The 57,671-nt window shown below is 47.6% G+C and carries 53 protein-coding genes (2 of these 53 running past the window's edge); 24 read left to right on the top strand and 29 right to left on the bottom strand.

The annotated features are described in order from the left end of the window. Nucleotides 1–120: the final stretch of a hypothetical protein gene (locus AELLOGFF_RS01120; protein ID WP_159266933.1), read on the top strand. The gene continues 618 nt to the left of window position 1, outside the view; 120 of the gene's 738 nt are visible here — the last part of the coding sequence; its start codon lies off the left edge, out of view; its stop codon occupies nt 118–120. Between the two features lie 38 nt (nt 121–158). Here the strand turns inward: AELLOGFF_RS01120 and AELLOGFF_RS01115 are convergent, their stop codons facing one another. Both AELLOGFF_RS01115 and AELLOGFF_RS01110 read right to left on the bottom strand, forming a co-directional pair. Continuing rightward, the gene (locus AELLOGFF_RS01115) at nt 159–1,541 is read right to left on the bottom strand and encodes a cytochrome P450 (protein ID WP_159269234.1); all 1,383 of its coding nucleotides are present in this window, start codon (nt 1,539–1,541) and stop codon (nt 159–161) included. Between the two features lie 86 nt (nt 1,542–1,627). Then, complete coding sequence (locus AELLOGFF_RS01110; RefSeq protein ID WP_159266932.1) at nt 1,628–1,948, bottom strand: 2Fe-2S iron-sulfur cluster-binding protein; 321 nt, start codon at nt 1,946–1,948, stop codon at nt 1,628–1,630. A 198-nt stretch (nt 1,949–2,146) separates the two neighbouring features. Between AELLOGFF_RS01110 and AELLOGFF_RS01105 the strand changes: the two genes are divergently transcribed. The 5 genes from AELLOGFF_RS01105 (at nt 2,147) to AELLOGFF_RS01085 (ending at nt 9,745) form a co-directional block, all read left to right on the top strand. Beyond that, a complete protein-coding gene (locus tag AELLOGFF_RS01105; RefSeq protein WP_159266931.1) occupies nt 2,147–2,743 on the top strand; it encodes a TetR/AcrR family transcriptional regulator in 597 nt (198 codons plus the stop codon). 160 nt (nt 2,744–2,903) lie between these two features. Then, nucleotides 2,904–5,012, top strand: coding sequence for a TonB-dependent receptor (locus AELLOGFF_RS01100; RefSeq protein WP_159266930.1), 2,109 nt, complete (start codon nt 2,904–2,906; stop codon nt 5,010–5,012). 656 nt (nt 5,013–5,668) lie between these two features. Continuing rightward, nucleotides 5,669–6,958 (top strand): hypothetical protein, encoded by a 1,290-nt coding sequence (locus AELLOGFF_RS01095; protein WP_159266929.1) that lies wholly within the window; start codon nt 5,669–5,671, stop codon nt 6,956–6,958. A 167-nt stretch (nt 6,959–7,125) separates the two neighbouring features. After that, nucleotides 7,126–8,148 carry a hypothetical protein gene (locus AELLOGFF_RS01090; protein ID WP_159266928.1) on the top strand — a complete coding sequence of 341 codons (1,023 nt, stop codon included), beginning with the start codon at nt 7,126–7,128 and terminating at the stop codon, nt 8,146–8,148. Beyond that, nucleotides 8,138–9,745, top strand: a complete 1,608-nt coding sequence (locus tag AELLOGFF_RS01085) for a hypothetical protein (RefSeq protein ID WP_159266927.1) — start codon at nt 8,138–8,140, stop codon at nt 9,743–9,745. Before AELLOGFF_RS01090 ends, AELLOGFF_RS01085 begins: the two co-directional genes overlap by 11 nt. 296 nt (nt 9,746–10,041) lie before the next feature. Here the strand turns inward: AELLOGFF_RS01085 and AELLOGFF_RS01080 are convergent, their stop codons facing one another. Beyond that, a complete protein-coding gene (locus AELLOGFF_RS01080) occupies nt 10,042–11,073 on the bottom strand; it encodes an NADP(H)-dependent aldo-keto reductase (RefSeq protein ID WP_159266926.1) in 1,032 nt (343 codons plus the stop codon). Nucleotides 11,074–11,273: 200 nt separating this feature from the next. Between AELLOGFF_RS01080 and AELLOGFF_RS01075 the strand changes: the two genes are divergently transcribed. From AELLOGFF_RS01075 to AELLOGFF_RS01045, 7 genes are all read left to right on the top strand, one after another. Continuing rightward, nucleotides 11,274–11,609 carry a metalloregulator ArsR/SmtB family transcription factor gene (locus AELLOGFF_RS01075; RefSeq protein WP_159266925.1) on the top strand — a complete coding sequence of 112 codons (336 nt, stop codon included), beginning with the start codon at nt 11,274–11,276 and terminating at the stop codon, nt 11,607–11,609. 16 nt (nt 11,610–11,625) lie between these two features. Beyond that, entirely contained in the window at nt 11,626–12,108 is a 483-nt protein-coding gene (locus AELLOGFF_RS01070) for an arsenate reductase ArsC (protein ID WP_159266924.1), read from the top strand. Further along, nucleotides 12,108–13,127 (top strand): ACR3 family arsenite efflux transporter, encoded by a 1,020-nt coding sequence (arsB, locus tag AELLOGFF_RS01065; RefSeq protein WP_159266923.1) that lies wholly within the window; start codon nt 12,108–12,110, stop codon nt 13,125–13,127. The genes AELLOGFF_RS01070 and arsB overlap by 1 nt, the downstream gene beginning before the upstream one ends. Before the next feature lie 25 nt (nt 13,128–13,152). Further along, nucleotides 13,153–13,827 (top strand): arsenical resistance protein ArsH, encoded by a 675-nt coding sequence (arsH, locus tag AELLOGFF_RS01060; protein ID WP_268818542.1) that lies wholly within the window; start codon nt 13,153–13,155, stop codon nt 13,825–13,827. 256 nt (nt 13,828–14,083) lie between these two features. Then, nucleotides 14,084–15,319: a cytochrome C gene (locus AELLOGFF_RS01055; RefSeq protein ID WP_200842578.1), complete on the top strand. Its 1,236-nt coding sequence runs from the start codon at nt 14,084–14,086 to the stop codon at nt 15,317–15,319. Between the two features lie 204 nt (nt 15,320–15,523). Further along, on the top strand, nt 15,524–15,979 hold the full coding sequence (locus tag AELLOGFF_RS01050; RefSeq protein WP_159266922.1) for a MarR family winged helix-turn-helix transcriptional regulator: 456 nt from the start codon (nt 15,524–15,526) through the stop codon (nt 15,977–15,979). Next, the gene (locus tag AELLOGFF_RS01045; RefSeq protein ID WP_159266921.1) at nt 15,976–16,719 is read left to right on the top strand and encodes a siderophore-interacting protein; all 744 of its coding nucleotides are present in this window, start codon (nt 15,976–15,978) and stop codon (nt 16,717–16,719) included. The genes AELLOGFF_RS01050 and AELLOGFF_RS01045 overlap by 4 nt, the downstream gene beginning before the upstream one ends. Before the next feature lie 241 nt (nt 16,720–16,960). Here the strand turns inward: AELLOGFF_RS01045 and AELLOGFF_RS01040 are convergent, their stop codons facing one another. The 4 genes from AELLOGFF_RS01040 to arsS all read right to left on the bottom strand — a co-directional run bounded on the left by AELLOGFF_RS01040 (nt 16,961) and on the right by arsS (nt 19,910). Continuing rightward, the gene (locus AELLOGFF_RS01040) at nt 16,961–17,248 is read right to left on the bottom strand and encodes a DMT family transporter (RefSeq protein ID WP_235035590.1); all 288 of its coding nucleotides are present in this window, start codon (nt 17,246–17,248) and stop codon (nt 16,961–16,963) included. A gap of 107 nt (nt 17,249–17,355) precedes the next feature. Beyond that, nucleotides 17,356–18,396, bottom strand: a complete 1,041-nt coding sequence (locus AELLOGFF_RS01035) for a methyltransferase domain-containing protein (protein ID WP_159266920.1) — start codon at nt 18,394–18,396, stop codon at nt 17,356–17,358. A gap of 46 nt (nt 18,397–18,442) precedes the next feature. Continuing rightward, on the bottom strand, nt 18,443–18,883 hold the full coding sequence (locus AELLOGFF_RS01030) for a DUF2834 domain-containing protein (protein ID WP_159266919.1): 441 nt from the start codon (nt 18,881–18,883) through the stop codon (nt 18,443–18,445). A 73-nt stretch (nt 18,884–18,956) separates the two neighbouring features. Then, a complete protein-coding gene (gene arsS / locus AELLOGFF_RS01025; protein WP_159266918.1) occupies nt 18,957–19,910 on the bottom strand; it encodes an arsenosugar biosynthesis radical SAM (seleno)protein ArsS in 954 nt (317 codons plus the stop codon). Between the two features lie 333 nt (nt 19,911–20,243). On the opposite strand from arsS, the gene purE reads away from it, so the two are divergent. Beyond that, complete coding sequence (purE, locus tag AELLOGFF_RS01020; protein WP_159266917.1) at nt 20,244–20,735, top strand: 5-(carboxyamino)imidazole ribonucleotide mutase; 492 nt, start codon at nt 20,244–20,246, stop codon at nt 20,733–20,735. Then, nucleotides 20,735–21,808, top strand: a complete 1,074-nt coding sequence (gene purK / locus AELLOGFF_RS01015; protein WP_159266916.1) for a 5-(carboxyamino)imidazole ribonucleotide synthase — start codon at nt 20,735–20,737, stop codon at nt 21,806–21,808. Before purE ends, purK begins: the two co-directional genes overlap by 1 nt. A gap of 19 nt (nt 21,809–21,827) precedes the next feature. Here purK and AELLOGFF_RS01010 read toward each other — a convergent pair whose 3' ends face one another. The 4 genes from AELLOGFF_RS01010 to AELLOGFF_RS00995 all read right to left on the bottom strand — a co-directional run bounded on the left by AELLOGFF_RS01010 (nt 21,828) and on the right by AELLOGFF_RS00995 (nt 25,656). Continuing rightward, the gene (locus AELLOGFF_RS01010; RefSeq protein WP_159266915.1) at nt 21,828–22,778 is read right to left on the bottom strand and encodes an AEC family transporter; all 951 of its coding nucleotides are present in this window, start codon (nt 22,776–22,778) and stop codon (nt 21,828–21,830) included. Nucleotides 22,779–22,958: 180 nt separating this feature from the next. Then, entirely contained in the window at nt 22,959–23,348 is a 390-nt protein-coding gene (locus tag AELLOGFF_RS01005; RefSeq protein WP_159266914.1) for an FmdB family zinc ribbon protein, read from the bottom strand. A gap of 152 nt (nt 23,349–23,500) precedes the next feature. Then, nucleotides 23,501–24,733, bottom strand: a complete 1,233-nt coding sequence (gene fmdA, locus AELLOGFF_RS01000) for a formamidase (protein WP_159266913.1) — start codon at nt 24,731–24,733, stop codon at nt 23,501–23,503. Between the two features lie 278 nt (nt 24,734–25,011). Continuing rightward, on the bottom strand, nt 25,012–25,656 hold the full coding sequence (locus AELLOGFF_RS00995; RefSeq protein WP_159266912.1) for a TetR/AcrR family transcriptional regulator: 645 nt from the start codon (nt 25,654–25,656) through the stop codon (nt 25,012–25,014). 172 nt (nt 25,657–25,828) lie between these two features. Between AELLOGFF_RS00995 and AELLOGFF_RS00990 the strand changes: the two genes are divergently transcribed. Genes AELLOGFF_RS00990 through AELLOGFF_RS00980 form a run of 3 tightly spaced genes read left to right on the top strand, consistent with a single transcriptional unit; the run spans nt 25,829 to nt 30,364 of the window. After that, nucleotides 25,829–28,270, top strand: coding sequence for a PEP/pyruvate-binding domain-containing protein (locus tag AELLOGFF_RS00990; protein WP_159266911.1), 2,442 nt, complete (start codon nt 25,829–25,831; stop codon nt 28,268–28,270). 33 nt (nt 28,271–28,303) lie between these two features. Beyond that, a complete protein-coding gene (locus AELLOGFF_RS00985; RefSeq protein ID WP_159266910.1) occupies nt 28,304–29,302 on the top strand; it encodes a hypothetical protein in 999 nt (332 codons plus the stop codon). Nucleotides 29,303–29,353: 51 nt separating this feature from the next. Next, nucleotides 29,354–30,364 (top strand): TIGR03617 family F420-dependent LLM class oxidoreductase, encoded by a 1,011-nt coding sequence (locus AELLOGFF_RS00980; protein ID WP_159266909.1) that lies wholly within the window; start codon nt 29,354–29,356, stop codon nt 30,362–30,364. A 41-nt stretch (nt 30,365–30,405) separates the two neighbouring features. On the opposite strand, the gene AELLOGFF_RS00975 is transcribed toward AELLOGFF_RS00980, so the two are convergent. The 7 genes from AELLOGFF_RS00975 to urtA all read right to left on the bottom strand — a co-directional run bounded on the left by AELLOGFF_RS00975 (nt 30,406) and on the right by urtA (nt 37,684). Continuing rightward, on the bottom strand, nt 30,406–31,491 hold the full coding sequence (locus tag AELLOGFF_RS00975) for an AAA family ATPase (RefSeq protein WP_159266908.1): 1,086 nt from the start codon (nt 31,489–31,491) through the stop codon (nt 30,406–30,408). 68 nt (nt 31,492–31,559) lie between these two features. Further along, nucleotides 31,560–32,606: an aliphatic amidase gene (locus tag AELLOGFF_RS00970; RefSeq protein ID WP_159266907.1), complete on the bottom strand. Its 1,047-nt coding sequence runs from the start codon at nt 32,604–32,606 to the stop codon at nt 31,560–31,562. A gap of 43 nt (nt 32,607–32,649) precedes the next feature. Continuing rightward, nucleotides 32,650–33,339, bottom strand: coding sequence for an urea ABC transporter ATP-binding subunit UrtE (urtE, locus tag AELLOGFF_RS00965; protein WP_159266906.1), 690 nt, complete (start codon nt 33,337–33,339; stop codon nt 32,650–32,652). Nucleotides 33,340–33,416: 77 nt separating this feature from the next. After that, entirely contained in the window at nt 33,417–34,163 is a 747-nt protein-coding gene (urtD, locus tag AELLOGFF_RS00960; protein ID WP_159269231.1) for an urea ABC transporter ATP-binding protein UrtD, read from the bottom strand. Nucleotides 34,164–34,165: 2 nt separating this feature from the next. Beyond that, the gene (gene urtC / locus AELLOGFF_RS00955; RefSeq protein WP_159266905.1) at nt 34,166–35,335 is read right to left on the bottom strand and encodes an urea ABC transporter permease subunit UrtC; all 1,170 of its coding nucleotides are present in this window, start codon (nt 35,333–35,335) and stop codon (nt 34,166–34,168) included. 54 nt (nt 35,336–35,389) lie between these two features. Beyond that, a complete protein-coding gene (gene urtB / locus AELLOGFF_RS00950; RefSeq protein WP_200842577.1) occupies nt 35,390–36,316 on the bottom strand; it encodes an urea ABC transporter permease subunit UrtB in 927 nt (308 codons plus the stop codon). Between the two features lie 120 nt (nt 36,317–36,436). After that, on the bottom strand, nt 36,437–37,684 hold the full coding sequence (gene urtA, locus AELLOGFF_RS00945) for an urea ABC transporter substrate-binding protein (RefSeq protein ID WP_159266904.1): 1,248 nt from the start codon (nt 37,682–37,684) through the stop codon (nt 36,437–36,439). A gap of 417 nt (nt 37,685–38,101) precedes the next feature. Here urtA and AELLOGFF_RS00940 point away from each other — a divergent pair, with 417 nt between their 5' ends. After that, entirely contained in the window at nt 38,102–41,470 is a 3,369-nt protein-coding gene (locus tag AELLOGFF_RS00940) for an ATP-binding protein (protein WP_159266903.1), read from the top strand. Then, nucleotides 41,467–42,375 carry a response regulator transcription factor gene (locus AELLOGFF_RS00935; protein WP_159266902.1) on the top strand — a complete coding sequence of 303 codons (909 nt, stop codon included), beginning with the start codon at nt 41,467–41,469 and terminating at the stop codon, nt 42,373–42,375. The genes AELLOGFF_RS00940 and AELLOGFF_RS00935 overlap by 4 nt, the downstream gene beginning before the upstream one ends. A 96-nt stretch (nt 42,376–42,471) precedes the next feature. On the opposite strand, the gene AELLOGFF_RS00930 is transcribed toward AELLOGFF_RS00935, so the two are convergent. Continuing rightward, a complete protein-coding gene (locus tag AELLOGFF_RS00930; protein WP_159266901.1) occupies nt 42,472–43,317 on the bottom strand; it encodes a LysR family transcriptional regulator in 846 nt (281 codons plus the stop codon). A gap of 174 nt (nt 43,318–43,491) precedes the next feature. Here AELLOGFF_RS00930 and AELLOGFF_RS00925 point away from each other — a divergent pair, with 174 nt between their 5' ends. Further along, complete coding sequence (locus AELLOGFF_RS00925; protein WP_159266900.1) at nt 43,492–44,463, top strand: HPP family protein; 972 nt, start codon at nt 43,492–43,494, stop codon at nt 44,461–44,463. A 50-nt stretch (nt 44,464–44,513) separates the two neighbouring features. Here AELLOGFF_RS00925 and trmB read toward each other — a convergent pair whose 3' ends face one another. The 6 genes from trmB to ftsY all read right to left on the bottom strand — a co-directional run bounded on the left by trmB (nt 44,514) and on the right by ftsY (nt 49,455). Further along, nucleotides 44,514–45,209: a tRNA (guanosine(46)-N7)-methyltransferase TrmB gene (gene trmB / locus AELLOGFF_RS00920; protein ID WP_159266899.1), complete on the bottom strand. Its 696-nt coding sequence runs from the start codon at nt 45,207–45,209 to the stop codon at nt 44,514–44,516. Then, nucleotides 45,209–45,583 (bottom strand): DUF423 domain-containing protein, encoded by a 375-nt coding sequence (locus AELLOGFF_RS00915; protein ID WP_159266898.1) that lies wholly within the window; start codon nt 45,581–45,583, stop codon nt 45,209–45,211. The genes trmB and AELLOGFF_RS00915 overlap by 1 nt, the downstream gene beginning before the upstream one ends. 153 nt (nt 45,584–45,736) lie before the next feature. Next, entirely contained in the window at nt 45,737–46,585 is an 849-nt protein-coding gene (gene rpoH / locus AELLOGFF_RS00910) for an RNA polymerase sigma factor RpoH (protein ID WP_159266897.1), read from the bottom strand. Nucleotides 46,586–46,698: 113 nt separating this feature from the next. Next, nucleotides 46,699–47,706 carry a permease-like cell division protein FtsX gene (ftsX, locus tag AELLOGFF_RS00905; RefSeq protein WP_235035550.1) on the bottom strand — a complete coding sequence of 336 codons (1,008 nt, stop codon included), beginning with the start codon at nt 47,704–47,706 and terminating at the stop codon, nt 46,699–46,701. 10 nt (nt 47,707–47,716) lie between these two features. Next, complete coding sequence (gene ftsE / locus AELLOGFF_RS00900; protein WP_159269229.1) at nt 47,717–48,397, bottom strand: cell division ATP-binding protein FtsE; 681 nt, start codon at nt 48,395–48,397, stop codon at nt 47,717–47,719. After that, the gene (ftsY, locus tag AELLOGFF_RS00895) at nt 48,394–49,455 is read right to left on the bottom strand and encodes a signal recognition particle-docking protein FtsY (RefSeq protein ID WP_200842675.1); all 1,062 of its coding nucleotides are present in this window, start codon (nt 49,453–49,455) and stop codon (nt 48,394–48,396) included. The genes ftsE and ftsY overlap by 4 nt, the downstream gene beginning before the upstream one ends. A 142-nt stretch (nt 49,456–49,597) precedes the next feature. Here ftsY and rsmD point away from each other — a divergent pair, with 142 nt between their 5' ends. The 3 genes from rsmD (at nt 49,598) to AELLOGFF_RS00880 (ending at nt 52,114) form a co-directional block, all read left to right on the top strand. Continuing rightward, nucleotides 49,598–50,188, top strand: a complete 591-nt coding sequence (rsmD, locus tag AELLOGFF_RS00890) for a 16S rRNA (guanine(966)-N(2))-methyltransferase RsmD (protein WP_159266894.1) — start codon at nt 49,598–49,600, stop codon at nt 50,186–50,188. 57 nt (nt 50,189–50,245) lie between these two features. Next, a complete protein-coding gene (locus AELLOGFF_RS00885; RefSeq protein WP_159266893.1) occupies nt 50,246–50,749 on the top strand; it encodes a DUF411 domain-containing protein in 504 nt (167 codons plus the stop codon). Nucleotides 50,750–50,923: 174 nt separating this feature from the next. After that, nucleotides 50,924–52,114, top strand: a complete 1,191-nt coding sequence (locus tag AELLOGFF_RS00880) for an NADH:flavin oxidoreductase (RefSeq protein ID WP_159266892.1) — start codon at nt 50,924–50,926, stop codon at nt 52,112–52,114. 4 nt (nt 52,115–52,118) lie between these two features. Here the strand turns inward: AELLOGFF_RS00880 and AELLOGFF_RS00875 are convergent, their stop codons facing one another. The 4 genes from AELLOGFF_RS00875 to AELLOGFF_RS00860 form a co-directional block, all read right to left on the bottom strand. Next, a complete protein-coding gene (locus AELLOGFF_RS00875) occupies nt 52,119–52,565 on the bottom strand; it encodes a hypothetical protein (RefSeq protein ID WP_159266891.1) in 447 nt (148 codons plus the stop codon). A 32-nt stretch (nt 52,566–52,597) separates the two neighbouring features. Then, nucleotides 52,598–53,092 carry a nitroreductase family deazaflavin-dependent oxidoreductase gene (locus tag AELLOGFF_RS00870; protein WP_159266890.1) on the bottom strand — a complete coding sequence of 165 codons (495 nt, stop codon included), beginning with the start codon at nt 53,090–53,092 and terminating at the stop codon, nt 52,598–52,600. Nucleotides 53,093–53,226: 134 nt separating this feature from the next. After that, entirely contained in the window at nt 53,227–56,589 is a 3,363-nt protein-coding gene (locus AELLOGFF_RS00865) for a DUF2126 domain-containing protein (protein ID WP_159266889.1), read from the bottom strand. A 287-nt stretch (nt 56,590–56,876) separates the two neighbouring features. Beyond that, a protein-coding gene (locus AELLOGFF_RS00860) for a hypothetical protein (protein ID WP_159266888.1) crosses the window boundary here: on the bottom strand, nt 56,877–57,671 show its 3' portion. It continues 189 nt past the right edge of the window; the window shows 795 of its 984 coding nt (coding positions 190–984); its start codon lies beyond the right edge, outside the window — the gene reads right to left on this strand; the stop codon is at nt 56,877–56,879.

The following is a 57,671-nucleotide window of genomic DNA, read 5'->3' as shown; positions in this document are numbered from 1 at the left end:
GCTACCTACGGTTTTTTTAAAGTTACCGGCACCGACTGGAATAAGTTAATGCCAGTACTGCTCACCATTATTGCCACCAAATCGCGTTATGAAATTTTGGCGCATCATCAGCCGCAATAGCCGTTACACCATTGCGCTCATCTCCCCGCCTAATAACATTAGGCCTTAGCGGTGAGCTTCACCATCATTTTGGTATAGCCCTTCACAAAGTTTGATTGCACATATTCTGGCTCTGCAAGTACATCAATGGCATCAAAACGCTTTAACAACTCTTCCCACAAAATGCGCAGCTGCATTTCTGCCAAACGGTTACCCATACAGCGGTGTACACCAAAGCCAAAGGAGAGATGGTTGCGAGCATTTTTTCGATCAATCAAAAATTCATCGGGGTTCTCTATAACCCGCTCATCACGGTTACCAGACACATACCACATGACGACTTTATCGCCCTTTTTAATGACCTGACCATTGAGCTCTACATCTTCCTTAGCAACCCTCCGCATATAGGCCAGTGGAGTTTGCCAGCGGATGATTTCTGACACCATATTGGGTATCAATTCTGGATTATTTTTAAGCTTAATAAATTCATCGGGAAACTGGCTCAATGCAAACACACCGCCGGTCATTGAATTTCTCGTGGTGTCATTGCCACCCACAATGAGCAAGGCAAGATTGCCTAAAAATTCCATGGGGCGATTAATCATGTCTTTGGTGTCATCATTGGCCAGCAGCATACTGATCAAGTCAAAGCCCATTTTTTCGCCTGCTAATTTCTTGGCTTTTTTCTCTCGCCAGAGGGCAGAAAATGCCCTTGCCACTTCAGCAGCCGCTAAAAACCCCTGCTCTGTTGTGGGCTCGCCACCGGTTAATTCCACACTACCGCCAATAACATCTGACCAGTCAGCTAAATCACGGCGTTGCTCATAGGGGAAATCAAATAAGGTAGCCAACATTCTCGCTGTTAATTCAATAGATACCCGCTCTACCCAGTCAAAGGGTTCATCAATGGGCAGGTTATCTAAAACTTCTGCAGCGCGGCTGCGAATAAGCCCTTCCATTTCCTTTAAGTTTTGCGGTGCCACCACACCCTGCACCGCCTTGCGCTGAACATCGTGTTTAGGCGGGTCCATGGCAATAAAGGTATCTGCCTGAAGACCGGCGGGACGATCTCCCAACATGATAATGGGTTCAGCAGAAAATAAGTCATGGCGCTTGTCTACAAACATAATGTCTTGGAAGCGGGTAATCGACCAAAATGCGCCAAATGGACTTTGCTTTTGGTAGTGCACCGGACTCTCATCGCGCAGGCGTTTAAAATACGACTGCCACTTTTTTTGCTTGAATAGAAACGGGTCACTAACATCGATAGCATCCAGCGCCAAGCTGTCAACGTCGGGAATTTCAGATTCTATAAACGGAGGAAAATCTTTAATATTAAATATTTTTTTCCTCGCTTTTTGAAATAAATGAATGCCCTTCACCTGCATAGGAAGAGGAATAAACACCGCCCCTTTTTCTAACACAGACATACCCGAATCCATTACTGCCGACTTAATACTCATAAGATGCTCAACTTAATCTAAGTTTTAATTATTTTATTAACGCGTAACTTTTAACTTTCACAGCCTTACATTTGAAACTCAGGCAAGCTAACCACCATGCCATCCATTCCCTCAGTTGCGGTTACTTGGCAAGATAAGCGCGAGCTATCCACTTTTTCTGGCGTCATATCTAGCATCAAAATTTCATCGCTACTGGCACTTCCAGCCACGCTCAGCCATTCAGGGGCAACAATAATATGACAGGTGCCACAGGCACAGGAGCCACCACAATCTGCATCAATGCCCGGCACCGAATTGTCCATGGCTAACTGCATAAGGGTTTTACCCTCTTCGATGCCAACCACATGCGACGTGCCGTCGTGCTCCACAAAAGTAATACTCGCCATGATCCCCTCACTGATACCAGCCAAGCGTCAGTCGCTATGCTTTAGGTCACTAGGCCGATAGTTAATTAGTTATTTTCAATTAATCTACTATCGAGTAGATTAATTGTCAACAGACAAAACGCCAGCAGTGATATAGGCTTGCACTACGCTGATGAGCAACATCAGCAATCCAAACCAATCGACTTCTCAGAGAGCAGTATGGCGCGCCCCAAACGAAAGAATGACTCACCAGAAACCCGCCAAAGAATTATTCAAGCGGCTCGATTAGAGTTTGCCGAGCAAGGTATCATCGCCCCTCTAGAGGCCATTGCGGCAAGATGTGGCATCAAGCGCCCATCATTACTTCATCATTTCCCGTCCAAACAAGCGCTCATTGCCGCCGTCACTGACGACATATTGCGCATGGCTAGAGAGCGTCTAATCAGCACGATCTCTGACCAGACAGGTGACTACGCAGCCACCATGCAAAATATTTTTGGCGTGCTGCGTCAGCTAGAGTTAGAAGAGAAAGGTGTGGGTGGTGTGCTAGTTCACGCCATGCTGGCCGAGGAAGACGGTGGGCCAGTCACAACAAAAATGGGCGAATTTATCGATATTATCTACGCCTCGTCAGTCATGGCCGGCAAAAATAAAACCCACAACCCAGAGGAATTCAGAGCGGCAATTGCCCACCTCGTTATCGGCGAAGCAACTCGGGTAGCACTGGGAAATCGTGCAGAGACACTTTGGGGTAAAGGCGATGCTCTCACGCCTTTATTCACAAACTACTTCTTAGATCCTGACGATAAAAAATAAACTATCTCCTGTAATCTCATCAGCTAATCATTACCTGCAGGCTCAGTAAAATTCGAGTTCTCAGGGAAAACCTCAATCAAATAATAACGCTTATCATTTGCGCCACCACTACTATTCCCTTAAAATCCTCCCACACCCTATTTATACCGGACTCCAAACCATGTCTGCCTCTCGCTTCTCCCTGACCGTTGCCACCTTGCTTATGCCGCTCGCGGCAGTGTCTGCCGAGACCAGCTCGCCACAAAAGCTTGAAGAAATTTTAGTTACCGGCGACCCCATGAGCCGCAGCAGCTTGGATACCGTATCCAGTATTAGCATTATTCCAGAGGAACAACTTCAAGCGCTCAATATCCGCGACTTATACGACTTGTTATTACGCAGCCCTAACTTAAATGCTGCCAGAGAAGATAAATTTTCAGTGCGCGGCATCTCCAACGAAGGCATTGGCCCCGGCGGCGCAGGCCGACCCACAGTAAGCATCTTCATTGATGGCGCCCGCCAACCGGGACGCGGCGTTGCCAATAGCTGGGACGTGCAGCAAATGGAGTTTTATCGCGGCCCACAATCTACTGCGTTTGGCCCCGGCTCATTGGCTGGTGCGGTGGTTGTTCAAACCCGCGATCCATCCACTGAAGAATACAGCGGCGAAGTGAAACTTGGCGCGGCAAATTACAATGGCCGTGAAGCCGGTATCGCCATTGGTGGACCTTTAGTGGGCGGCTTTGCCTTTCGCTATGCAGCAGAAACCAACCAAACCGACGGCGAAGTCACCAACACCACCCGTGATGACGATGAATGGCAGGCGCGCAAACGCTATATGCAACGCTTGAAACTAAGCTGGGATGGCGGCGGCTGGTACTCCGCTATACTCACCCTCCAAGACAGTAAATTACGTGAGGGCAATGAATATCTGCCACCAGAAACTGCCGAAGATGGCGAGTCCACTGACGATGTTGACGGCTTTTACGACGACAACAGCCAGCTTTGGGTACTGAGCCAACACGCCGACCTTAGCGATGCTGTGCGCTTAAGTTTTATTGCCAGCCATGCCGAAAACTACAATCAACGCAAAGGTGATTACGATATTTCTGATGAGAACAACGGTTACTTCATTAATACCGTCGACACCGAAAATGACAGCCTAGAATTGCGCCTTCACTACCAGTCTAACTTCATCAAAGCGGTGGCCGGTTTGTATCACAGCAATGACGAGCTCATCGGCTCCTCTAGCTCCATAGACCTGCCTTACTCTATTAGCGGCATGCAATTACGCGCCGACGCAGACTTAGAAGCTGACCGCGACGCAACAACCAACGCCATTTACAGTGAAGCAGACATTAACTTAAGTGAACGCTGGACACTCACACTGGGTGCCCGATACGAAGAAAACGAAGCCGACAACCGCAGCGCGTTTATCGTTACCGGCGCAGAGTTAATTGACCCCATTACCGGCACCACCATCCCCGGTGACGTAAGCCCTCTGCTAAAACCCATATTAGACAGTGATACCACCGCCGCCAGTGGCGACGATGTATTTCTGCCAAAGATCGCGATTAGCTTCCAGATTAACGATGAACTCAGCGCCTTTCTCACTCGCAGCCAAGGGTATCGCGCAGGCTCGGTCGATTTTGTCAGTGACGGCGAATCACCCAGCTACGGCCCTGAATACACCAACAATTACGACCTTGGCATGAAGTTTCAACGCGGCAGCTGGTTTGTACAGGGCAGCATTTTCCGCATTGACTACGAAGACATGCAAATTGGGGTGCGAGTAGATGCCTCCAATTTCCGTACCGATAACGCCGGCGAAGCAAAATCAGAAGGTGCCGAGCTAGAGTTTCGCGGTGATATTGGCTACGGCTTCAGCGTCTTTGGTGGCGTCGGTTACGTCGACACCGCCTTTGTTGAATACGAAGATGACGGTGTTGATTACGCCGGCAATCACTTCCCGAATGCGCCGCGCAATACCGCCAACTTTGGCCTGCGCTACGCCAATGACAGTGGCTTTTACTCCGACATCAGCTGGTCGCGCACCGATGGAAGCTATATTGACCGCGAAAACACGCCTACATTATTAGCTGACGCCCGCGACTTATTCGGCGCCCGTATCGGCTTTCAAGGTGAGCACTTTGGCGGGGAGTTATACGGCCAAAACCTGACGGATAAATTCTACATTACCGACCGTTTCAACAGCCCATCACTGGGCATTGACGCGGTCTACGTTGGCGATCCAAGAGAGGTTGGCGCGCGCGTCACCTATAAATTCTAAACAAGGCCATTTATAAAGTAAGCACCCACTCCGCGCCCAAGTGTCGATTCTAAGTTGACCTAACTTTGAACCATGAAATGGCCGGTTAGAGGCTCTTGGGCGATGGAAAGCAAAATATGCCGCGCCAGTTTTCATAACTTGGCCGCGAGCTAGCCCATAATTTGGCCGTTAAGTCGCAAGGCGGACATAGTTGTTGGCGCTCAATTTGGCGGGAGTGTCAGATTAGCGGCCAATCAATGAGCTGCACGTCGCCTTTATGTGCGGGTAAAATATTAAGTATATTTTTGACGAGTCAAGATATATGCTCGTATTTCCAGTCCGTTATGCTCGTTTTGTCGGTAGCTGTCAGGAAAATGGATTTCAAAACAAGAACATAGGGATGTGAGGCATTACATATGAGACCCCTCCAAAATTACATATGCGCATGCTCGTTTTGTCGAAACGCGTCTAAGTATGAATTCCTTGTTTTTCTTAAGTAAATTAATGAGTTGCGCTAGCGTCGATGATATACCGATTTTGGCAAAACGAGCATGCGCACGATTAAAATGTTGGGCGGCAATGAGAGATTGGCTGCGCCGGCCACGCTCGCTCGACACTGGTACTGTGAATCATGCTGAAATGTCCGTCGCATCGACATTACTAGGGGGAACATGAAGATGTCTGAAGAACAAGGCGCGCTGACAACCTGCCGAACTTGCGGTGGAAAAGTATCGAGTACAGCGCCTACCGGCCCGCATTGCGGTGAGTCTGATCCAGGTCAGAGGCCACCAGCAAGTATTACCCCAGATTCGCCGCCGGACGAGCAGTCGCTCGATCAAGGCCCGCCTGAAGTGGCCCCGAAGCAATTGGGCCTCAAAACGAAAAACCTACTTGACGTTATTACTTCGATTTGTGGTGTTTTTCTGATCTTGCCAGGTCTATTCATCGTGTTTGGGGGGCAGGGCCAATCAGTCACAGGGGCGTTTCTAGTGGCATTCGGGCTTTTCGCATTGCCTCACGTACGCGACCGGATTCTGCCCAAACTTGGAAAGAACGCCTATAGCTGGAAAGGCACAGGGGTCAGTCTTATTGTCTTGATACTAGGGATGGCTGCTGCTGGAATCACCGATAGCGTCATTTCCGGTCAGGAAGCTGCTGCAAAGGCGGAAGAAGCACGCCTTGTTAAAGAAAAGGCAGAGAAGCTCCATCAGGAGAAAGTCGCAGAGTGGAACAAGTCAGGCGCTGCATTTATTAAACAGGCTGATGCGAAACTTGCAGCTGGAGACTATTCCTTCGCTAACCAATTGGTCAGAAAGTATGCCGGTATCGGAGGGGAGGCAATCTCAGCACTGGCGGCGCGTGCTGGTAAAGTTGAAATTGATGAACTTTCCAAGTCCGCTCTGCAAATACCCGAATCGGCATACGGCAAGAAAGTTGCCGCCTACCAGCGGTTGGTGAAGCTGGACCCACAGAATGCCAAATTTCAGTCTGCGCTAAAGAAGTATCAAGAGGCGCAACGAATTGCTCAACAGAGAGCAGTCGAAGCCGAGCGGAAGAAGAAAATACAAGCTTTATTGGCCAAGGCTAAATCTTTGCCAGTGGAGCCGTACGAACCAAACTTGGAAGTGTACAAGCAGCTGGCGTCTCTTGATCCATCAAATAAGACCTACAGCGCAAAGGTTAAGACGTATCAGGCCAAAATTGACAGAAAGAAGAAGGTGGAGGGCTTGTTTTCAACCTGGGATGGCTCGTATCCACCACTGAAGAAATACGTCAAAGAAAAAATGAACGATCCGAGTTCCTTTGATCACGTTGAAACCAGATTCTCAGATCGAGGTAGCCACGTTTTCATTATTATGAAGTTCAGAGGCAAGAATGCGTTTGGTGGCACCATCATCAACCAAGTCACAGCTAAGGTCGAATTCGATGGTAACAATCAAACTTACACAATTGTTTCATGGGATTAGCGCTCGGAGAGTTGCCGCCCAACAAGTCGTTGCACCGGACGCTTGACCCGCCACCTGCTTTTGCTGCCGCAAAATCAGGCGTCGCCTCAAACGCCGTTGAACTCAGGCGTTATAGCCAAATTCAGACAGTACTAGAGAGTGAAGTTTAAAACATAGGGAAAAACCGTTTGTATACCTTCAAAAATACAGAAATAAACAACAAAAAAGCTTCAGACTTTGAGACTAAGTCTTTGCTGTATTTGCTGGGTATGAGAAATGATAGTGAAGAAATTGAAATTATCACTGTGGACTGCTTCAATGACGTAACAGGATCTAATACGGATTTCAGCAAGCTCTGGGATGTTCAAAGTAAAAACCACAGCAGCCTCCCCCCTTCTAAAATTGGTGAGAGCCTATCCACGCTGTACGACAACTATATATCGAGCATTAACTTCAATGAATATATATTGTTTATACCTAAGCTGAATAGAGAGTATCTAGTAGATTCTTCTTTAAATATTTATAGCTACGAAAACATCAATGAAAAACAAAAAAAGGGAATAGAGAAAAAGCTGAAGGAAAATATTAATGGAGATAAATCAGGAAGTACTCCGCCTCTATTTTTGGATTTTTTATCGAAGTTATGTTTCGTTGAAGATAATAAAAGAGTAAGCACATATATAAAGAAGATGTCCAGGTTTAAAAATAAAAAGTCAATCCCTGAAGAGGTATATGATCGAATATTCGTAGAAATTAGAAATGCCCAAGCATCCCTCAAGAACTCATACATAGAAAACGAGAAAATAAATCACCCCTCGGAAGTTCTTAGATTCAATCGTCATATTACAAAGACAGAAATAAACACTCTTTTGATTAGCAGGTTAGTTGGAATTGATGTGTTTTCTTTTCCCGGAATACCTTTTAGTTTCTTTGACGTTTTAATCGGCAAGGATGAAGAGGAAAGAAAGGATTTGCTTCAGGAATGTAATGAAAATTTAAGTCGGGCGTTCTTTGACAAAAACGGTTGCAGGGAGTTCTGGGAAGCAACAGAAAAGCTTATGAATATACTTAAAGACAAGCCCGATGATAGTGTTTTTGATGTCTATTCGAATTTGACATCAGTAGTTAATGTGAAAACAGAGTATTTAACAAAGGAAACTTTGCTTTATATGATTTCTCTAGTAAAGGCGGGGTTAGCAGATGCTAATTAAGAAAATTGCATTTGGCGATTCGGAAGAGGCGTTTGTTGAGAGTAGGTTGACTGATGATCTAAATGTTATCTTTAGCGATGACAATAACAGGGGTAAAACTCTTGTCATGCAAGGTCTAATGTTTTCATTGGGCTATGAGTCTATCTTCCCTAGCTCTTTCAACCATAAGGATAAATATTTCTATTCCGAGGTCGAGGTAGACAATGTTCACTATGAATTCTTAAGGAAAAGAAACTCTATTGCCATAAAGACTGAAGATGCCATACAAATATTCAGTTCAGTTGGTGAAACAAGGTACTTTATTGATGAGTTTGTTTTCTCAGTGCCAAAGATTAAAAAGGATGGTCGAAATGCGCTTGTAGATTTGAGCTTGCTCTATGAATTGTTTTTTATTGGTCAGGATAATAGAAGTCCATCTGGACTAATAAGCAGGGGGCAATTTAATAAAACTGACTTTAAAGAAATGATCTATGATTTGGCTGGATTATCTGACAGCCAGGCGAATACTGATGATATTAAGACTATGAGGGAAGAAATTAAATCCTTAAAGACTCAACTCAAAGATATCAGAAAGAAGATATCAATAATTAGGCAAAACCCGAATGTTGCTGAGTTGGTTTCCAGAGCGTATGACTCTGAAGTTGTTCAGGAAAAGATTAAAAAAATATCGGAAATAAATAAAAACATATCAAAGTTTAAGCGGTCTAGGCAAAGAGAGATTAATAGAAAGTCTAAACTAGAGCAGCTTGTTACCGAGCTTAATTCACTTAATAGAGATCTTAGTGAGGGTAATGTTCAATGTGGGGACTGCGGCAGTGACAAGATAGTATATTCTAATAACGATCTAACATTCGAAATAAGTAATATCGATGTTAGGAATGGAATTATGAGGTCTATCGGTCAAAATATTAGACAGAAATCCGATATAATCATGGACTTCTCTGCAGAGATTAATTTATTGCAGAGGGATCTAAATGAGGAAATGAAAGATACTCCTCCAAACTTTCAACAAATTATTTTGTATAAAGAGCAGGCTGTATCAGAAGTCGATTTTGATGACCAGGCATTTTCTCTTTCCAATCAAATAAAGGCGTTAGAGGATCAGCTTAAATCACATACAAACATCGATGAATCTCTCAAAGAAGAAAGAATGAGTTTCAATGATAATCTGCTGAAGGAAATGAACGACCTGTACAAGTCGATAGATCCTGCAGGAAATTTGGTATTCGAGGATATTTTTACTAAAAAGGGAGCAACCTTTTCTGGTAGTGAAGGGCAGGAGTTCTATTTTTGTAAAGTTATTGCCCTCAAAAAACTTCTTAAGCATAACTTTCCGATAATGATTGACTCATTTCGTGATGGAGAGCTATCGACAGGAAAGGAGGCTAAGATGCTTGAGATATATAAAAATATTGATGGTCAGATCATATTAACCTCGACATTAAAAGATGAAGAATATAGCAACGAAAAGTATTCCAAAGTAGATGGTGCAAATGCTGTGGATTATAGTAGTCATAAGGATTGTAAGATCTTAAGCAAACAGCATTTGAAAGAGTTCTTGGATTTAATGTCAGGATTTGAAGGTATCATTCTGTAAAGCTATAACAAGCGCTTGTTGTCGGACTTGTTTTCCGCTGCGCTCCAAAAAAGCCGCCAACTTCACCAAGCCGGTGTTTGAGGCGTTGAGGCTGTAGAATTACTCCGCCCACCGTCCACTTTCGATGGATTTCTTCCTTCAATTTACCTTGGCGACTGTCCGCTAATTTACCCATGCAGTCGTTTATGGCGCACGATAAAAGCACTTACTATAAGTTAGCCATGCGCCATTTTTACCACAAGGTGGCCAAGGCGGACATATTGTGGGTGAATCAACACAAGCTACCCTAGGTAGCGCTAGGGCGCGGGATTGGGAATACGACGATGAATATCCGATATCCCCTTCAACACCTCATCACTCAAAACCAGTTCGGCGCTGTCGATATTTTCCTTTAACTGCGCCATCGTCGTCGCCCCAATAATATTGCTGCTTAAAAAGTCGCGACTGGTCACAAAAGCCAAGGCCATTTGCGCAAGAGACAAACCGTGACGCTCTGCCAATAAGGCGTACTCTTCGGTTGCCGCCTCAGACTGCGGATTGTTATAACGCTGAAAACGCTCAAACAAGGTAATGCGACCATCAGCAGGACGCGCACCATGACGATACTTGCCACTCAACACCCCAAACGCCAAGGGCGAATACGCAAGCAGACCAACGTCTTCACGAATCGCCATTTCGGACAAACCAATTTCAAAAGTACGGTTCAATAAACTGTAAGGGTTTTGAATACTGACGATGCGTGGCAGACCATATTGCGCCGCCAGCGTTAAATAACTCATCAGCCCCCAAGGCGTTTCATTACTGATACCAATGGTCTTTATAACACCGCGATCGACTAACTCTGACAGGGTTTCTAAAATCTCATGCAAATCATGTTCGGCTTCATCATCGCTGTGCTTATAGCCCAACTTACCAAAGAAATTGGTATTTCGATTCGGCCAGTGGATTTGGTAAAGATCAATATAGTCAGTTTGCAAGCGCGCCAAACTGCCCTCTATCGCCTCTAAAATCGCGCTGCGATTAAGTGGCCGGCCATCGCGCACATGAGGGTGGCCCGGGCCCGTAGCCTTGCTGGCAAGAATAATGTCATTGCGATTGCCGCTCTGTTGAAACCACTTACCAATGTACTCTTCAGTCTTACCTTGGGTTTCTGCTATTGGCGGCACTGGGTACATTTCTGCGGTATCAAAAAAATTAATCCCCCGGGACACCGCATAATCCATTTGCTCAAAGGCTTCATCCAAGGTGTTTTGCTGACCCCAGGTCATTGTGCCCAAGCAAATCTCACTGACCTCAATACCGGTTCTTCCCAGCTCGCGCATTTTCATTATGCTTCCCCCTAACTTATCGTGTTCTCCCATTCATCAAGATACTAACACGGTTAAACTAAGGCAATTCCCTCTGTCGTTGTTTGCCAGAAATCATCACAGCAAGTAAAGATAATATGAATATATGGATATTCGTATATACAAACATTCAATTGTAGCGTAGCCTAATCTCCACCATAGCCAAAGTCGATTTCAGCTCTATGAACCCAAGCCTGTTATTTAAATGTTTGTCTGACGAAACCAGACTGCTATCAACACTGCTCATTTACACCGAAAACGAGCTCTGTGTGTGTGAACTAATGGAAGCGCTAGACGACAGCCAACCCAAAATATCACGGCATTTAGCGCAGCTCCGCAGCTGCGGTTTATTAGCCGACCGACGCGATCGGCAATGGGTTTATTACCGGCTTCACCCCGACCTTGGCAGCTGGGTACACGAGATATTAGCGACCACCGCTGGCGCTGAAAAAGAACGCCTGTCACAAGCACTAGATAAACTCCACGTCATGCAATGCCGGCCTCAAAGCTGCGCCTAAACAAAAGGATATTATTGTGAATATATTATTTATTTGTACCCACAATCGTTGCCGCAGCATTCTTTGCGAGGCAATCACCAACGACTTTAACGACCCGCGCATTAAAGCCTACAGTGCCGGCAGCCAACCCGCCGGTGTCGTGCATCCGCTGTCGTTAAAGTATTTAGCGGCGCGGGGGATTGCCACCAACAATCTGCGCAGCCAGTCTTGGGATGATTTTGCCGACATCGATATTGCCATTACCGTCTGCGACAGCGCAGCCGGTGAAAGCTGCCCACTGTGGCTTGGCAACTCGCCCAAAGTGCACTGGGGCTTGAGTGACCCATCTAAACTTGAGGGCAGCGAAAGCGAACTAGAAGCGGCATTTAATACCTGTATAGACTCTATTCAAGCGCGCATTAAAGCCTTATTAGCATTAGATATTGAATCGCTCAGTAAAACGGATTTAATTGCCGCCCTCAAACAAATTCATCAAGACGTGAACGGGAGTGCCAGCTAATGGGGTTATTTGAACGCTATTTAAGTGTCTGGGTAGGTTTATGCATACTTGCCGGCTTACTGCTGGGCAATATCATGCCTGGCGTATTTCAGGCCATCGCGGGCATGGAAATCGCCCACGTTAACATTCCCGTCGCCCTCTTCATTTGGGTCATGATTTTCCCGATGATGGTTCAGGTAGATTTCTCTGCCATAAAAGATGTGGGCAAAAAACCCAAGGGCTTATTTCTAACGCTGGTCGTAAACTGGTTAATCAAACCCTTCACCATGGCAGCGCTCGGCTGGTTATTTTTCCGGGTTATTTTTGCTGATTGGGTCGACCCACAAACCGCCGGTGAATACATCGCGGGGATGATTTTATTGGGTGTTGCGCCCTGTACCGCCATGGTCTTTGTGTGGAGCCAGCTCACCAAGGGCGACGCCAATTACACCTTGGCTCAAGTCTCAATTAACGACTTGATCATGGTCTTTGCCTTTGCACCCATCGCTGCATTTTTACTGGGTGTAAGTGATGTGACCGTGCCTTGGGATACACTTATACTTTCGGTGGTGCTTTACGTAGTTATTCCGCTGGTGGCTGGTGTGCTCACTCGCCGCGCCCTAGATAAACCCAATAATCACCAGCGCCTAAATAATTTTTTAGACGCGGTAAAGCCCATTTCCATTAGCGGTCTGCTAGCAACCGTTATTTTATTGTTTGGCTTTCAAGCGCAAGTGATTATGAATAACCCCATCGCGATTGTGCTGATTGCGATTCCGCTGCTCATCCAAACCTACGGCATTTTCGCCATCGCCTATGTCGGCGCCAAGGCCATGCGCCTGCCGCACAATGTCGCTGGCCCCGCCTGCTTAATTGGTACTTCCAACTTCTTTGAGCTGGCAGTGGCAGTGGCGATCTCACTATTTGGTTTACATTCAGGTGCCGCCTTAGCCACCGTGGTGGGTGTACTGGTAGAAGTGCCGGTAATGCTGTCGTTGGTTGCGCTGATTAATCGCAGCCGCCACTGGTTCCCTGAATAAATATTACGGAATAACGGACACCTATATGCAAGACATGCAGAACATAGACCCCGAGTCACTCAAGCCTATAGACTCGGGCAAGCTCTACAAAGCCCTAGACCATGCACCACGCATTTTATTATTGTATGGCTCATTGCGGGAGCGCTCCTTCAGCCGTTTAGCGACAGAAGAAGCCGCGCGGATATTAACGTTTTTTGGCGCCGAGACCCGCACCTTTAACCCAAGCGGCCTGCCGCTACCCGACGACGCCGACGACTCCCACCCCAAGGTGCAAGAGTTGCGCGAACTCGCCAGCTGGAGCGAAGGCATGGTGTGGTGCTCACCCGAGCGTCACGGCTCAATGACCGGCATTATGAAAGCGCAAATTGACTGGATTCCCCTGTCGATTGGCGCTGTGCGCCCCACCCAAGGTAAAACCTTGGCGGTTATGCAGGTTTCTGGTGGCTCGCAAAGTTTTAACGCGGTAAACCAATTGCGGGTACTCGGCCGCTGGATGCGCATGGTCACCATTCCCAACCAGTCCTCGGTGGCGAAAGCATGGCTAGAATTTGACGACGACGACCGCATGAAGCCCTCGTCTTATTACGATCGGATCGTCGACGTAATGGAAGAACTCGTCAAATTCACCCTACTCACCCGCGGCAGCGCCGACTATTTTGTAGACCGTTATTCCGAGCGCAAAGAAGACCTAGGCCTTTAAAAAGCGCATTGGTCAAAAAGCCGAAAACCTTACGGATCAAATATAAGCCCCGCGCTTAGCCGCTAGCTCACAATAACTAGTTCACAACACTCGTTAACAATAATAAGTGAGTTAGCGGCGCGTTTTCACTGCGAGCCCAACGCGGCCTTTTACAACGCTATTTTGCCCAAGCAAACATTGACAGCCGCAGCCTGCCGCTGGAATATATTCTCCACATTCAAGCGCATTAAATAGACACCACATTTGGAGGTGGCTTATGGCTCGACTCGGAATCTCTCGCACCGCCGCACTCGCACTCTGTCTGTTCAGCACATCCAGCACCCTGTCTGCGGCTGCCCTTCCTGAAGGCCAAGGCAAGGAGATGGTCCAAGCCTTATGCTCAAGCTGTCATACCGTCAGCCGAATCAGCGAAAGCATGGGCTATAGCAAAAACGGCTGGCAAGCACTGTTCAGTACCATGATCGATCTGTCAGCAAATACCGAGCAGCAAGACATCATCGCCAGCTACCTTGCCAGTCACTTTCCGCCAAACCAGCGACGAGTGCCCAAGCTCGTGACCGGTGAAACACAAATCCGATTTAAAGAATGGCAGACACCGACTCTTGGCCAACGCAGTCGAGATCCAGTTGAGTCACCCGATGGCGCCATTTGGTGGGCGGGGCAATGGGGCAATCTCATTGGCCGACTAGACCCCGCAAGCGGAGACATGCGCGAGTATCCTCTGCCAGCCAGCGCCATGCCCCATTCCGTCACCCCAGATCAACACGGCAATATTTGGTATACCGGCAACAAAAATGCCAGCGTCGGCAAACTCAACCCCAGTACCGGCAAGATCACGGTTTACGATATGCCCGACCCCGCAGCCAGGGATCCCCACACCGCGGTCTTCGACAGCAAGGGCATACTCTGGTTTACCCTGCAACACGCCAACCGTATTGGCCGCCTTGACCCCAGCAGCGGCGAGATCAAACTCGTTAATATGCCAAGGAAAAACTCACGGCCCTACGGCATCAAAATCGACGGCGCCGGCACCCCCTGGGTCGCCTGCAACGGCAATAATTGCTTGGTAAGCGTCAATCCCAAAACCATGGCACTAACTGAAATCAAACTGCCCCACCAAGACACAACCGTGCGACGGCTAGACATCGCCGCCGACGGCATGATCTGGTATGTCAATTCCGGTCGCGGTCGACTGGGGCGCTACAACCCAGAAAGCGGCGAAATTCAGGAATGGCCATCACCCAGCGGCCCGCGCTCGCACCCCTACGCAATCGCCGTGGTTAACGGCATTGTCTGGTATAACGAATCCGGAAAACGTCCCGACGCACTGGTGCGCTTTGATCCCAAAACCGAGGCATTCCAGAGCTGGGCCATTCCCTCTGGCGATGTTTACGCGGGTATTGTGCGGCATATGCGCCCCACCCGTTCCGGTGACTTGCTCATTCACCAGAGTGCCACCAATCACATTATTCGCGTAGACATCGACGACTAAGCGTCGTCATATCAGCGCAAACCCAGAAGACCAGCAAGCCTAAGCGCTGGCTGGTCTTTACTCACTCCCTGCAATACTTCTGCTCCGACTTCTTGGCTCTGCCACTTTAGCAGCTAACACAAACCCACTAGCTCAGCGCAATGTAGTTGACATAATCAACCATTATCACTATAGTTGACACTATCAACCAAAAGGCCGCGCGTTATGTCCGTCACACCGCTTAATGAAATTCTGCACAATCTCACCCACGCCTATAAAAGCAGTATTGCCACGGCGGTGAAAAGCGCGAATATACCGCTGCCCATCACTCACGTTCGCGCTTTAAAAGGTATACGCCGAGATGAAAATGTCACCGCCCAAGCCATTGCCAAGCGCATGCGCCGAGACAAAGCGCAAATCACTCGGGTGTTAAACGAATTATTAAAAGACGAATTTATTATCAAACTTAACAACCCCAATGACGGCCGCAGCCAGATTTTACGGCTCACCGAAAAGGGACAAGGCATTGTTGAGCAACTGGATATTATTGAAGCTCACAGCAAACGCACCATGACCCAAAAGCTCAGCGACGACGACATTCAGCAATTTATCCGCATCGCCAATGCCATGATCAGCAACCTCAGTAATGAAGCATCAAACAGCGAGGACAACAGCCAATGAACAGACCCGCCCCCAGAACACTCAAAGTCATTAACAAAACTCAGCTCAGCCCCCATATGCTCCGCATCACCTTGGGCGGCCAAGGCCTAGACAGTTTTCCTGCCGAGCAAGAAGGCGCCTACATCAAACTGATGTTTGCCAATGACAAGGGCACAAAGCCCACCATGCGAACCTACACCGTGCGCCACCAACGCCCGCAAGAAATTGACGTCGACTTTGTGATTCACGACGCCGACGGCCCCGCCGCAAGCTGGGCCAAACAAACCCAGCCCAATGACGAAATCACTGTCGGCGGCCCCGGTCCCAAAAAGGCAGTAGACCGAGGCGCCGATTGGTTCTTTATGGTTGGCGATATGACCGCCCTACCCGCGATTGCCAGCAATCTCGCGGCACTGCCCAGTGATGCCCGAGGCTACGCGGTGATCGAAGTCTTAGACCAAGCAGACATACCCAACTTACAACACCCAGACAATATCGACGTGCACTGGCTAGTCAATCCGCAGCCCGACCCCAGCGGCGAAACCCTGTTAAGTTTTGTTAAAAGTTTAGACTGGCTACCCGGACGAGTATCCGCATGGGCCGCCTGCGAATTCACCAGCATGCGAAAACTGCGGCAGTTTTTTAAACAAACTCAGGCGCTAGAAAAAGACCAGCTGTATATTTCAAGCTACTGGAAAATTGGTCTAAATGAAGACCAACACAAAATTGAGAAGCAGCAGGATGCTGTGGGGGTTGCTTGAGCTCAGCTGACAACCTCTATTAAAACTCAGGACTACACGACGAACTTTACGAACCGGGATGACGAGCCCATATCTAGGCGCAGCAAAAACATACTGACTATTTTTAACTCAATAAACTCTACTTTTTAGAAAAGCCGCCAGATGAAAGAGCGCCGCTACAGAAAAATTGATGCTTCGCTAATAAGCCGAGGAGCAAGTAAAAGGCTCTCAGCCACCGACCCGTTTGGGAGCCACTTTATACTTACCCCTCTACGGACTTAGAGAATGTATGTATTACAACCACACCACTAATGATGAGTAGCATCCCAATAATGGCAGCCAAATCCGGCTTTTGGCCAAAGGCGACAACCGCCACCAGTGTGATTAAAACAATACCCATGCCTGACCAGATGGCGTAGGCCACCCCGACGGGAATGGTTTTTAAAACTAGGGCCAAAAAGTAGAACGCGATTGCATAGCCAATAACGACGACAAGACTTGGCATTGGATTAGAAAAGCCATCGGAGGCTTTAAGCGCAGCGGTCGCTATGACTTAGGAAATAATGGCGATTGCTAAATATAAATATCCCATAAGCCCTCGATAAAACATGACGACCTTGAATCAACACATGCTGGCCGACTTACCTTATGCCCAGTTCAGCAACAAGGCACAGCGTCTAACACTCCCCCGGCCACCCCAAATGGCAGGGCCACTCCGCAGCCTTCGAATACGCCGTAGTGGCGACTGAAGTCACCAATAAAGTCAAAGTGCGCGGCCAGTCGCGTATCTTTTAACATGCGCCAGGTGTTACCGCATACAGGGAAGACTTTGCCACATTGAATAACGTGGTGTTTGTCTAGCATAAAGAAGTCCGGACTGTCGGCAATACTTCCGCGATATACAACCGCCTGGCCGTAGTCTTCGCAGTCGCTTTCGAGCCCCTCGAGTTTAAACAGACGATAGGTGGCCGAGAAGAATTTAATATTGCCGCAGCGCGCCGCCAACACGGGGTCGGTAATATCCAAGAGGCGGTCTTCTACCAGTCTAGGGTCGGCAAAGCCGTGACGCTTGGCGAGCTGAATAAAGTCATTCCAATACAGCGCGCCACCGAGACATTCTCCGTATAGGACAGGATCGTTTTTAACGGCATCTGGCACACGGCGATCTGCGTAGACATCTGAGAAGTAAAATTCGCCGCCGGGTTTTAACAAACGCATAATACTTTTGATCACTGCGTCTTTGTCCGGCGATAAATTAATGACGCAGTTTGATACCACAACATCGAAACTGCCCGCGGCTAAATCTAATTCGTCTAGCCGTTCAATATAACCCTTGATAAAGCGCACATTGTCGAAGCCAAATTTTTCCGCATGGTAGGCTTGATGTTCAGTGGCAATTGCCAATTGTTCGTCGGTCATATCGATGCCGACGACTTCGCCATGCTCACCAACGAGCTGCGCCAAAGCATAAACGTCGCGACCGCTGCCACTACCTAAGTCCAAGACCCGGCAGCCCTCTAGTAAAGGTGGGCAGACTAGGCCGCAGCCATAGTAGCGAGACAAAACCTCGGGGTGGATATTTGCCAGTACCGGCTTCAGCCATTCTGGCATTGCGGTAAAATCGCAACAGGCACTGGTTTTTAAATCGTCTGAACTCTGTAATTTTTTACCGTAATAATCTTGAACAAGATCGTGCATTACTTTTCCTAATTCGCTGATGGCAAAGGATTCGCTTAGCAAGTTTCTAAAACGTTGCCACGCTAGCCACTACCGTGATTAAAAATATAAGTATTAAAACAGCAGCATCCATAGCTTTGATTTTGTAGTCCGCGGGGGCGCCCTCCTGCGCTGCCAGCCTAAGCTCCCGCGCCGCCATAAACAGCGGAAAGGCAAAACTGATGGCGACCACAACACCAATGAGAATATAGGCGTATAAATACTTTACGCCCAACCGGCGCCCCTCAATAAACATCCACACATTACAGATAAAGGCCAAGAACAAAATATCTACCGATAAAAACTTACCGGCGGGATTAGCGTTGAACAAGGCATCGCCCCAGAACTGAATATTGGCATTTAAGAATCCGCTGCCGAAGTACGCGGGCAGATGTGCCCAGCTCATGGCCAGTGCTAACACCGCGCAGAGTGAATACAGCGCCACCAGTAGTTTTGTTGTTATGGTCATTCGTACTCCTAAATTAGCTGCTTAAGTTATTTATTTTTAATTATCTTCGCCCACACTTATGGCCAGCCAATTGTTATAAGGCGCCACCACAACTGCTGCCCTGCCCTGCGGTACAGGCAAAGCAATGATCGGCAATGGCAATGTCCTGGCCGGTCATGTCCTTGTTCAATAAATCCCGCAGATGGCGATTGCCATTGGCCATGACTGGCAAGTTTAGTTGCTGATTAAAATCGCAGTCATAGAGATTGCCCAGCCAGTCCACACTGACAATACTTCGGCACATCAGCGATTCCATATTGTCGGCGCTGAAATTGTTTTTGAGCAAATCCATATACGGTTTGAATTGCCCCTTAGAGACCAGGGTAGAACCAAAGCGTTTAATGGGCATATTGGCGATGGCGAATAAATTATTGAATTCAATATTAAAGGCGGCGCGCAACTCGCGGCGGTAATCTGCCTCTAGCGCTTGCTGATCCGGCGGTAGCGATGGCCCCTGGGGGTTATAGACCAAGTTCAAGACTAAACCGGAGCCGGGTACGCCGTAGCCCAGGGAATTCAATAACTGCAAACCGGCGATGCTTTTATCAAACACGCCCTCGCCACGCTGGGCATCGACATTTTCTAGGGAGTAGCAGGGTAAGGAGGCAACAATCTCGACTTTATTGGCGGCAAGAAATTCTGCCAAGCCCGCCTGCCCCGGCTCAAACAAAATGGTGAGGTTGCAGCGATCAATGACTTTGACACCCAAAGCGCTTGCCGCGCTGACCAACTCGCGAAACTGCTCGTGTAACTCAGGCGCGCCACCGGTTAGGTCTAAGGTTTGAATATTTCGGGCTGCCAGCACCTCGGGCACTAGCGCGATCAATTCTGACGACATCATTTCGGTACGGGTCGGCCCCGCGTTAACGTGGCAATGCAGGCAGCGCTGATTACATTTATAGCCAAGGTTTATTTGCAAGGTGTCGAGTGGCTTTCGAGAAATGGCTGGGAAGTCGGTGACTTCCAGCAATGCCAAAGTATCGCGCATTGTTACCTCTTTTATCGGTGGTGTTTATAAGGGACAAAGCCGCAGCCGTTTTGTTACAAATCGTCCAAAAAGAGGACCAAATCCCTATGTTGCTAGTAGACCATAGCGCAAATTGCATGGGCAGGCTTTTTATTGTCTATTTACATTCAGCTAGGGCTTGGCTTTATACGAATTATTTTCCCTCCGATAACAATAACTTACCACGCCCTCCAAATCTTGCAGCCAGTACCGCGACATGCTGAAATGACGGTATTAATTTGTTTTACAATCAGATTCGGGTATTTTCAGGAATTCCCGTATAATACGCCGCTTTCACGCGAAGAGAGCATAGTAATGACCGCAAAAGTTGCCCTGATCATGGGCTCAAAAAGTGACTGGGAGACCATGCGCCCAGCCACCGAGATCATGAGCGAATTGGGCGTAGATCACCATGTAGAAGTGGTATCTGCCCATCGCACTCCGGACAAGCTAATGGAATTTGCCAGTCAGGCCGTAGACCGTGGCTTTGACGTCATTATTGCTGGCGCCGGCGGCGCGGCGCACTTACCCGGTATGGTCGCGGCAAAAACCCGCGTTCCAGTTTTGGGTGTGCCAGTGCAAAGCAAAGCGTTAAGCGGCATCGACAGCCTGCTCTCTATTGCGCAAATGCCAAAAGGCGTTTCTGTTGGCACCTTGGCCATTGGCAGCGCCGGTGCATTTAATGCCGGCTTAATGGCCTGTCAGATTTTGGCGCTCAGTGACGCCGATTTAGCGGCGCGCATAGAAGCCTTCCGCAGCAAGCAAACTCAGGATGTATTAGACAATCCGGACCCGAGGAACGCTTAATGCCAACGGTATGGGTTCTGGGCGCCGGCCAATTAGGCGCCATGCTAAAACAGGCTGCTTATCCGCTGGCACTCGACGTAGTGCCCATTGAGCCTGATAGTGAGCACTTACCTGACATTGCCGACCACGACATTGTGACGGTTGAGCGCGAGCAGTGGCCAGACACCGCCGTAACCCGCCATTTAAGCAGCCAAGTCGGCTTTATGAACGCCGATATTTTTGGCAAGATCGCCGACCGTTTTCACCAAAAAACCATGCTCGACACCCTTGGTATTAACACCGCGCCGTGGCGCTCGGTTGAGCTGGACACCAAAGCAGAAGCACTGCATGCCGAACTCGGTCCCGATGTATTGCTAAAACGTCGCGAAGGCGGTTACGACGGCAAGGGCCAGTACTGGCTTTACGAAGATCAAGGCGACGAAGTTCCCAGCGATTGGCAGGGCACCGGCATTGCCGAAAAGAAGATTCCCTTTAATGAGGAGTTGTCCCTTGTTGGCGCAAGAGACAAAGACGGCAATAAAGTCTTTTATCCCCTTACTCTGAATTTACACAGCAACGGGATTTTAATGGCCTCTGTTGCGCCCTTGGCCCGCGTTGCGCATTTGCAGCCCATGGCTGAGTCCATGCTCAGTAAAATTATGGACTCCGCCAATTATATTGGCGTGATGGCGATGGAGTGTTTCCGTGTGGGTGAGCAGCTTATTGTGAATGAACTCGCTCCTCGCGTTCACAATAGCGGACACTGGACTCAGGCCGGCGCCTGTGTGAGCCAGTTTGAAATGCATTTGCGGGCGGTAAGTGGTCTGCCAATTAAAGCGCCAGAAGTGCGCGGCCAAAGCGTGATGATAAATCTGATCGGTGTTGAGCGGGAACTGAGTTGGATGGAGGTTCCATCGAGCCAGAGCTATTGGTATGGCAAAGACGTTAGACCGGGACGCAAGTTAGGTCACATTAATATAAACCACCCCCAGAAAAAAGCAGTTCAACTTGCATTGAGCACCCTACGCAAACAGCTGCCCGATAATTACAACGACGTTTTTGATTGGGTCGATAAAGAATTAAAACGCATTTAAGTGCGTTTTAATTTACGGCTTATATCAACGCTAAGCCGTGTAAGATCATCATAATTAAACTGGTAGTGATAAGCGAACCCATTGTGGTTAGCACAATAATATTGGCTGCTAAAGCCGCGTTACCCGCCATTGCCCTTACCATGATATAGCTTGCTGCTGCCGATGGCGCCGATGACATTAGCGCCAAAACCCCTAGCTCCATACCTCGGAAGCCAATCGCAATTCCACCGACGATCAATAACACCGGCACAATAATCAGCTTACAAGCGGCGCTGACCAAGGCGCTATTTAAGTCTGCTTTTAGCGCTTTAAAATCCAAACTAGCCCCCGTACAGAGCAAGGCTAATGGCAGTGTCATTTGCGCGAAGTACTCACCGCTGCGCACCACCAAATGAGGTAATGACCACTCCATTGTGGCAAAGGGCAGCGCCGCCATAATGCTAATAATTAGTGGGTTGCGGATAATGCCTTTTACCGTCGCGGCCAATCCCCCTTCGCGATTTAAACTGCGATTAAGCGTAATAACCGACAAAATATTATACAAAATGGTGACCAGCGCCATGTACATAGAAGCGGCAACCAAGCCCTTATCACCAAAGGCATTCATGCAGTAGGCAAGCCCAACAATACCAAGATTAGAGCGAAAACTTCCCTGAATAACAACGCCGCGGTCTTCGTGCTTTTTTATAAAAAAAGGCGCTAATAATTCCAGTATTAAATACACAACAAAGGTGGCAACTAGGCCGTAGATAATGAGCTGAACATTGGCCGATTCGCTAATACTGGTCCGGCTAATACTGATAAACAACAGCGCTGGGAGGGTAATGTTAAAAACTAGCTTGCTGCCAACATCAATGAAATTATCATTAATAATGTGCGCGCGATTTAAATACACACCAAGTAGCAAGACCACAAAAATGGGCCCAGTGATTGTGAAGGAATAGGATAATGACTGTAAAAAGGCTTGCATGAAAAGTGCTCTTTGAGAGAGATGTAGTATCCCATATTCAAAGAGCAGCATCGACAAAATCAGGGAATTGATTCGCCATATTGCCTGATATTTTAGTGTAGCGGTAAAAAGGAAGGAGTGACGTTAAACGCCACTCCTTCAATATCCCTTTCCAAGGACAAATTTAACATCACTGTGGTTTTAGTGACTGATCATCCAAGGCCGCTGCGATGGAAAAACTTTACTGCCGTCGGGCAAATAAATAGCCTTCTGACGCAGACTACTACGATCTGGGTGCGCAGCATGGTCATTACATCCACAACCTTTTTTGGCTGCAGCATGGGCGCGACGCTGAGCATCATCTTCTCGTGAATCGACACTGGAAATAATCGGCTGATGAATCGCCTTTTCATTTTTTTCCATTGCCTTTTTTCTGCCAGGAGCCATTGCCAGCACTTCTGGTGGAATCATAATTACCCGCGCACTTAATTTACCGCACTGTGGACAGGCACAGGGTAGTGGCGCATTTTCCATGCTCGCCAGTTCGTGAAATAAACCATGCTCTTTACATTTATAATCGTACAATGGCATTTGCTGCCTCCAAACTGAAAAAGTCCAAGCCGATAACCAACAAGATCACCATGATTACCGACCTGCCTATCTAATTTATAGCTTACCCGCACTGCTTTTTTTGTAAGCGTATTTTTATGCGGGAAAGCGTAGTCCCTACCCTCGTCCTTTGTTTATTTATCGGGTGACAATGGCACATCAGCAACCGAAGAATCGACCATCTTAGTTGGCCCTGAAGCGTTAGGCTGCATGTCAAAGTCAAAGATATCCGTAGGCAGCCACAAGGTGGCACAGGCATTAGGAATATCTACCACGCCACTGATATGACCCTGCACCGGCGCGACGCCGAGAATGGTGTAGGCCTGCGCCCTGCTATAGCCAAACTTGGTCATATACTCGATGGCATTCAAACAGGCTTGGCGGTATGCAATATGCACATCCAAGTAATGCTGCTTGCCTTCTTCGTCCACAGAGATACCTTCAAAAATAAGGTAGTCGTCATATTTTGGCGCAATGGGGCTTGGTTTAAAGATAGGGTTTTTAACCCCGTATTTTTTCATGCCGTCTTTGATCAAATTCACACGTAGGTGAATCCAGCCCGCCATTTCGATTGCACCACAGAATGTGATTTCACCGTCGCCCTGACTAAAGTGAAGGTCACCCACACTTAAACCAGCGTCTTTCACATAAACAGGGAAATAAACTTTTGCACCGCGTGATAAATCTTTAATGTCGCAGTTACCGCCGTGCTCACGAGGCGGAACAGTACGAGCACCTTCGGCTGCTGCCGCTTTTGCTGCATCACCCTTCATACGTCCCATATGTGCAGTGTCGCCATAGGGCAATGTTGCCAGTTCGGGAACCCGCTGTGGATCGGTATCAACAAGGCCTTTTTCACGTCGGTTCCACTCATCCAACATGTCCCGCGACGGTAAACAACCAATTAAGCCTGGGTGAATTAATCCAGCAAACTCGACATTGGGTACATGACGAGATTTGGTGAACATGCCGTTAAAATCCCAAATCGATTTTTGCGCTTCAGGAAAATGTTCTGTTAAAAAGCCACCACCGTTTTGCTTTGAGAAAAAGCCATTAAAGCCCCATTCGCTTTCCTCAAAAGTACCGATGTCTAATATATCAACCTCTAATAAATCACCGGGCTCGGCACCTTCAACACCGACAGGGCCGGACAAAAAATGCACCTGACTTAAGTCGACATCACGAACGTCATCAGCTGAGTCGTTGTTGCTGATTTGACCACCGGTCCAGTCAACGCATTCAATTTTAAAGTCGTCTCCTGGTTTAACCATTTCCACCATCGGGATATCTGGATGCCAACGGTTATGAATTTTATCGTTGTCGTATGCCGATTTACTCAGGTCCACTTTAATGATTGTTTCAGCCATCGTTTATCTCCGGATCAGTCTTAAAAAATTTTGGGCGACTCACGACCTACTTACGCCTCATTCACCCAAGATCAATGAGGCACAAGGGCCTTCACCATGGAGCTACTATCCGGAATTGCTGGCAGATCGGGTATTAGTCAATGTGCCCCAAGCACTACGCTAAATGACGTATACGGAGGCCCAGAGTCGGAATAAAGTAGCGTTGAAAAATGGCGCGAAAATAACTGGCGACACAAAATCTAGGCGGCGCTAAGACCGCAGTGATGACGCCTAGAGGCTTACTTAGTGGTTTGAAGCAGACACATTAAGGTGTCGATATGACGATCGATATACGCGGGGCTATTGAGTTTTTCGGCCAATACGCGCTCGCTGATGGGCGCAACATTGACGAGATATATGAGCGCACCCGACAAAATATGAAGTAAATCCATGGCGTCGACATTGGGCAGTAAACCTTGCTGCTGCGCCAATTCAATCATTTCTTTGCCGTTAGCAAAGTCTTGCTTAAAGCATGTTTCTACCATCCAATCCAAACGCGGGCCCGGCTTAGACGCCTCTTGAAACATCAGCTTGACCCACTGCGGATGGTCAAAGGTGAACTGCAAAATAATGCGACACAAATTGCGTATCATCTGTGCGCTATTCTGCTCGCCGCTAGATTGCTGCAAATATCGCGGCAGGGCCTGATCGCGCTGCGCCCATACATAGCGAATACTCTCTTGCCAGAGCCGTTCCTTGCTGTCGAAGTGGTATTGCACCAAAGACTTTTTAACCTTAGCCGCAGTGGCGACCGCGCCGAACGAGGTGCCGTCAAAGCCCTGCTGGGCAAAAAGCTCAGCGGCGGCGGCCAGTATTTTACTCCGGCGCGACGAGGCCTCGTCCTCGGGTTGATCTGTCATTGGCCGTAAATTATCTGCTGTCATGATCTTTTTTTGTATACCGACAATGATGTGATTTCTTGTGGCTCATGATTGTACGTTAATTCTGTGTATTTATTTTTTACCCATGTAGCTATATGCGAATCAATCGCTGCCAACTTGACATTGAGAATAAACTATACGATCGTATAGCGAAAGCTTTCGGGACAAACTCGCTATGCCAACAACAATAAAAACAAATACAGTGACAGAACAAGGCGCCATCCAAGATACCAAGCCGCAGATTATGTGGCTTAAAGACATTGATATCACCAGCAATGCGGTGGGCGGCAAGGCCGCTGGCTTGCGCAGGCTTATCGACTGGAATCTTGCTGTACCCGAGGGCTTTGTTATCGTTGATGCCAATTTGTCACTCAACACAGCGCTACTAGAAACATGCTATCAAGCCATGGGTGGCGGCAAGGTTGCCGTGCGCTCGTCAGCACTAGGCGAAGATGGCAGCGAACACTCCTTTGCGGGCCTTTACGAAACCGTACTCAATGTCGAGGGTGCAGACCAACTGATTAGCGCAGTCAATGCCTGCGTGGCATCGCTTAACAGTCATCGCGCTACCAATTATCGCCAACAACAAAACAGCGATAGTGCCAGCATGTGCGTGGTGGTACAGCAAATGGTTGACGCCCAAGCCGCCGGGGTTTTGTTTAGCGTTGACCCGGTATCTGGCCGACATGATCGCTTGGTTGTCGATGCCGTGGCGGGACTTGGCGAAGCACTGGTCAGTGGCGAGCAAACTCCCGACCACTATGAATACGACCTCGACAATACATTGTGCTTTGAAGAACGTATTAACGACAAAGCAATACTGTCTTCTGATCAACAGCAGCAACTTGTTATGGGCGCGCGGCAAGCGGTGGCAGCCGCCGGTGAAGCACTGGATATGGAATGGGCTTTTGATCAGAGGGGTAAATTATTTTGGCTGCAAGCTCGCCCCGTCACAACGGTAGGCGCCGATTTAGATGAATTAAACACCCCCGTAAATCACGATGATGTTCTTACCCGCTGTAATATCGGCGAGATGATGCCCGGCGCGAGTTGCCCCCTTACCTTTTCTACCACGGGGCGCGCCATTGAACGCGGCATGCAACAAATGCATGTGAGCTACGCCAGCCGCCCCGCTGTTACCGATGAGTGGACGCAAGTTGCCATGTGCAGCGGCAAAATGTTTCTCAATTTAACGGGGTCGTCAGCCGCAGCCTCCAATGTGCTTGGTATTGACGTAAAATCAATGGGGCTAAGTGTGTGTGGCAGAATTGTTGAAGAGCTACACGCCCCGCCAAAACGCAGCATCTTCACTCGGCTCGGCGGCATGTTGCGTTTACTTAGATACCTGCAAAAAGCTGACACGGTGATTGCTGAATTTAATCACCGCGCCAAACTATTTCAAATTCCGACCACTGGCAGCAGTACTGATATTGCAAAGGCACTTGATGACGCCCAAGCTTTCTTTTACGAAGCGTCTGCCGTGCATTTGCAGTCTTCTACCACCTCTGGTTTTGCCAGCAATGTACTGCAATCCATGATTTCTGGCGGCCAAACTAGCAGCCCCGAGGAAGAGGCAGAGGCCGGCAAGCTCATGGCGGGCGCACGAGGAGTGGAATCGGCGGTATTAGTCGATCAGCTAGATGCCATTGTCGAAAAAATTTCTCGTCACCCGGATGCCCGCCACTGCTTTATCGATACCGATGCCCAAGTTGCGCTGGCGTGGTTGCGCGGTGAGGCATCAGGTGCAGCAAGCGATTTTGCTGCATTTCTCGCTCGGCACGGCCACCGCTCTTACCGCGAGCTGTGTGTTAGAGAAGTGTGTTGGGCTGACGCCCCGCAGAATTTAGTCGCTACCATGCAAGCCTCCGTTGCGGCGCGTTTAATGGGCTCGCCAAATAGCGTTCGCCCCGAGCCCGTCGACTTAACAACGCTCAGTCGCGGTCTGCGCTGGATAGTGCCCAAAGCACATAATGCGGTCCGACGACGCGAAGCAACCAAGTCACTATTAGTTGATATAACGAACCGGCTTAAGCGCGGTTATCGGGCCCTAGGCCATCAATTAGTCGCCGATAAAAAACTCGACGATGCCGACCAAGTCTTTTTCTTTTTGCATAACGAACTCATGGCATTTGTTAACACCGACGCAGACAGTGAACAAATTGCTTATTGGAATCATCACAGCAAAATGCGACGGCGAGCGCTGGATTTTCAGAACCAATTAGAGTTTGACGAAATTTGTGTGGGCAAGCCAGAGCCCATCGATCTACGCAGTCGTGTTGCCAGTGGTGACGGTCAGCTAGTTGGCCGTCCGGTCTCCCGTGGTCTAGTGGAAGGCAAGGCTCGGGTCGCCTTGAGTGTGGCCGATGCCGCTGCCATATTGCCCGGCGAGATTCTTGTGGCACCAATCACCGATGTTGGCTGGACACCGTATTTCAGCATGATTGCCGGCTTAGTCACCGACGTGGGCAGTGCGGTTTCACACGGCGCCGTTATCGCCCGTGAGTATGGCTTGCCAGCCATAGTGAATACACGAACCGCAAGCAAACAAATAAAAACCGGTGACACTATTCGTCTCGATGCCGATACCGGCGTGGTCACGGTACTTACAAAGCAATAGCCACCAGAATAAATAATAATACTAGGAGCAACTATGCTTTCAGAACACACGCTATGCCAATTTGGCATCGCCTTACAGGATGAGTATTCACATCCCTTTAGTGCCGACCACAGCGATTGGAATGAATCGTACTTTTTTGACTGGTATACCGAAGACGGTAGTGCCGCTGGCCACTGCCGCATTGGCTGGCACCCCGTGCAACAGCGCATACTCTTTTGGTTACACCTCTGGGACGGTAAAGACTGGCTAGTTATTGAAGAAAGTCGCCTGCCGTTTGCAGCCATGAGCCTTGGCGACGAGTCGGTTTTCCACTATGAACAGTGGGGGCTGCGGTTTAGCTACGACTGCCAAACGCCACTGCAAGCTGGGAAACTCAAGGTAGACGGTTTTGCGCGCGTGGCCCACGGCCCACGCCTGGGAATGGTATTGCCAGTTAGCATCGCGCTCGATGTAAACGCACTCGGCGCAGCTTACTCTCGGGGTGGCGGCAGTGTGGATAGCCACAGCGCTCAGGGCTTTAGCACCAACCGCTATGAGCAGCCCATACAGGCCGAAGGGCAGATGATCATTGACGAGATCACAACGCCACTGAGTGTACGCGGTGAACGCGATCACTCTTGGGGACCTAGGCCGTGGGATATGCAATGGCAGTTTTTTGTCGTCAATAACGCAAACTTTAGCCTGCAGGCCACGCAAGTCGAAATTCCAGAATGGCCGCTAATCCAGATTGGTTACTTCCATGCCTTAGGACAGGAAATGGAACACCTGTCAGAAACCAAATTTGAATTAACCATTGATGCTAACAATCCCTTTGCGCCAGTTCATGGCAACTTTACATTGCAGTGTGAAAGCGGCCGTTCACTCAGCGGTAAAATTGAATCCATTGCAGGTAGCGAAATTGATATTACCCACGCCTTCACGCCAGTAAAACGGACTGAGTATCGTCGCGCATTGGTGCGCTGTACTTTTGACACCGGCGAAACAAGTATGGGCTGGCTGGAATACAACCGCGCAGCATTCAGCAGCAATTAGATTTACCACTGTTTTGAATAAATAAAATAAACTATTTTGCAGGATTTAATTATGAAAATTGACGGACCATTTTACGCCGACATGGGTGGCGCAGCCAAAGAAGCTAAACGCCTTGCCGCTATGGGCTATGATGGCGTTTATACTCTTGAGGGCAGCTGGGATCCATTTCTGCCACTGGCCCTAGCCAGTGAACATGAACCAAAACTGGATATTGCTACGGGGATTGCTGTCGCCTTTCCAAGAAACCCCTCACACATTGCCTACCAAGCATGGGACTTGCAGAAGTTTTCGCAGGGTAAGTTTATGCTGGGTATTGGCTCGCAGATCAAAGCGCATATAGAAAAGCGTTTTGGCATTCCCTTTAGCCCACCCGCTGCACGGATGCGTGAATATATATTGGCGGTAAAAGCCTTTTTTGATTGCTGGCAAAATGGCACGCGACTGGATTTTCAGGGCAAGTACTATAACCACACCCTAATGACGCCAATGTTTAACCCCGGCCCCAATCCCTTTGGCGTACCGCCAATACTGTTAGGCGCACTTGGGCCAATGATGACCGAGGTCGCCGGTGAAGTGGCCGACGGTTTAATTATTCACCCCTTCAATAGTCGCGCTTTTGTAGAAAACATGACCCTGCCAGCGGTTCGTAAAGGCTTGGAAAAATCAGGCCGCAGCGAGCAGGATTTTATTATTCAAGTAAACGCGATCATCATTACCGGCGAGACCGAGGAGGAGTACCTGGCCGCCGAAAATAGCGTGAAAGGTCTGCTCGGCTTTTACGCATCGACGCCAGCTTATCGCCCGCCGATGGAGGCGGTTGGTTTGGGTGATTTACAACCAACCTTAAACACCCTGTCTAAAGAGGGGAAATGGGACGAGCTAGGCAGCTATATTGACGATGACTTTCTTGATGCCTTTTGTATTCGCGGCCAGCCCAGTGAAATTGCGGAAAAACTTAAGGAGCAATATGGCAGCTACGCGGACCGGCTTGCGATTTACGCTCCCTATGCCGCTGCAGATAGTATGTGGACTGACATTATTAAAGAATTACACCAAAAATAAATTAACACCTTCAGATTGTGCATGGCTATGGTAAAGCAATATCAGGGCTCATGCACAGCTTCAACAAACAGCGTTTTATTCTGAATTAAACCAATAAACCGATTACTCTCAGGCGCGGCTAACATCGCCCGCGCGATCACCGGCTCTAATTTCATCCTTAACTGGCGGGCAAGATCTCTGGCGCCATAGCGGGTATCGTAATGCCTTAATAAATAGTGATAACAGGAAGAATCAAGCTCAAGAGACAAACCCTGCTTTTGCAAACGTACTTGCAAATGCTGCAACTCAATATCTAATAACGCATTAAGATCGCTGCGCTGTAAATGTTGGTAGACCAGTACCGAGTCAATGCGATTAATAAATTCAGGATCAAATGCCTGACGAAGAGCACGATCAATTATCTTTCGCTCAATCGCTTTACGAGCCCCAAACATATACCGTTTATTGCGATGACGCTCTAACTGGGGCGCGGCAATATTGCTACTTAAAAAAATGATACTATTGCGAAAATCCAACTCTTTCACACCCGAGGAAAGAGTCAGGCGACCGCTATCGAGTACGTTAAGCAAGGAGCGTAAAACTTCTGTACTGGCTTTTTCAACTTCGTCAAATAAGACCACAGAGGGCACACTGTAACTACCCGCAATGGCATCGGCAGGAAACAGCGTATGTCCCTCTTTACTGCCCACATAACCCGGTGGCGCCCCCGTCAGTGCTGCCGCGTAATGATCTTGCGCAAGGGTATTCATATCAATGCGACACAGTGCATCGGCATTACCACATATACCTTGCGCAATAAGCCGCGCGGTCTCTGTTTTACCGACACCCGTTGGCCCCATCAACAACATGACACTGAGTGGCCCCCGCTCACGGCCTATGTCAGCTTTTACCACATGCAACATGTCTTCAATGGCGGTCAATGATTCGTTCTGTGCAATGATTCGCTCACGGAGAAGCGACATAACGGTATCGACGTCGAAACGGAAACGAGAGTGACGTTTGAACTCTCGCTGCGACCTAGCTACACACGCTTCAGCAAACAGCTCACTGCTAATGTGCGGCGGGGTCTCTGGTGGCGGCGTCACGCCACCTTGGCTCGCTGCCAACTGATCATTTATAAACGGCATTATCGCCCCCTGGTTTTCATCGCACTTGGCATTGAGTGCGTCTTTATGGTCTCCACATGTAAGCGGGGTTATTTACCAAGTTCTTGTTCCTTGCCTTCATAGGGCAATTCACCCACGGGGCAGTCTGCTACACCAATCGTACCTCTGGTCATGGCCTCTACGTCACGCTGCGCTTTTTCTGCATCCAATACCCATGTGCGATAAAAGTCGAAGGGACAATCCGCTACACCTTTATCGCCATCACCAGAGTTATGCACGCCAGTATAGCCACGATGTAAAAGTTTAAATAAATGATTTTGAGATTGATCGTTGGCGCGGGCATCGCGAATTTGGCTTACTGACAATTGTGCATACTGCACACCCATATCCTCTTCGCCACACTCCCCTAGGGTTCGGCCATCAAAACCGATAATTGCCGAGTGACCAAAATAGGAATACACCCCGTCAAAACCGCTGGCATTGGCAACGGCAACATAGCAGTTGTTTGCCCAAGCCATACTTTTTGCCATCATCACCTGCTGTTCTTTGGCGGGGTACATATAGCCCTGACAACGAACAATAAGCTCTGCGCCCTTCATAGCGCAGTCGCGCCAAATTTCAGGATAGTTGCCGTCATCACAAATAATAAGACTGATTTTCATGCCCTTGGGGCCTTCACTGACGTAGGTTGTGTCGCCGGGATACCAGCCCTCAATTGGGCACCAAGGAATACATTTACGATATTTTTGTACTATTTCACCTTGGTCATTAATTAAAACAAGGGTGTTGTATGGGGCTTTATGGGGATGTTCCTCATGACGTTCACCGGTAAGCGAAAAGATCCCCCAGGTTTTAGCTTCACGGCAAGCGGCGCTGAAAATAGCCGTTTCATCACCGGGAATGGTGGCTGCTGTTGCCATCATTTCATCGTTGTCGTACATAATGCCCATGGTGCTGTACTCTGGAAAAACCACCAGATCCATGCCGGGCAATCCGATTTTCATGCCCTTGATCATTTCAGCTATATTGCGCGCATTATCTAAGACTTCTTCGCGAGTATGTAAACGTGGCATTTTATAGTTGACCACCGCGACACCGACTGTGTCTGGACTACTGGAAATATCACCGTGTCTCATTCTTCACTCCGATCTTTAATGACTCAAATACACCTACGAATATTTACACTGACAAATAAGCTTTGATTTTGTCAGTATCAACTTCTTCACGTAGGTTTTCGTGAATGAAGTTGCCTTTATCAATTACGATAATTCTGTCTGCCACAGTCATGGTAAAACTCAAAACCTGCTCTGAAACAATGATCGTAATATCACGTAATTTTTTAATTTCATTTAAGACATTGGCAATATCTTTAATGATTGAGGGCTGAATACCTTCAGTAGGCTCGTCCAGCAATAGCACCTTAGGGTTGGTAACTAATGCCCTAGCAATAGCTAACTGCTGTTGCTGACCACCAGAGAGGTTTCCGCCTTTCCGTTTACGCATTTCGGCTAACACCGGAAACAACGCATAAATATCATCTGGAATTTTTTTAAGCTTGGAGACTTCCATGCCTGTTTCTATATTTTCTTGCACTGTTAATGACGGAAATATCATTCGTCCTTGGGGAACATAGGCAATACCATTTTCAACACGCTGATAACTTTCGCTACCGGTAACATCAACACCATCTATACTGATACTGCCATCAGAGGTGGGTAAAATACCGATGAGTGATTTAAACAGCGTGGTCTTACCCATTCCGTTGCGACCCATAATCGCCAAGGTTTCGTTCTTTGGCACGGTAAAATCGAGTCCGTGAATGACCTCACTTTGGCCATAGCTGACTTTTAAATTAGACACATCTAACATAACTACTTAACCTCACCGTAGCATCTTGTTTTTCACCGCGCTTCATTCTTGCAGGGTGACCAAGTACAGAAAATCGATTAGTGTCCCAGGTAAACTTCTATCACCTTAGGATCTTTTTGAACTTCTTCCATTTCACCAGCAGCAAGAATTTTTCCTTGGTGAAGTACAGTAACTTTATGCGCAATACGAGCAACAAAATCCATATCATGCTCTATCACCAACACCGAGCGACCTTGGCTGATTTTGTTTAACAGCTCAGCCGTTTGCTCCCGCTCTTTCACACTCATTCCCGCCACCGGCTCATCGAGCATAAGCAGTTGAGGATCTTGAATTAACAGCATGCCGATTTCTAACCACTGCTTTTGACCGTGACTAAGTAAACCCGCCTCTGTATCTAAGGCGTCTTCCAGCATAATCTGTTTTGCGACGTCTAAAATTTTACTGTGTACCTCGTCGTCATGTTTAAACATAAGCGAACCAAATACACCGCGACCACGCGGGTAAGACACCTCTAGGTTTTCCATGACGCTGAGGTTTTCATAAATAGATGGTGTTTGAAATTTTCGCCCCACTCCCGCTCGAACAATTTCGTGCTCAGAAAGACTCGTTAATTCTTTATTCAAGAATTTAATACTGCCTGAGGTAGATTTTGTTTTACCGCAAATTAAATCTAGTACGGTCGTTTTTCCTGCTCCGTTAGGCCCAATAACCACATGTAGCTCGTTTCTATCAAGATAGAAATTGAGTGAGTCTACGGCCTTAAAACCATCAAACGACACGGTTAAATCTTCTATCGCAAGGGTAAAATCAGTATTGGTAGACATATTCATGGATTTGATCCCTCCAGCTCAGCACTTTCTGAAACTGTTTTTTTACCCGAAGCTGTGTATTTTCCGATTAGCTTATTAATAAAGCTGAATCGTTTAGTGATGTGGTGTCCGTAGTCTTCCCACAAACCGGCTAGGCCATTTGGAAAGAACATAACCACTGCGATAAACAAACCACCCATCAAGAATAACCACAATTCAGGAAATGACTCAGAAAAAGCTGTTTTGCCAAAATTAATCAGCAAGGTGCCGTAGACAGCGCCAATAAGTGACATCCGACCACCAATAGCGGCAAAGATAACCATTTCAATGGAAGGTACAATGCCAACAAATGAGGGGGACATGAAACCGACCTGCAAGGTGAACATGGCGCCGCCGATGGCTGAGATCATGGCCGCAAAGCAGAAGATAAATATTTTGAAGTTTGCAACATCGTAACCAGAGAAACGAACCCGATCTTCTTTGTCTCGCATCGCTAAAAGCAGGCGACCAAACTTGCTAGTCAAAATAAAACGTGAGGCAATAATGACGGCCAGCAACAAGAAACAATTAATATAATAAAAAAGGTTTTTCGCACTGTCGGATGTAATATCCCAACCATTTAAGGTACGTAAATCAGTTATGCCGTTAATGCCACCCGTTAAACCCTGCTGACCAACAATCAATACGGTTAAAATAACGGAGATAACCTGGGTAATGATTGCAAAATAAACACCACCCACACGGCGCTTAAACATAGCCGCACCAATGATGTATGCAAAAATAGTTGGTACGACCAACACAGCAATAAGGGTAAAAGTAAAACTATTAAATGGCATCCAAAACAACGGTAACTCGGTTATTTGGTTCCAGTCCATAAAGTCTGGAATACCCGGCGTTGATTGAATCGCGGTGTTTTCAGGTGACGATGCTTCTAGTTTCAAAAACATGGCCATGGCATAACCGCCAATGCCAAAAAATATCCCTTGGCCCAAGCTTAAGGTTCCACCGTAACCCCAAAGCAGCACCAAGCTAACAGCCGCAAAAGCATAGGTTAGGTATTTTCCTACTAGGTTCAATCGAAATGAATCTAGAAAAAGCGGAAACACGACGAGGATAAGCGCGGCTAATATGCAAAAGCCGATCAGTCCTTTTTTATCGCCAAATAATTTTTCGTATACAAAGCTCATTATTAACTCCCAATAATTTACCACCAGACGTACATTTCAAAAGTAAGGCTCGTCTTAACGACGAACCTTGCTGGCGAATAGTCCCTCTGGTTTGAACATCAAAATTATTACCAAGGTGAGCAAGGTAAAGACTTTGGCCATTGATCCGCTGATAAAGAATTCCAAAATGGATTGCGCTTGAGCAATAGAGAATGCCGATGCGATTGTTCCGAACAAACTCGCTGCGCCACCGAATACGACAACCATAAAGGTATCAACAATATAAAGTGTTCCTGTGGTTGGCCCGGTTGAGGCAATCGTGGTGAACGCCGCCCCCGCCATACCCGCTATTCCGCAGCCGAGTGCAAAGGTGTAGCGGTCAACTTTTTTAGTGTTGATGCCCACTGCGCCACTCATTACACGATTTTGCGTTGTCGCTCGGACACGTAAACCCCAGCTAGACTTAAACATGAGATAGAACACAGCTAGGGTAGTAAATATAGTTAGTGCAAGTACAAACATGCCATTGATAGGAATATCAATCATATCTGTAACCGGATAAGCACCCATTAACCAATCAGGTAGTGTGGGGCTAACTTCTCGGGCGCCAAAAATGGAACGATAAGATTGCTGCATGATAAGGCTCAAGCCCCATGTTGCCAGCAGAGTATCAAGTGGTCTCTTGTACAAATGCCTTATCAATATAAATTCGGCCAAATACCCGAGTATGCCTGCAACCAAAAATGCTGCAGCTATCGAGAATACAAAGTAATACGGCATAAACGCCGGAAAATAGGTTTCTGTTAATGTAGATAGCAAATAAGTTGTATATGCACCCGCGGCCATAAATTCGCCGTGAGCCATATTAATTACACCCATTTGCCCAAATATAATTGCAAGCCCCAAGGCCATCAGCAGCAGTACGCTAAACAAGCTGATGCCGGCAAAACCCTGCATTGCGAATATCGCGCCTAACTCATCGTAGCTATAACCGCCCATCACCTAGCCTCCGCTATACACAAATAATTCATTAAAACGTTTTTCATTAATCAGTTTCTTGAAAGGGTTGGCGGACATCCCTGCCCGCCGATTGTTACACGTTACGTCAATACACCTAGCGGCCTATTGGTAACCTTCTGGGAATGGATCTGGCTCGATCAGCTCAGAGGTATACACCACTTCTGCTTGGCCATCTTTCTTCCACATACCTACGCGAGCCTTACTCCAAAGATGGTGATTAGGATGCAGCTTCACATAACCTTCTGGTGCTGTAGTCAGCTCAATGTCACCTGCTTCAGAAGCCGCTACTACCGCGTCAACATCAAAGGTACCAGCTTTTTCTACTGCAGCTTTCCACAACCAAGGTCCTAGGTAAGCGGCCTGAGTTACATCACCAATAACGCTGTCTTCACCCCACATTTCTTTAAACGCTTTTACGAATGCAACGTTGTTGGGGTTATCCTGGCTTTGGAAGTACTTCATGATTGAGTAGAAGCCTTCGAGGTTTTCACCGCCGATACCCAATACTTCATCTTCAGTTACTGAGATAGTTAGAAGCGTTTGTTTCTTAGAGGTAATACCTGCTGCTTTTAACTGTTTAAACCATGCTACGTTACTACCACCCACAACCGCGGCGTAAATAACATCAGGCTTTTTCAGACGAATCTTGTTGATAACCGATCCAAACTGGGTATCGCCAAGCGGCTTATATTCTTCGCCCACAACTTTGCCACCCAAGACATTTTCAATATGCTTACGGGCAATTTTCATTGAGGTACGTGGCCAGATGTAATCTGAACCTATCAAGTAGAACGTTTTAGCGCCCTTCTCTTTAGCTACCCAGTTCAAGCCATCTAAAATCTGCTGAGTTGCTTCTTGGCCGGTGTAGATTACGTTTTTAGATTGCTCTAACCCTTCATAAAAAGTGGGGTAGTAGAGCAGACCATTTTCTTTTTCAAATACAGGCAGAGCGGCTTTACGTGAAGCCGATGTCCAGCAACCAAATACGGCCGCAACATTATCGTTTACAAGTAATTTACGGCTCTTCTCCGCAAATGTTGGCCAATCACTAGCCCCATCTTCTTGAATGATTTTGATTTGACGTCCCAAAATGCCGCCAGATTCGTTAATTTGCTTTATTGCCAATTTCTCAGCTTCTTGCGCACCAGTTTCACTAATCGCCATGGTGCCGGTCAGTGAGTGCAGAATGCCCACTGTAACGGTATCATCGGTAACAGCTTGACCAGTGGTGGTGGCTGGCGCCGCCCAGCTCAACTGCGATGCTAGGATGATCCCCAGCGGCAGAGCGCTTATTGCCTGAACCACCTTGCGGCGACCCCAGGAACGCCGATTATCGGATTTGTCACTCATCGTTACTTCTCCTACGCTACGGTTATTTGTTTCGACAGGTAACAGTGTCCGCAGAAGTTCACCTTGCCACCATGAGGTGAATGCTCCCCCCCGCTACGTTAAATGACGTATACGATGACAAACTGCTGCAAGATAAGGTCGGGCGCTAATAGTGTAAGATAGCGTTCATAATTTCTGGGGCTGAATACGCTTTGGTCACTAGCACACAGCGCGCTTACATTGTGCTATCTCAGTTGCTGATATGAGTCCAAATTATTATGGCCTCAATCCTGCTTAATGATTTGATAAACGTATGCTGTCAGCAAAATCGACCAAGGATGTAGGTAAAATACTAATCAATACGCTTAATCTCTGTGTTATTGACTGAACGACTTTGAATTAACTTATGCTTATAACCACATTGATGATGTCGCTACGATGAGTGCCCAGCAACGCGTCTTCCGCATTCGTCGCAAGTACAACCGCTGGGTCGCTAACGAGACTCTGGAAGATTACGCCCTGCGTTTTACCGCAAAGGGTGCGCGCCGATGGTCTGTGGCAAGAGTATCTAACACTGCACTTGGGGCTATTTCATTTTTAGCGCTTGAAGCTATTGGCGGCGCGATTACTTTAAGTTACGGCTTTAGCAACACCGTCGCAGCCGTGATTGCCGTTAGTATTATCATTTTTCTTACTGGCCTTCCTATTTGTTATCACGCTGCGCGTCAGGGAGTAGATATTGACCTACTGACCCGTGGCGCTGGCTTTGGCTATATTGGCTCTACGATAACCTCGCTTATATACGCCTCATTCACATTTATATTCTTTGCCATTGAAGCTGCGATTATGGCGCTCGCGCTTGAGCTCACAATGGACATCCCCCTTAAGTACGGCTATGTCATTAGCGCCGTTGTAGTTATTCCCCTAGTTACCCACGGAATTACGCTAATTAGCCGATTTCAAGTGTGGACCCAGCCGCTGTGGGTGGTACTGCAAATCTTGCCGCTGGTGTGTATCGCTTTTCAGTCTGAGCAAGCATTTCAAAACTGGGTGAATTATTCACCACCAGACGGCAATAGCACACTAAACCTCCTCGCTTTTGGTGCCGCCTCTGCAGTCATTCTTTCGCTCATTGCGCAAATTGGCGAGCAAGTCGACTTTCTAAGATTTTTACCACAGCAAGAAAAACCCAATACCCGCTGGTGGATTGCTCTGATTGCCGCTGGACCGGGTTGGATTATCAGCGGTTCACTTAAAATACTAATTGGATCTTTTTTAGCGGTTCTCGCCCTGAGTCACGGCATTCCATTTGGCGAGGCATCTGACCCAAACAGGATGTATTTAATCGCCTTTGGTTACCTCAGCAGTTCGCCGCAATTAACGCTAGTACTCGCCGGCAGCTTTGTTATTTTATCGCAGCTAAAAATTAATGTGACCAACGCATATGCCGGCTCCATCGCGTGGTCTAACTTCTTCTCTCGGCTTACTCACAATCATCCCGGCCGCGTTGTTTGGCTGGTGTTCAATGTTGCTATTGCTTTGATGCTCATGGAGCTGGGCATCTATCGCATACTTGAAGAAATTCTTACCGCTTACTCGATTATCGCGCTAGCGTGGGTAGGCTCCTTAGTGGCGGACTTAACCATTAATAGGCCATTGGGACTTCGGCCCAGCACCATGGAGTTTAAGCGCGCGCATCTCTACGATATAAACCCTGTTGGGGTTGGCTCTATGCTTATCTCATCTGTCTTGGGTTTTTTGGCCCATCTTGGTCAATTTGGCGAAACTGCCGAGGCCCTAGCCTCCTTTATTGCGCTGGGCAGCACCTTCATCTTAGCTCCGTTAATATGTTGGCTCAGCAAAGGCCAGTTCTACATTGCCCGTGAACCCGTACTAGCAAGCAGCAACATCTCACTGCGCTGCTGCATTTGCTATCACCAATTTGAAAGTGAGGACATGACTCATTGTCCCGCCTACACGGGAGCAATATGCTCACTGTGCTGCTCCTTAGATAGCCGCTGCCATGATATGTGTAAAACCAACTCGCGTATGGCCGAACAACTAACCAGCGCGCTCAGCTTTATCATTCCGAACGCGTGGATTAAAACGCTCAATACGCGAACAGGTCATTTCATTGGTTTGTTTACCCTTATCAGTTTTATGATTGCCAGTGTACTCGCACTGGTATACATCCAAATAACAATTGATGAGGGTATGGAACGCGGCTTAGCGGCTAGCGCTCTGAACAATGTGTTTTACATCCTGCTGATAGTTTCTGGCATATTAGCTTGGATGTTTGCATTGGTTCACGATAGCCGTCGTGTTGCGCAAGAGGAATCTCAGCGTCAAACAGAGCTGCTTATGGCTGAAATTGAGGCGCATAAGCAGACCGATATCCAACTACAACAAGCAAAAGAAATAGCAGAATCTGCCAACCAAGCAAAAACCCGCTACCTGACGGGAATTAGCCATGAACTGCGCTCACCACTTAACGCCATTATGGGTTACGCCCAATTACTTGAGAAGGACCCAGATATTCCACGCAACCGCCTTGACGCACTCAAGGTTATTCGACGCAGTAGCGAACACTTAGCTGATTTAATCGAGGGCTTACTGGATATTTCCCGTATTGAAGCTGGGCGTCTTGAGCTATCGATGTCTGACGTCAACTTAGGTAATTTATTAGAACAAATTATTAGTATGTTTCAGGTCCAAGCCCAAGCCAAAGGTATTGGTTTTAGTTTTGATCGACTAACACCGTTACCTGAAACGGTAAAAACGGATGAAAAGCGGCTCCGCCAAATACTGATAAACCTGATATCAAACGCTATTAAATACACGCCTGAAGGGCGAGTAAACTTTACTGTTAGCTATCGTAATCAAGTTGCCGAGTTTCGCATTAATGACACTGGCGTAGGTATCGCCGCAGAAGACATTGAACGCGTGTTCAAACCCTTCGAGCGGGTTCGCAAATCTGGCTCGCCCCATATTGCAGGCACCGGCCTTGGGCTAACTATTACCAGATTGCTCACCGACATTATGGGGGGCGATATTGCTATTCACAGCCAAGTGGGTGTGGGTAGCGAGGTGAAAGTCTCACTGATGCTAAGCAGTACTGACCGACTTGCAGTGGCCACACCGGCTGAACGAAAAATTATAGGCTATGAGGGCAGCGAACAAACTCTTTTTGTTGTGGATGACGAGCCCTCTCACCGCGGCCTGCTCAATGACACCCTGACACCACTTGGCTTTAAAGTCATTACCGCCGCGGATGGCAACACCTGTCTAGACATGCTGCAATTTTGTAGTACCTTGCCACGAATATTTTTACTCGATATTTCCATGCCTGGCATAAGTGGCTGGGAGTTAGCGGCTAAAATTCGGGAGCGCATTCAGGACGCAACAATCATTATGATTTCTGCAAACGCCGCCGAGGTGACGCCGGCGAGTAGCGGTGTACCACCTCACGACGCCTATTTGTTCAAACCGATACGACTGCCTCAAGTACTTGATTATATTGCCAAGCACGCGGGGATAACTTGGCTATACGAAAGCGAAGAAAGTAGAATTGCAGCTAACGCCAACGCTACGCCACCTATTCAGTTGGAAGCACCACTCAGCGATGAGCATCGCCGTGAATTAATTCAACTTGCTAAAATTGGTTATGCGAAAGGCATAAAACACTGTTTAGAAACTATTTCAGAGCAGGGGAATGTTGACCCCACCACGTTAAACACGCTACAAGACTTAGCCGCTGGTTTTCAGTTTGGCGCTTTGATTGACGCATTGGAAGATAGCAAGCCATGAATACGAGTCGCGGAAAAAAGGATGTTGTCCTGATTGTTGATGATTCGCCCGACACTCTCAGCATGTTAAATGACACCTTAGATCAAGCTGGGATTACCGTTTTGGTTGCATTAGAAGGCGCTCAGGCGCTGACCATTGCCGCCAACATTACCCCAGATGTGATTCTAATGGACGCATTGATGCCCAATATGGATGGCTTTGAAGCCTGTCGACGCCTTAAAGAAAACCGCGACTTAGCCCACATCCCCGTTATTTTTATGACCGGCCTCAGCGATACCGAAAGTATTGTCAAAGGGTTTGCCGCCGGGGGAGTCGACTACATTACCAAACCTGTAAAAGGCGATGAACTCATTGCCAGAATGCGCGCGCATTTAAACAACGCTAGGCTAACTTTAAGCGCTCGAGTCGCACTGGATTCCGCTGGCCAATTTTTATTTTCTGCCGCCGCTGACGGCAGTTTATTATGGGCAACACCTCAAGCCTATCACTTGCTCGAAGATGCCGGCCTAGATAGCGCATGGCTGAGTGAGAACTTACCGGCACAATTACGCCAATTACTCGCACCGCATTTTAATAAAGAAAAGGGCTTGTTAATAAAAGCCGCAGACAAACCCCTTGAGATTCGCTATATAAGCCAAACAGGTAATGACGAATATTTATTACAACTTATTGATTTAGAGCGTCCATCAGACGTTGATCGATTACGCTCCGCACTACCCATTACCGAGCGTGAATCTGAAGTTTTGCTATGGATAGCCCACGGTAAAACAAACCGCGAAATTGGCACAATATTAACTATGAGCCCCCGTACAGCCAATAAACATTTAGAACAAATTTTTAAAAAATTAAACGTAGAAAATCGAACTGCCGCAGCGGTTATCGCTTTAAAACATTTACAAAACTGATCAGCATTAACACCAACTGGAAAGTTTTAATGCTATTCATCACCCCTTCAAACCCCACCTAGGTGAGCGCATTTTCACGTAGAACCACCATCATCTTTAGACTTGCCATTCCTTATAATCACTAGCTATTTCGCGCAGTCCTTCAAATGCTAAGTCCAGTACAGAAGTCGTCGTGGATGACTTATAAACCAAATAGACTGGGTAACTGAATTCTGGCGAAGACGGAACTCGCTCCAACTGACCACTGCGCAAATATTCTTCTACAACTCGGGTACGAAAATACCCGTTCCCTCCACTTTTCAACATAACATGCAATGCCAAAGGACCTAAATTGAAACTCATTGCCGTCTGTCTTGGCTGCGGTAATGTCGCATCGTATTGCGCCTTAAATTCAGTACCCCAATCAACGAACAAATTGGGTGACGAATTATTCGGCACCTGCACATGAATCAATTTTTCTTCCAAAAGTTGTTCAACCATTATTCCTGGTAAGTATCGAGGCCTGTGTACAAGAATGGCATCAACAAACCCATTCTCTAGCTTTGCTAGCAAGGTATTAGCGTCGGACACATCGGTGTTTACAGTTATTTTTGGATAATTTCTCTGCAGCCAACTCACCCAGTTACTAAGCATGGGGTTCCACAGGCTAATTTCAGCGCCAACCCTCAATCGAGAACCTTGCCCTTGGGCTAATTTCATCTCAGTTTTAGCACTATCCCAGATTTGCACAAGAGCCGTTGCGTGTGCAACAAAACGCTCCCCATCAGCGGTCAATCGCGCGCCATTCCTATTCCGAGTAAATAACTGACACTCGAGTTTTTCTTCTAAAGTTTGTAAGCGCGTAGTGACGGTGGTTTGACTAATATGCAGGCGCTCTGCAGCCCCACAAAAACTTCCAACCGCCATGACCTCTAAGAAGGTGCGCGCAAGCTCTATATCCATATACCACCGCAATTTAATCTGTAAATCATAAGCAATCCTTTAATTCCGAATTTTTGAATTAAATCATCATATATATTCATTATACCTATTGTAAGCAAACCCTTACCATTGCCGCTCATTTTTGGTGCACCTCGTGGTGCACGAGCACCACATAGGTACACCAAAGGTTATTCCATGCACAAGCTCCTCACCGAGATCGGCCTTGTTATTGGCATTGAAAGAAACACCACAAATCACCTAGAAAAATTTTTATCTGGCTTGGGAGGTTTCATCAGTATCAGCCTCTGTTATGTAATCGCTAAATTTTATCTAGATGGTCCTGCAAGCGTGTTCATTGTCACCTCAGTCGGTGCCTCAGCAGTGCTAATTTTTGCCGTTCCTCACGGAACGCTATCGCAACCGTGGTCAGTCATTGGCGGGCATTTAATCTCTGCCACTATCGGGGTATTTTGCCAACAACATATCCCAAACACCGAAATATCAGCTGCAGCTGCAGTGGGCGGAGCTATCTTTGCCATGTATTATCTGCGCTGCTTACACCCACCTGGCGGGGCAACCGCCTTATTTGCGGTTATTGGCGGTAGCAGTGTTAGCGACTTAGGGTTTAGTTATGTCATTTACCCTGTATTCACAAATGCGGTAGCCCTCGTTATTTTCGGTATTTTATTTAACGCGCTTTTTCACTGGCGCCGCTATCCTGGCCATTTGTTTAGCCGACGGCAACACTGCGCGGTTAACTCACGTGGATTTACGCCATCACTGACGCTCGCCAACATCGCGACCGAGGACTTTGCCGCAGCACTTCACGAAATGAACTCTTTCATTGACGTTAGCCCTGAGGACTTGAGCGACTTATTTGAGCTCGCATCCCGCAGTGCAATAAATCGATCGCAACAACGCTTACGGATTAAAGCGGGGCTGTGTTATAGCAATGCAGCAAGGGGTAGTGAATGGGCCGTAAGAGAAGTACTTACCGTTGACGGGAATAATCTTAAATACCGAATAGCGGCGGGAACCGGGAACGGCTCCTCTGACAAAATCAATGCCTGCTCAAAACGTGTATTTAAGCAGTGGGCACGCTGCCAAGTTATTACGTCTAGCGGGCTGTGGATACCCTGTCAGCCTGGGGTTGGCAATAAACCGTAGATGTAATCACCACGCCTTACAAGCAGCGGAGCTGTAATTTTGAGACGACGTTAAGCTGTTTTTGAAAACAATAAGTCCCACACACCATGCCCCAAACGTTCACCGCGTTTTTCAAATTTAGTGATGGGACGATAATCAGGTCGCGGTGAATAATTTTGCTCACCCGCCATATTGCTATAGCCTTCCGCGTCACTCATTACCGCCATCATATGCTCGGCGTAATTTTCCCAGTCTGTTGCTAGGTGCACAACACCACCAAGTTTGAGCTTGCTCCGCAATGCCTCAACAAAAGGTAGCTGAATCAGCCTGCGCTTATGATGCTTGGTCTTATGCCATGGGTCAGGAAAGTATATTTGCACTCGACTCAAGCTATTATCAGGTATGCACTGCGCCAGAACTTCAACGGCATCATCGCAATATGTGCGAACATTATTCAACCCCGCCTCTTGAACGAGGTACATTAAACGCCCCACTCCAGGGGTATGCACTTCAACGCCAATATAATCATGCTCTGGGTTTTTCATTGCCATTTCAGCAAGGGAATCCCCCATGCCAAAACCAATTTCTAGGACTACCGGCGCCTCTCTCCCGAAAACAGTAGCAAAATCTTGCATACCATTTTCTCGCTCAAGACCCAGCTTGGCTAAATTGATGTCATAAGCTCGACGCTGACCATCTGTCATGCGCCCAGTGCGAAGGACAAAACTCTTAATCCTGCGATGGATTGGCCCTGTATTTTCAGTCATTACATTGCTTTCCACGCAGAATAAGCGAGACAAGCCCACGCCACTAAGAACATCAGCCCACCGATAGGGGTAATCGCACCCAACCAGCGAACGCCAGTTATCGCTAAGATGTATAAACTGCCGCTAAATACCAATACACCCATAAAAAACATGACGGCTGAAATCCGCAATGACAAGTGCTGAACACCGCTATGCATAAGCAGCCCTACTGCCAGAAGAGCAAAACAATGATAAAAATGGTATTGAACAGCCGTTTGGTAAACTGCCATCATGTCTGCAGGCAAGCTTGCCTTTAATCCATGCGCGCCAAAGGCACCCAAAGCTACTGCTAGAAAAGCTAAAATCGACGCTGTAAAAAGCGTTAGAGCCGCCATGTTTATACCCAGATTGTATTTGATGGGCTATTGTACGGATCTACGCTAGCTTAAAAAAGACAACACCTTAGACAAGTGAAAAGTTTTGCGCGTTAAAAACAAAAAAGCCCCGCATTGCGAGGCTTTTAGACGTGCAGATTGGGCTAGGCGGCCTTAAGCCTCCATTGCTGCCCGCAGTTTTTTCATGGCTGCTTGTTCCAATTGGCGTATACGCTCCGCCGACACACTGTAACGAGCTGCGAGGTCATGCAATGTTGCTTTGTTATCAGTTAGCCAGCGACTTTGCAAAATGTCACGGCTGCGCTCATCCAAGTCTGAAAGCGCTAATGACAGGCTTTGATGATTACTTTCTTCTAAATTGTCAGACTCTAATAACAGTGCAGGATCAGCGCTGTGATCTTCAAGGTAATGAACAGGAGCCACAGGGCCACGCTCATCATCGGTATCAGCATCAAAGCCAATATCCACCGAGCTCAAACGCCCTTCCATTCGACGCACTTCAGCAACATCAACGCCTAGATCTGCAGCAACGGCATGTACTTCGTCATCACTAAACCATGCCAACTGTTTTTTGGCACCGCGTAAATTGAAAAACAGTTTACGCTGGGCCTTGGTGGTCGCAATTTTCACTATGCGCCAATTGCGTAAAACGTACTCGTGAATCTCAGCTTTTATCCAATGAACGGCAAAAGAGACCAAACGCACACCTTTCTCAGGATCAAAACGCTTAACCGCTTTCATGAGACCAACGTTGCCTTCTTGGATCAAATCCGCCTGCGCCAAGCCATAACCTTTATAGCTTTTTGCAATATGCACTACAAATCGCAGATGCGACATGACCAGCTGACGTGCCGCCTCGACATTACCGTGATAAAAAAGATCTTCGGCCAGCTCACGCTCACGCTCTGCGCTGAGCACAGGGATACTGCCAACCGATTGAATATATGCAGAGAGATCACCACCCGGTACAAGTTGTTGTATCGGCTGCAAATGACTACTCATTGCACATCCTCCTAAATTCGTAAATGAAACTAACTTTAATACCGCTGCTTATTAGAGTACCAAACGACGTAAAGTTCAAGTATCTAAGCCAAAAGCCCATGAGTTCGCTGAAACTAGCGCGGCTCAATAGCTCGCAACTCTCGACCAACAACCAACCAAGCCCCAAATAACCCCAGCAGCCCAGAAAATAGCCAAAGTATTATAGTATCTAAAAAGCCGAGCCCCAATAAGTGGAAGTCACTCTGATAAGAATGCGATAAATCCGAAATGGGACCGCTAAGCCATATAAGACCAGCCTGTACCAATATCCAAGCTGCTAAGCCGCCCCCTAAACCATACCACAATCCAGTATACAAAAATGGTCTACGGACAAAAGCATTTGTGCCACCCACGAGCTTCACGACAAGAATTTCCTCCCGCCGCCCTTCGATTGCCAGCTTGATGGTATTCCCAATGATCAGCAGCACACCCACTGCCAGCATCGCCGCTAAAGCGAGTGTTAAGCGCCGCCCCAGCTCGGTGATACGATTTAGGCGGTGCAGCCACTCCATATCCAGCTTGGCTAGATCGACTTCTGGCAAACGCGCCAAATTTGACTGTAATGCCTCAACCGCCGCTGCCGACACATTTGCCTCGCGGGGAGTCACAACAATCAAACCAGGCAAGGGGTTGGCGTCAAGTTGGTCGAGAACATCACCAAACCCCGAGCTGGCCCGAAACTCCTCTAACGCCTTGTCTGGAGAGATATAAACAGCCTCGGCAACGCCTTCACGGCTCGCAATTGTCCGCCGCAACGTTTCTGCTTGTCCATTGCTAATCGCAGGCTTTAAGAATAATGAAATCCGCGCTGCCCCCTCCCAGCCTTCACTCACCGCATCAACATTATTCAATCCCACATAAAGCCCCGCAGGTAGGGCTAAAGCAATGGCAATCACTAGCGTTGTCATCAGTGTTGTCGCTGGGCGGCGCACCAAGCGCTGCAAGCTATCTAGCGCGACCTGCCGATGATGGCTTCGATAACCAGCAAGGCGATCACTAATACTGGCTTTATGTCTACGTGCACCCTTAACATCTTTTCTGCCTGCGGGTGTCTGCAATTGACCAAGCCGGCGCTTATTCATGCGATTTTGCTTATTCGGCGACATCGTCACCCCCTCCGGGCATCACCAAACGGCCTTTACGCAGAGTCAATAAGCGATAGGGCATACGGGCAATCAGCCCTAAGTCGTGGGTTGCGATCAATACCGTCACCCCAACCTGCTTGAACTGCTCAAAAAGATGCATAATTTCAGCGGATAATTGTGGGTCAAGGTTACCCGTGGGCTCATCTGCTAATAATAGCGCCGGCTTATTAACTACGGCACGGGCAATACCGACTCGCTGCTGCTCACCACCGGAAAGGGCAACTGGATTTTTTCTTTCTTTGTCTAATAAGCCGACCTTATCGAGGGCGGCTCTAACACGCCGACCAACATCACGATGACCATAGCCGGCAATAATCAAAGGTAGCGCGACATTATCGAAGACGGTGCGGTCAAACAATAACTGATGATTCTGAAACACCACTCCTACATCTCGGCGAACCTCTGGAATTCGCCGTGCGGGCAGACGTGACAAATTTCTGCCTCCAATAATCACCTGACCTGAGCTCGCCCGTTCCATAACCATGATCAGTTTCAGCAAAGTGCTTTTGCCCGCGCCACTATGGCCGGTTAAAAACCGCATTTCGCCACGGGGAATATGAAAGCTCAAGTTTGTGAGCGCCTCATATCCACCCTCGTAACGCTTGCTGACCTGATCGAACTCAATCATTGCTTTTGCTGCCACCCAAATAAGGCTCCAACAAACTCATTGGCACGGAAGGGGCGTAAATCTAAGATTCCCTCGCCCACACCAATAAATCGGATAGGAATACCAAGCTGCTTACTAATGGCAAAAACAATCCCGCCTTTGGCGGTGCCATCCAGTTTGGTTAACGTTAAGCCGGTAACGCCAACGGCTTGTTGAAAATGCTTTGCTTGGGATAAGGCATTTTGACCAGTACCCGCATCTAATACCAACATCACTTCATGGGGTGCATCAGGGTCGAGCTTTTTAAGTACTCTGACGACCTTTTTCAGCTCTTCCATTAAATTGTCTTTGTTATGCAGACGACCGGCTGTATCTGCGATTAAGACATCAACATCTCTAGCCTGTGCCGCTTGTAGCGCATCAAACAGCACAGAGGCACTATCGGCGCCAGTGTGCTGCGCAATGACGGGAACCTCGTTGCGCTCCCCCCACACTTGCAATTGCTCAACCGCTGCGGCGCGAAAGGTGTCACCTGCCGCAAGCATCACAGAGCGCCCGCCCGCTTGCAGCTGCTTGGCTAATTTACCAATGGTGGTGGTTTTGCCAACGCCGTTAACACCGACCATCAAGATCACATACGGTTTGTCACTAATGGGAATAACCAGCTCTTCTTCAGCCGATGCCAGCATGGCACCAAGCTCTTCTTGCAAAGCGACGTAGAGCGCTTCAGGGTCATTTAATTCCTTGCGAGATACCTTGCCAGTCAAATTAGAAATAATTTGCTGTGTTGCATCTACACCCACATCTGCCATCAGCAAATGGGTTTCAATTTCTTCCAGAAGCTCATCATCAATTTCTTTGCGGCCAAGGAATAAATTTGCCATCCCCTCGCCAAGCTGAGCACCCGTTTTACTTAAGCCTTCACGAAAGCGTACTAACAAAGATGCCTGCTCTTCAGCAGATAACTCCAAGTGCTGCCAAGGAGCCACTTCTGCGTCATCGATAAAGCCTTCGGCCGCCGCTAACGCCGCTTGATCCTCCTCTGAACCAACAAAAGACTCTTTAAAACGGGCAAACAAGCCCTTCTTTTTAACTTCCGGCTCAAGCTCCGACGGAGTAGTGTTATCTGTCATGCGGGTATATAAATTCCGAGGTAAGGTTTACAGCAAAAATAAAAGCCTTATCCTACCATTTCTCTGAGTAACTGGCACCGGAATCACCATGCCCAAACCACAACAAGGTCACATCGCCAGCCAACGGCAAGCAGGTACGCTGCGAATTATTGGCGGCCAGTGGCGCAGCCGCAAGCTACAATTCCACAGCGCCGAAGGACTTCGCCCAACCAGTGACCGCATTCGTGAAACCTTATTTAACTGGCTAGGCCCTCACCTTCACGGTGCCCGCTGCTTGGATTTATTTGCTGGCTCAGGCGCGCTGGGTCTTGAAGCCTTGTCTCGCTACGCCGCGCACTGTGATTTTGTTGATACTGAGGCCAATAGCTGTCAACAAATACGCAAACACATTGCCACCCTTCACTGCCAAAACGCGAAGGTGCATTGCCAGACGGCAATCGCTTTCTTAGAAAATCATGCCTTCAATTATGACATCATCTTTTTAGACCCCCCGTTTCATAAAGATTTACTTGCCCCTACGGTAGAGGCACTCGCAAGTAAAAACCTAGTTAATGGTACGTTGATCTATCTCGAAACAGGCCGAGACGAAGCGCTACCTGCACTTCCGCCACAGTGGCAGATCATCAAAGACAAACAAGCCGGCCAAGTTAGTTACCGTTTAATAGAGGTCATTCTCTAAAACATTTGCAGTAAAAACGAAATCCTAGAATTTAAAACAAGCCATAAAGGGACAATCATGAACGCCCACAAGAACCAAATACACTACCAAAAATATCTAACCACCTTAGTACTGACAGCCTTAGTCATGCTGCTCAGCCCTGCCACGTTTGCGGACAATATCTTAAGTCCCACGCTGCAAGTATATAAAAGCCCAAGCTGCGGCTGCTGTGGAAAATGGGTTGAACACCTGAACAGTGAAGGTCTATCAACCGAGGTTCACAATAGTGACCGCCTCGCAGAGATAAAAGCCGAACTCGGCATTACCCCATCCCTGCAATCATGTCACACCGCCGTTACCGACTCCGGCTATGTCTTTGAAGGACATATTCCCGCTAGGCTGATTAAACAGTTTCTTGCCAAGCCACCTCAAAACGCCATCGGTTTGACGGTACCCAATATGCCGATGGGCAGCCCCGGCATGGAGATGGGTGAGCATTTTCAGGCCTATCAAGTACTACAAATAAACAAAGACGGCAGCCAGGAAGTGTATGCCAAGATTAATCACAAAGATCAGCAGTAATTCCGTTGCCGCTACGGCGGCAGCCCTCCTCATTACCCAGCATTTACTCCCCGCGCTGCCATAAAACTTTTTTCATTAGCTCATCACCTCGCCCGAACTGAGTATTCAATTCATAGCCCGCCACATCGACAATAGAGCCAAACACCACCCAATATAATAAAAAAGGGTAGAACCATGAGTCATGCCGACTACCTATCCCCAGCATCAATCAACAGCCTTCAGTTGAAGAATCGCTTTATCAAAGCTGGCACCTTCGAGAACATGACGCCGGGCGGGGTTCCTGGTGCCAACTTGAACAATTTTCACGGCAAGCTTGCCGATGGCGACATTGCAATGACCACACTCGGCTATTGCGCGGTTGAAAATGACGGTCGCCTTAACGAAAACATGATGTACATGCACGAAGGCATTCGCCCAGAACTTACTGCTTTAATCGCCGACCTACATCAGCGTGGTACAAAGGTATCTGGGCAAATGGGGCACTGCGGTGGCTTCTCCAAAAACAAGGAGCTTCAACGTCGCCGCCCCCTTGGTCCTAGTTTTGGTATAAATGGCTTGGGGCTGTCCCGTGGCATGCTATTTTGCGACGCAATGACGCTTGATGATATTGAGTCTCTTATTAAAAGTTATCATCAAGCAGCCATCTTCATGAAGTCGGTTGGCTTTGATGCCTTGGAAATCCATTTCGGGCATGGCTACGGTTTATGCCAGTTTATTAGTCCCAAAACCAATAAACGCCGAGATCAATATGGGGGCAACCTAGAAAATAGAATGCGCCTACCATTACAGGTATTAGCGGCAGTACGTGATGCGGTGGGTGATGACTTCCCCTTGCTTGGGAAAATAAGCATGACAGAAGGCGTCCGTGGTGGACTTCACTACGATGAAGCCATTGCGATGTGTAAATTTTTAGATAAAGCTGGGATCGACGGTATTATCACGAGTGGCGGCAGCAGCACGATGAACCCCATGATCATGTTTCGGGGTGGCAATATACTTCCCGGCATGTTGCGCACAGAAAAAAGCCCGCTAATGCGCTTATTGCTTCGCCTGATGGGTAAATCCATGTTTAAAAACTACCCCTATTCCGAACTCTATTTTTTACAGCACGCAAAACGTATACGCGAGGCAGTATCTTGCAAGATGATTTATGTTGGCGGAGCTAGCAGTAACACCAGCTTTATGACCCTGATGGAGCAAGGCTTTGATTTTATTCAGTTAGGCAGAACACTTTTAAGCGACCCTGACTTGCCCCATCAAGCTCGCGCAAAATCAGACTTTGTTAGCCGCTGCACCCACTGTAACGACTGTATAAGTACAATTGAAAGCACTCAGGGTATTCATTGCACCCAGTTCCCAAGCTAATACTTTACGGCCGCCTACGAGCAAATAAGTTAAATGCAAAAATGACAAAAGAAATAAGCGGCAGCGTACCTGGAATATAAAAACCATAGACCACAAACGCTTCAAAGTTAGTCTCCGGTACAATCAGGCGCTTGCCAATGAACAGGGCATTTATGATTGGCCCTATGATATTAGCATAACAACCCAACACCAAAAGATAGCGAGCTAAATGTATTCCCCTGCCATCTAAATTCATACGTAACCACACCCCCGCTACCGCGAGCACAAGGACACCATTAAGCAGCCCTTCCATATGCGCAAAGCGCCACGCTCCGTATGAAGGGTTGCTCACCTCAGCAGTTGCAGCCGCTACAGAAAACCCTATTCCAGCCATTAAGCCAAGCAGCAAAATAACGACACCATGAAAAGCTAATTGACGCTGCTCCTCGAGCGCACGCGATCTGTCCATCACTAACAATCCTTTTTTTATTATCTTTCTACAGGCTAGGCCGGCTCACAAATAAAGACTGGAATATCACGGTCTGTTCTTGCCTGATACTCATCAAAGTCAGGATATAAACCCAATAAGTGAGGCCACAGCTCACGCTTCTCCTCGTCATTAGCCTGACGAGCTGAATAGTTTCTTTTATCCCCACGAACCATAATATCGATCTCTGGTTTAGCGGCAATATTGAAATACCACTGAGGGTGTTTTTCCATCCCCCCTTGAGAGGCGACTAGGAGTTTATTATTTCCCCAGGGCAAGTGAATTAATGCAATTTCTCGACGTGTACCGCTTTTCCGCCCCGTCATGCCGACAATACAAATGGGGAAACCACCGGGGAAATTTTTTAATAACCGGCCTCCACTTTTCTTATATACCCATACATTAAAGCGAGTGTAATGCTTCATTACTCGCTGAATTAGCCTTTGCCATTTCAAGGGAATCTCGTCGACATCTTCCCGGCGAGTTTTCACGTAGTCGAGTTTATTGGGCATGAAGGTATTCTCACAGCTATGTATGCCGTAATTCTAAGGGAATTACAGCAGTGAGAATGTCGTCCGTCTGGAGGGGGGCTGCTCGCAACAGTACTGAATCTCAAACTATTGCGAGCGGTAATTATTGAGTAAACCTAACCCGTCCAGTTGGGCTTGCGTCGTAAATCGAGCGTATGCGGGTATTCACCCGGTGACTCTTCAGGAGGTGGCGCCATCGGCCGAGGTGGCTCAGAGAAAAACTCTCGAACAGCATCTAAATCCGGTCTTGGCGTATAGGGCCCGGGGGTATGCGCGACCGTACTAAAGCGATTACCACGACGCGACTCAGCCTCGAATGCATTTACCGGGAAGGTTTCGTAGGTTCGACCGCCAGGGTGCGATACATGGTAACTACAACCACCAATAGAGCGCCCCGTCCAAGTATCGATTAAGTCGAACACCAATGGCGTATGTACACCAATAGTAGGGTGTAAAGCCGATGGTGGCGCCCAAGCTCGGTAACGCACACCCGCGACATATTCACCATGCCGTCCTGTGTTGGCCAAAGGCACTCTACGGCCATTACAGGCTAGAACATAACGACTATCTGTTAAACCGCTTAACTTAACCTGTAAACGCTCTACCGAAGAGTCCACATACCTTGCCGTACCGAAACTACCAATTTCTTCACCCAACACATTCCAAGGTTCAACAGCCCAGCGCAATTCGATTTCTATTTCATCAAGTTTCACGCGGCCGTAGTGTGGAAAACGGAATTCCTCAAAAGGCAGCAACCAGTCGGCTTTGAATGGATACCCAGCATGCTCCAAATCGGCAACAACGTCTTTCATGTCCTGCCATAAATAATGCGGCAACATAAACTTATCGTGTAACGCCGTCCCCCAGCGAACCAGTGGTTTTTTATACGGCTCATTCCAAAAACGAGCGACTAGGGTTCTTATTAATAAGGCCTGTACCAATGACATGCGACTATGGGGTGGCATTTCAAAACCGCGGAACTCTAAAATCCCTAAACGGCCCGTCGCGCTACCTGGTGCATATAATTTATCGATACAAAATTCCGCTCGATGTGTATTACCCGTGATATCAATCAATAGGTTGCGCATTAGCCTGTCGACCAACCAAGGCTGCTCGGCAAGTCCGTCAGGCATTTGCTGAAATGCAATTTCCATTTCATACATCATTTCATCACGACCTTCATCAGCACGGGGTGCCTGACTGGTCGGCCCGATAAATGCGCTAGAAAATATATACGACAAACTTGGATGGTGCTGCCAAAACGTCACTAAACTCCGAAGTAAATCCGGGCGGCGCAAAATAGGACTATCACTCGGTGTGACACCACCTAAGGTAATGTGATTCCCCCCACCGGTACCGGTGTGACGACCATCTAGCATAAATTTCTCTGCCGCTAGACGAGATTCACGTGCAGCGCTGTAAAGCTCAATGGTATTGTCTACCAACTCTTTCCAGCTTGATTTTGGGTGAACATTAACCTCGATAACACCAGGGTCGGGCGTCACCAATAACTTTTGAATACGCGGGTCTCTTGGCGGCTCATAGCCCTCCAAAATAACGGGAACACTCTGCTCCTTCGCTGTCTCCTCAATCGCTGCCACAAGCTCAATATAATGCTCAAGACTATGTAATGGAGGCATGAATATATGGACTTTACCGCCTCTAGACTCAATACACATTGCCGTTCTAACAATGGCTTGTGGGCCTTTCAGCTTTTCTTCCAGCACTTTTGCCGCGCTCTGTAGCTTTTGCGGTCGTGGAACTTTGGCTTCATGAGGGAATTGGATTTCTTGCCGCGGCTGCAAGGGGCTGCGCTCTTCAAACGGGTCTCTGTCCGGCTGAATCTCCGGCTCAGCTAACTCTGGAAGGTCTCCCAGCGGCAACCTAAGTCCCATGGGTGAGTCGCCCGGCGTTAATATCAAACGCTCCCGCTTCACATTCCAAATACTGCTGACCCACTCGCCAGTCACTGGCTCCCAGGCCAATGGAACGAGATAACCGGTTGGATCTTTAAAGCCTTGCTCCAACAATCGAGCAAGACGTCGACGGCCTAAATCATCATTGATTTTTGAGGCCAAAATATCGATATTTTTAGGAATCTTTTGCTCTTGAAGAAGATAGTACAAGGCATCTTCATAAGCTGGCTGAGCGTATTCTTTCGCTAAACTTAATTTCTCGATTAAACTTAACGCAAATTTTTCAGACGTGGCAACATTATGGCCATAGTCCTTGTCAACTCGGGCTAATAGCTCGGGATCAGTCCATATTGGCTCATTATCTTTACGCCAAAATAAACCTAAGGCCCAACGCGGCACCTCTTCACCGGGATACCACTTTCCTTGCCCATAATGAAGCAGACCCTGCGGCGCAAAATGATTGCGTAGTTTTAAAAGCAATGTTTTAGCAAGACTTAGTTTTTCAGCGCCCAGTGCATCGATATTCCACTGCGCAGACTCCATGTCATCAACAGAGACAAACGTCGGTTCGCCACCCATGGTGAGACGTACATCATTTTTTGCAAAATCAACATCAACTTGCTCGCCCAGTAATAAAATATCAGCCCACTGGTCATCGCTATATGGCTTGGTAACTCGAGGGTCTTCATGAACCCGCTCAACTACATTGGTGTAATCAAACTCAACTTCACACTCGTCGGTAAAGCCCTCTATGGGTGCCGCAGACACAGGGTCAGGTGTGCATGCCAACGGAATATGCCCTTCGCTAGCAAACAGCCCCGATGTAGGGTCAAGACCAATCCATCCCGCACCGGGTATGTAAACCTCACACCACGCGTGTAAATCGGTGAAATCCTCCTCAGGACCACTAGGGCCATCCAATGATTTTTCATCAGATGTCAGCTGTACTAAATAGCCTGACGCAAACCTTGCCGCGATACCTAGATGACGAAATAACTGAACAGCCAGCCATGCGGAGTCACGGCAAGACCCTTTTTTCAGCTGCAAAGTCTCTTCTGGATCTTGGACGCCAGGTTCAAAACGCAGGCAGTATTCAATCTCTTTCTCAAGGATTTGATTCACCTCAACCAAAAAATCGTTCATTGGCCGTTTAGTGGTAGAGATTGATTTAAGTAGCTTATTGAACAACTTACCTTGCTTTTCTTTTGCCAAATAAGGTGCCAACTCTTTTTTGAGCTGTTTTTTATAATAGAAAGGAAATTTCTCAGCGTATTCTTCAACGAAAAAATCAAAGGGATTTATTACGGTCATATCCGCAATAACTTCGACTTCAATCGAAAACTTTTCAGTTTTTTCTGGAAAGACTAAACGTGCTAAATAATTACCAAAAGCATCTTGCTGCCAGTTTAGAAAGTGGGTTTCTGGCACCACTTTCATACTATAACTATGGATCGGTGTTCGGCTGTGCGGCGCTGGCCGTAAGCGTATTACATGGGGAGAAAGATTTACTAAGCGGTCAAAGCTGTAGTAGGTCTTATGGTGAATAGCCACGCGAATTGTCATTACTTCTCCTGCGAATACCGCATCTACGTCTTAATCTGGTTGAAATTTAATATAACATCACTACACCCTGCCACCACCAGATAGTAAACAGCCGGCAATTATAGCCTGCATCCTTTACAAAGCCGCGACAAATTTTTACATGCTTTATCTTAACGTAAAGCAAGTCTTGAACCGTGATGATCCCAGATACCTATTTCCTTATAACGAGCTAGCATACATCGCGCCAACTCAGTGCGCTCAAAAACACTCCATATATCGCTAAAATTTAACTCATCATCATTACTTCACTAATTAGAGAAGTAAATATCCAGCTTAATGGTAAAACTCGCCTCCGCGTCCCAGCCTTCATCCTTTGGAAAAAACACTTCAGGACTTGCCGCTATAAAGATCCAGTCTTCATGCAAGTTATAACTGTAACTAGCACCCACAAAATAAGCCGACATTTGAGTACGAAACTCTGTAGACAATATTCCCCCAATCCGATATTCAAGTGAAGAGCGTTGGGATAAGGCCTGATTTAATGACAAAACATGGACATTTTCAAAATAATCATTCTTATCTTCAAATTCCAAAATGGTTAAATAACGTAGTCTTAATTTTAATCCCAGTGGGCGCTGCACGTTTAGCTCACTCGTCTCACCCCAACCTCGGTCAGAAAAATACCACACTTCTTGGGTGAACTCTGGAGACCATTGCCCCCATTTTTCCATAGGCCGCCTAAGACGGTAGCGTCCAAACGTCACTAGCGGCACCCGTAACTTAACCCCCAACCTAGCCGAGCGCTGCCATTTATGCCACTCGCTATCTGGTGTTATTTCTATGCCCGAGACCGAATCCTTTCGTCGTAACCGCTCACCCGTAGAGTTACTCCTGACTCTCTCCTCTAAGGAATTATCACTATATTCATCACTACTAAAAAACAATTTCGCTTTTCGCTGTGTATTTGGTAAATCAACTTTTGCCTTAACTCGGAAATCCGTTTGAATGTCGCCGCGCTCCTCCCAAGTTTGCTTAAATTGAAGCTTTAAATAGCTTTCATTTTTGTAATCGGGTGGCGCGTGCTCACTTGAAAAATAGTAATC

It is taken from the genome of Zhongshania aliphaticivorans, assembly GCF_902705875.1.
Taxonomy (GTDB): domain Bacteria; phylum Pseudomonadota; class Gammaproteobacteria; order Pseudomonadales; family Spongiibacteraceae; genus Spongiibacter; species Spongiibacter aliphaticivorans_A.
The sequence above is the reverse complement of the archived record's forward strand: the minus strand, read 5'-3'. Positions and strand labels throughout refer to the sequence as shown.

What these genes read in the sequence shown, in the direction of transcription:
- AELLOGFF_RS01115 (WP_159269234.1), bottom strand. Translation starts at nt 1,541, where the DNA reads ATGGATTCGGGTATGTCTGTGTTAGAAAAAGGGGCGGTGTTTATTCCT.
- AELLOGFF_RS01110 (WP_159266932.1), bottom strand. Translation starts at nt 1,948, where the DNA reads ATGGCGAGTATTACTTTTGTGGAGCACGACGGCACGTCGCATGTGGTT.
- AELLOGFF_RS01105 (WP_159266931.1), top strand. Translation starts at nt 2,147, where the DNA reads ATGGCGCGCCCCAAACGAAAGAATGACTCACCAGAAACCCGCCAAAGA.
- AELLOGFF_RS01100 (WP_159266930.1), top strand. Translation starts at nt 2,904, where the DNA reads ATGTCTGCCTCTCGCTTCTCCCTGACCGTTGCCACCTTGCTTATGCCG.
- AELLOGFF_RS01095 (WP_159266929.1), top strand. Translation starts at nt 5,669, where the DNA reads ATGTCTGAAGAACAAGGCGCGCTGACAACCTGCCGAACTTGCGGTGGA.
- AELLOGFF_RS01085 (WP_159266927.1), top strand. Translation starts at nt 8,138, where the DNA reads ATGCTAATTAAGAAAATTGCATTTGGCGATTCGGAAGAGGCGTTTGTT.
- AELLOGFF_RS01080 (WP_159266926.1), bottom strand. Translation starts at nt 11,073, where the DNA reads ATGAAAATGCGCGAGCTGGGAAGAACCGGTATTGAGGTCAGTGAGATT.
- AELLOGFF_RS01075 (WP_159266925.1), top strand. Translation starts at nt 11,274, where the DNA reads ATGAACCCAAGCCTGTTATTTAAATGTTTGTCTGACGAAACCAGACTG.
- arsB (WP_159266923.1), top strand. Translation starts at nt 12,108, where the DNA reads ATGGGGTTATTTGAACGCTATTTAAGTGTCTGGGTAGGTTTATGCATA.
- arsH (WP_268818542.1), top strand. Translation starts at nt 13,153, where the DNA reads ATGCAAGACATGCAGAACATAGACCCCGAGTCACTCAAGCCTATAGAC.
- AELLOGFF_RS01055 (WP_200842578.1), top strand. Translation starts at nt 14,084, where the DNA reads ATGGCTCGACTCGGAATCTCTCGCACCGCCGCACTCGCACTCTGTCTG.
- AELLOGFF_RS01050 (WP_159266922.1), top strand. Translation starts at nt 15,524, where the DNA reads ATGTCCGTCACACCGCTTAATGAAATTCTGCACAATCTCACCCACGCC.
- AELLOGFF_RS01045 (WP_159266921.1), top strand. Translation starts at nt 15,976, where the DNA reads ATGAACAGACCCGCCCCCAGAACACTCAAAGTCATTAACAAAACTCAG.
- AELLOGFF_RS01035 (WP_159266920.1), bottom strand. Translation starts at nt 18,396, where the DNA reads ATGCACGATCTTGTTCAAGATTATTACGGTAAAAAATTACAGAGTTCA.
- AELLOGFF_RS01030 (WP_159266919.1), bottom strand. Translation starts at nt 18,883, where the DNA reads ATGACCATAACAACAAAACTACTGGTGGCGCTGTATTCACTCTGCGCG.
- arsS (WP_159266918.1), bottom strand. Translation starts at nt 19,910, where the DNA reads ATGCGCGATACTTTGGCATTGCTGGAAGTCACCGACTTCCCAGCCATT.
- purE (WP_159266917.1), top strand. Translation starts at nt 20,244, where the DNA reads ATGACCGCAAAAGTTGCCCTGATCATGGGCTCAAAAAGTGACTGGGAG.
- purK (WP_159266916.1), top strand. Translation starts at nt 20,735, where the DNA reads ATGCCAACGGTATGGGTTCTGGGCGCCGGCCAATTAGGCGCCATGCTA.
- AELLOGFF_RS01010 (WP_159266915.1), bottom strand. Translation starts at nt 22,778, where the DNA reads ATGCAAGCCTTTTTACAGTCATTATCCTATTCCTTCACAATCACTGGG.
- AELLOGFF_RS01005 (WP_159266914.1), bottom strand. Translation starts at nt 23,348, where the DNA reads ATGCCATTGTACGATTATAAATGTAAAGAGCATGGTTTATTTCACGAA.
- fmdA (WP_159266913.1), bottom strand. Translation starts at nt 24,733, where the DNA reads ATGGCTGAAACAATCATTAAAGTGGACCTGAGTAAATCGGCATACGAC.
- AELLOGFF_RS00995 (WP_159266912.1), bottom strand. Translation starts at nt 25,656, where the DNA reads ATGACAGCAGATAATTTACGGCCAATGACAGATCAACCCGAGGACGAG.
- AELLOGFF_RS00990 (WP_159266911.1), top strand. Translation starts at nt 25,829, where the DNA reads ATGCCAACAACAATAAAAACAAATACAGTGACAGAACAAGGCGCCATC.
- AELLOGFF_RS00985 (WP_159266910.1), top strand. Translation starts at nt 28,304, where the DNA reads ATGCTTTCAGAACACACGCTATGCCAATTTGGCATCGCCTTACAGGAT.
- AELLOGFF_RS00980 (WP_159266909.1), top strand. Translation starts at nt 29,354, where the DNA reads ATGAAAATTGACGGACCATTTTACGCCGACATGGGTGGCGCAGCCAAA.
- AELLOGFF_RS00975 (WP_159266908.1), bottom strand. Translation starts at nt 31,491, where the DNA reads ATGCCGTTTATAAATGATCAGTTGGCAGCGAGCCAAGGTGGCGTGACG.
- AELLOGFF_RS00970 (WP_159266907.1), bottom strand. Translation starts at nt 32,606, where the DNA reads ATGAGACACGGTGATATTTCCAGTAGTCCAGACACAGTCGGTGTCGCG.
- urtE (WP_159266906.1), bottom strand. Translation starts at nt 33,339, where the DNA reads ATGTTAGATGTGTCTAATTTAAAAGTCAGCTATGGCCAAAGTGAGGTC.
- urtD (WP_159269231.1), bottom strand. Translation starts at nt 34,163, where the DNA reads ATGTCTACCAATACTGATTTTACCCTTGCGATAGAAGATTTAACCGTG.
- urtC (WP_159266905.1), bottom strand. Translation starts at nt 35,335, where the DNA reads ATGAGCTTTGTATACGAAAAATTATTTGGCGATAAAAAAGGACTGATC.
- urtA (WP_159266904.1), bottom strand. Translation starts at nt 37,684, where the DNA reads ATGAGTGACAAATCCGATAATCGGCGTTCCTGGGGTCGCCGCAAGGTG.
- AELLOGFF_RS00940 (WP_159266903.1), top strand. Translation starts at nt 38,102, where the DNA reads ATGAGTGCCCAGCAACGCGTCTTCCGCATTCGTCGCAAGTACAACCGC.
- AELLOGFF_RS00935 (WP_159266902.1), top strand. Translation starts at nt 41,467, where the DNA reads ATGAATACGAGTCGCGGAAAAAAGGATGTTGTCCTGATTGTTGATGAT.
- AELLOGFF_RS00930 (WP_159266901.1), bottom strand. Translation starts at nt 43,317, where the DNA reads ATGGATATAGAGCTTGCGCGCACCTTCTTAGAGGTCATGGCGGTTGGA.
- AELLOGFF_RS00925 (WP_159266900.1), top strand. Translation starts at nt 43,492, where the DNA reads ATGCACAAGCTCCTCACCGAGATCGGCCTTGTTATTGGCATTGAAAGA.
- trmB (WP_159266899.1), bottom strand. Translation starts at nt 45,209, where the DNA reads ATGACTGAAAATACAGGGCCAATCCATCGCAGGATTAAGAGTTTTGTC.
- AELLOGFF_RS00915 (WP_159266898.1), bottom strand. Translation starts at nt 45,583, where the DNA reads ATGGCGGCTCTAACGCTTTTTACAGCGTCGATTTTAGCTTTTCTAGCA.
- rpoH (WP_159266897.1), bottom strand. Translation starts at nt 46,585, where the DNA reads ATGAGTAGTCATTTGCAGCCGATACAACAACTTGTACCGGGTGGTGAT.
- ftsX (WP_235035550.1), bottom strand. Translation starts at nt 47,706, where the DNA reads ATGAATAAGCGCCGGCTTGGTCAATTGCAGACACCCGCAGGCAGAAAA.
- ftsE (WP_159269229.1), bottom strand. Translation starts at nt 48,397, where the DNA reads ATGATTGAGTTCGATCAGGTCAGCAAGCGTTACGAGGGTGGATATGAG.
- rsmD (WP_159266894.1), top strand. Translation starts at nt 49,598, where the DNA reads ATGCCCAAACCACAACAAGGTCACATCGCCAGCCAACGGCAAGCAGGT.
- AELLOGFF_RS00885 (WP_159266893.1), top strand. Translation starts at nt 50,246, where the DNA reads ATGAACGCCCACAAGAACCAAATACACTACCAAAAATATCTAACCACC.
- AELLOGFF_RS00880 (WP_159266892.1), top strand. Translation starts at nt 50,924, where the DNA reads ATGAGTCATGCCGACTACCTATCCCCAGCATCAATCAACAGCCTTCAG.
- AELLOGFF_RS00870 (WP_159266890.1), bottom strand. Translation starts at nt 53,092, where the DNA reads ATGCCCAATAAACTCGACTACGTGAAAACTCGCCGGGAAGATGTCGAC.
- AELLOGFF_RS00865 (WP_159266889.1), bottom strand. Translation starts at nt 56,589, where the DNA reads ATGACAATTCGCGTGGCTATTCACCATAAGACCTACTACAGCTTTGAC.